This is a genomic window from Synechococcus sp. WH 5701, from assembly GCF_000153045.1.
GTDB lineage: Bacteria > Cyanobacteriota > Cyanobacteriia > PCC-6307 > Cyanobiaceae > Regnicoccus_A > Regnicoccus_A antarcticus.
This window is the reverse complement of record NZ_CH724159.1, coordinates 1,521,655-1,575,874: the sequence shown is the minus strand read 5'-3', so window position 1 is coordinate 1,575,874 and position 54,220 is coordinate 1,521,655. Positions and strand designations below refer to the sequence as shown.

Below are 54,220 nucleotides of genomic sequence, written 5' to 3'. Positions count from 1 at the left end.
CGGCGCACCCGCGCCACACAGCCATGGGAGGTGAGGCCGGCCGGTTTGTCCAGAATCAGGAACCCGCAGGGTGCCTGGGGCTGTTGTTGGGTGCTGGGGCGGCAGCCGGATGTGGTCATGGCAGGCACTGTTGCATCCGGGGCCCGGGCCTGCAGGCTGGGAGGAGCGCCCGTTCCCTCTTTCGCCCGTGACCCTGCAGCAGCGCCGTGATCTGGCTTTTCTCGTGCTGGCCGGCCTCTTCCTGGGCACGATGGGCATGCTCAACATCCTCGGCCTCACCCGCTTTCTCACCCTGGGCTCGATCGGCGGCTGGCCGATCGTGGTGGCGGTGGGGGCCCTGCCCTACCCGATCACCTTCCTCTGCACCGACCTGATCAGCGAGATCTGGGGGGAACGGCAGGCCAGCCAGCTGGTGTGGGTGGGGTTGCTGCTCAACGGCTGGATCGTGCTGATTCTCTGGCTGGGGGGAATTCTGCCGGGGCTGGATGGACATGGGGGCAGCGCCGGGCTGCCGCTGGCGGCGGCGGGGGAGCGGCTACCGCTGTTCTACGAGATGCGAACCCTGGCTTTCGGGGCGGTGGGGGCCTCGATGGTGGCCTATCTGGCCGCCCAGTTCACCGACGTGCGGCTGTTCCATTTCTGGAAGCGACTCACCGCCGGCCGGGCACTGTGGTTGCGCAACAACGGCTCCACCCTGATCAGCCAGCTGGTGGACACCACGGCGGTGGTGCTGATCAGCCACTATGCCGCCCATGTGCTGCCCCTCAGGGCCGAGGAGGCGGTGTTGCCCCAGCTGGGGAGCTTCATCGCCAGCGGCTACCTGTTCAAGCTGGTGGCAGCCCTGCTGGACACCCTGCCGTTCTATCTGCTGGTGGCCTGGCTGCGCCGTTGGCTGGCGGTGCCCGGTGCCGGCGCGGAGCTTGAGGATCTGGGCTCCCCGTAGCCTGGCTTCAGTTCCAGCAACGAGCCGATTTGCCTGAAGCTGTAAGCCCCCTGCCCTGCCCAGTGGCGACTCTGGAGGGAGAGAGGGGTGCGGTCTGTGATGGTCTTGATCTGGAGGCCTTTCTTGGCGATGGCTTTGCCTTGCGTCAGCAGCTGGCCTCCTATCTGGGCCTTACCGCCGAGCAACTCGAGGAGCGCCTGCCGCAAAGTTGCGCGGAGTTGGCCTCCCTGCATCCCGGTGCGGTGGGCTTCGACCCTCAGCGGGTGGAGGCGTTCTATGAGCAGACCGTGGGCACCGGACACCTGCTGGAGTTGGCTGCCTGGCACCTGGGCAGTGCGGACTACATCGGCGACACCCTGCGTCTGCAGGCCCGCTACGCCCGCGGAACGGTGCTGGATTTCGGTGGTGGCATTGGCACCCATGCCCTGGCGGCCGCGGCTCTGGCGGAGGTGGAGCGGGTCTGGTTCGTGGACCTCAACCCCCACAACCGCGCATTTGTGGCGGAGCGTGCCGCACGCTTCGGGCTCAGCGATCGGCTGAAGGTATGCCGCGATCTTGGCGATCGAGGCCTGCCCCAGCAGTTCGACACGGTGGTTTGCCTGGATGTGCTGGAGCATCTGAGTGATCCAGCTGGGCAGTTGAAGCTGTTCTCCACCCGCATGAATCCCGGGGCCATAGCCCTGCTCAACTGGTATTTCTTCCAGGGCTTCAACGGGGAATATCCGTTCCACTTCGATGATCCGGCTCTGGTGGAGCGGTTTTTCCGCACCCTGCAGAGCCGGTTTCTGGAGGTCTTCCACCCCTACCTGATCACCACCCGGGCCTATCGGCTGATGGGATGAAAAGGAAAGGGGGGGGCTCTCTGCCCCCGGCTGGGGCCTGCCTCCTCAGACGGCTGCAGCCACGTGAATACGCTTGCGGGCGCGCAGACCGCGTTTGATCGACTCGAAGCTCACCACACCGGGCACGAGGGCGAAGAGGGTGTCGTCCGAGCCACGACCGACGTTCACGCCAGGCATCACCGAGGTACCGCGCTGGCGCACGAGGATGGAGCCGGCGGTGACGGTTTCACCGCCGTAGCGCTTGACGCCGAGACGCTTGGAATTGGAGTCGCGTCCGTTGCGTGTGGAGCCTGTGCCTTTCTTGTGGGCCATGGGGTGGGGAGTTGGTGGAAGGATTCAGAAGTGGACTGAAGCGCTGGAGCTCAGGCGATCGCCTTGCCGTTGACGCTGATCGACTGGACAATCACCCGGGTGAGTTCCTGACGGTGACCGTTCTTGCGGCGGGTTTTCTTTTTCGGACGCATCTTGTACACCAGGATCTTCGGACCGCGGCGATGGGCCAGCACCTTGAGCTCGATGGTGGCGCCGCTCACGTAGGGGTGGCCGAGGTTTGTGCCCTGACCGTCGCGCACCAGCAGGACGTTCTCCAGAGTCACCGTCTCATCCACCTCGGCGGCGATGCGGTCGAGGTCGTAGTAGCGGTTCGGCTGGAACCAGAATTGCTGGCCGGAGGCCTCGGCAATGGCGTACAGGTCGGTGCTGGCGGCAACAGGAGCGCTGCTCTCCGTTGTGGTGGCTGGACTCTCGGGAGCGGGGCTCTCTGTGGCTTGACTCATGGGCTCAGGGGGCGTGGACAGGCCAGTGGAGGTGGAGGCTGGCCTGCGCCGCCATCAACTCCCCACTGTTCAGGCCTGTCGCACAACCATTCAATCGACAAGCGACGATCATCTCTCTTTGCCTGCCGGCTCGTCAACACTAAGGTCTGTCAACCGCTGCCGCTGCTCCTCTCCCCATGACCCAGCCGGCGCTCACCGTGGCCTCGCTGATCCGCGATGAGCAGCTGCGCCAGGCCTGCAGCACCTGGTTGCCCCAGGGACGCTATGAGTTGATGGAGCTGGGTCTGCAGCAGGATCCCGCCGCCGAGCTGGAGCGCTGCTGGGAACAGTTTGATGCGGTTCTGCTGGAGCCCGGAGTGCTCTCGATCGAGGCTTTCCAGCGCCTGCGGGCCCAGGGCCGGATCCTGCCGGCGGTGGTGCTGGGCCAGCTCAGCGGGCCGATGGAGTTTTTCCAGGACGAAGTGCATCTCCCTCCTGATCAGATGGAGCAGCTCAGCTACAGTCTTGATGCAGCCATTTCCCGCTGTCTTCGCCGCAGAAGTTCAAGCGGATCGGGGGGGGGCCTCGAGGCCAGTGATTCCCATGCTGGGGAGAGTGATCAGTCGAACTGGAGGTTGCCCCACCGCCTGCGCGAGAGGCTTGGCTACCTTGGAATTTTCTACAAGCGTGATTCCTCCCGCTTTCTGCGCAATCTCTCTGCGGCTGAGCGAAAGGTGCTGCTGCGCTCCCTGCAGCGAACATACCGAGACCTGCTGATCAGCTATTTTCGAGATCCAGCAGCTGCCAATCAGGCCCTGGAAAGTTTCGTGAATACGGCATTCTTCAGCGATCTTCCCATCACTAAAACAGTGGAAATCCACGTGGACATGATCGACGAATTCTGGAAAAAACTACAACTTGAAGGTCACAAGCAGGATTTCCTCAAGGACTATCGTTTGGCCTTGCTTGATGTCATGGCCCACCTCTGCGAAATGTATCGACGCTCACTCCCTCCGGAGGTCACGGACAAGCCCAGCGAAGGAATGGTCGCCAAGATCATCACCGCATCCCAGGTGCAATCATGAGTCCACAGAAGACCTACATCCTTAAGCTCTACGTTGCTGGCAATACCCCCAATTCGATGCGGGCTCTCAAGACGCTGCGTCTGATTCTTGAGCAGGAGTTCAAGGGTGTGTACGCTCTCAAGGTGATTGACGTACTCAAGAATCCGCAACTGGCCGAAGAAGACAAGATCCTGGCGACCCCCACACTGGCCAAGATCCTGCCGCCACCGGTGCGCCGGATCATCGGCGATCTCTCCGATCGCGAGCGGGTGCTGATCGGTCTCGACCTTCTCTACGACGAGCTCACCGACCGCCAGATCGCTGACGAGATGATGGACGAGTCTGATGAAATCTGAATTCTTTAGATCACTGCTGTCTTTTTCGTCCTGAGCCAGTCCGGGCCCTAGATTCTGGGCCTAAGTTCAAGGCCCCATGCAGGATTTCAATGCCGTCAGCCAGCCCAGCATGAAGCTGCAGAAGCTGCCCACAGGCGTGGAAGGCCTCGATGACATCTGTCAGGGGGGCTTGCCGATCGGGCGCTCCACACTGATTAGCGGTACTTCGGGCACGGGGAAGACAGTTTTTTCCCTTCATTTTCTCCACAACGGCATCCGTCATTTCGACGAGCCCGGGATCTTCGTGACCTTTGAGGAGTCTCCTCTCGATATCATCCGCAATGCCGCCAGTTTCGGCTGGAATCTGCAGGAACTGGTGGCCCAAGGCAAGCTCTTCATCCTGGACGCCTCTCCCGACCCAGACGGCCAGGATGTGGCCGGTAATTTCGATCTGTCCGGATTGATCGAGAGGATCAACTACGCCATTCGTAAGTATAAAGCCAAGCGCGTAGCCATTGATTCCATCACCGCCGTCTTTCAGCAGTACGACGCCGTATCTGTGGTGCGGCGTGAGATCTTTCGCCTGATCGCCAGGCTGAAGGAAATCGGTGTCACCACCGTGATGACCACTGAGCGCATCGACGAATATGGCCCGATAGCCCGCTACGGCGTCGAAGAATTCGTTTCGGATAATGTGATCATCTTGCGCAATGTGCTTGAAGGTGAACGCCGGCGGCGCACCGTGGAAATTCTCAAGCTACGAGGTACCACCCATATGAAGGGTGAGTTTCCGTTCACCATGGGAGCCCATGGAGTTGCGATTTTTCCACTCGGGGCGATGCAGCTCACTCAGCGCTCCTCAAATGTGCGCATCAGTTCAGGTGTGCTGCGGCTCGATGAGATGTGTGGTGGCGGATTCTTCAAGGATTCGATCATCCTTGCAACCGGTGCAACCGGCACGGGTAAAACCTTGCTGGTTAGCAAGTTCGTTGAAGATGCCTACAACAACAAGGAACGTGCCATCCTCTTTGCCTATGAAGAGTCAAGGGCACAGCTGCTGCGCAATGCCACCAGCTGGGGTATCGATTTTGAGCAGATGGAGCAGGATGGACTGCTCAAGATCATCTGCGCCTACCCGGAATCCACCGGCCTGGAAGACCACCTGCAGATCATCAAAACGGAGATCGCTCAGTTCAAGCCGGCACGGATGGCCATCGATTCCCTCTCGGCGCTCTCCAGGGGCGTCAGCCACAACGCTTTCCGCCAATTCGTGATCGGGGTTACCGGCTATGCCAAGCAGGAGGAGATCGCCGGTTTCTTCACGAATACATCGGAGGAGTTCATGGGCAGTCACTCCATCACCGACTCCCACATCTCCACGATCACAGACACCATCCTCTTGCTTCAGTACGTGGAAATCCGTGGCGAAATGGCGCGTGCCATCAACGTGTTCAAAATGCGGGGTTCCTGGCATGACAAGGGCATCCGCGAGTTTGTGATCACCGGTAATGGCCCTGAAATCAGGGATTCCTTCTCCAATTTCGAGCGCATCATCAGTGGTGTTCCCCATCGGGTCACCACCGATGAGCGCACCGAGCTCTCACGCATCGCGCGCAGCTTCGAAGGTGAGGAGTCGTTTTAGACCCCTGCCAGATTCGGCTCCGCCAGACGGGCCTGCTGGGAGCGGCGTTCTCCTTCCACCATCAGCTCATCGCTGTCGGCCTGCTCTAGGGGCAGGTCGAACCAGAACGTGGTTCCCACCCCGGGCTCGCTCGCCATCTTGATCGCGGTGCCGTGCTTCTCAAGGATGCCACGCACGATCGAGAGACCAAGCCCCGTGCCCACTTCGGTGTGAACAGCGTTCTCCACCCGGTAGAAGCGCTCGAAGATGCGCAGCTGATCTTCCCGCGAAATGCCTGTGCCCGAGTCGGCGATCTCCACCCGCAGCCTTGGCAGGGGTGAGCTGAGCTCACAGCTCGGGGCGTCCAGCGCCGGCAGGTTGGCTGGATCGAGATGGCAGGAATCGGGCCACGGGTAGGCCCGCAGCATCACGCGGCCCCCGGCCGGGGTGAACTTGAGCCCGTTGCCCACGAGGTTGTCGAACACCTGCAGCAGCAGATCCCAGTTGCCCCGCACTCCGGGTAGGTGAGCATCCACTTCCAGCTCCAGCTGCACCCCCTTCTCCTCGGCGTTGAGGCGGTAGTTGCGCAGGGTCTGCTCCATGGCCGGGCGCACTTCCATCGGCTCAAGCGTCCAGGTGCGGTCGGATTCGAGCCGCGAGAGATCAAGCACGTCGTTCACCAGTCGGGTGAGGCGGTCGGTCTCGGCGTTGGCGATCGCGAGGAATTCCTGGGTTTCTTCCTCGCTGAGCTGATCGCGCAGATCGTGCAGCGTCTCCACGTAGCTCTTGATGTTGAACAGCGGCGTGCGCAGCTCATGGGACACGTTGCTGATGAAGCGGCTCTGGGCGGCGTTGAGTTCCACCTCCCGCGTCAGGTCCTGCACGGTCATGGCGATGCCCTTCAGGCTTTCCCCCGCGGCGTCCTTGACCGTCTGCAGAACGATGCGCAGGGTGCGCGGCGGTTCGCCGAAACTGCAGCGGACATCAGCACTGTCCTTCTCCCCGCTCACCAGGGAATCAAGCGGCCCCTGCAGCTCCATCGTCAGCACATCGGGCAGTTCACTGCCCAGCTCGTTGCCTTCGAGGTTGCGGCCTTCCCAGCGGAACAGCCTCCTGGCGGTGGGATTGACCAGCACGATCCGTCCCTCGCCATCGAGCAAAGCTGCGCCATCAGCCATGGTGGCGATCAGGCTCTGCTGTTTCACCTGGGCAGCGGTGAGCTCCTCGATGTTGGCGGCGTCGTAGTCCTCCAGCTGGGAGGCCATGTCATTGAAGCCATTGAGTAGTTCCCCCAGCTCGCCACCCACGGGCAGGGAGATGCGTGCCTCGAAATCGCCACCGGCGATGGCGCGCACACCTCTCAGCAATTCCTTCACTGGACGGGTGATCGTGAGGGCATTGAAGACTGCCCCCAGGATCACCAGCACCCAGATCGAGATGAACACCGCCACCGTCACTTCGCGGGTGAGGGCCGCGCTGGCGAGCACCGCTTCGTTGGGATTGATGCCGAGGGCGAGCACCCCCAGATAGCGCCCCTCGCTCACCATCGGTACGAACACATCCGTCACCTGGCCATCAGGGCTGAGGTGTTGTCGGATCAGGGGGTTCTGGGGGCGGCGCTGCAGCTCGGCTGGCAGTTCAAGTTTGCGGCTGAGCAGCAGTTCACTGCCGCCGTTGGTGGCGCTGATTGGAATCCCGAGGTAGATCACCCCTTCGGGATCGGCGAAGAAGATGTAACGCAGGCTGCGGCTCGAGCGCCAGAAGCGCTCCGCGACCGCCGCCAGTTCCCGGTCGTTGCCCTCCGCCACCAGCGGTGTCACATTCGCCGAGAGCAGCAGGCCCAGGTCCCGGGCGAAGCGTGTGTCGCTCATGCGCGCATCCATCTGGATGCCATTGAGCGCGAAAAAGGTGATGCCCGTCATCATCAGGCTCACCACCAGGGTGGCCACCGCCAGCAGCTTGGTCTGAAGGCTGAACTCCGCCCACCAGAGGTTGAGTTGCTCCCACCAACCCTGGGGCAACGTCGTGCCGCCGGCACTGTCGGCGCCTGGGGTCGGGGAAGGTGAGGCGTCGTTCACGCCTGGAGGCGAAGCTGCCCTGGCACCCTAGGGGCGCCTGACCTGGTGGCCGATGTCGCGGCGAAAGGTGATGCCTTCGTAATGCACCTGATCAAGGCCGTCGTAAGCACTGGCGAAGGCCGCATCGAAATCCCCCGCCTGGGCCACCACCGCCAGCACCCGGCCCCCGGCGGTCACGCAGGCGCCCGACTCCTCCAGGCGGCTGCCGGCATGGAAGAGCTGCCGCTGGGGCGTGGTCAGCGGTTCGGTGTTGATCACATCCCCCCGGCGCACCTCACCGGGGTAGCCCTCGGCGGCAGCCACCACACAGGCACTGCAGCCACCGGCAATGGTCAGGGGCGGCGCCTGATCCAGGCTCCCCTGGGCGCAGGCCAGCAGCACCGCCGCCAGTTCAGCGCCCAGCAGGGGCATCAGGGTCTGGCATTCGGGATCGCCGAAGCGGCAGTTGAACTCGATCACCTTGGCCCCGTCGTCGCTGAGCATCAGCCCCGCGTAGATCACCCCCCGGTAGTCGATGCCCCGCTGGCGCAGGGCTTCCAGGGTGGGCTCCAGCACCTCCCGGCGCACCTGCTCGAGGGCGCCGGCATCGAGCAGAGGGGCAGGGGCGTAGGCCCCCATGCCGCCGGTGTTGGGCCCGGTGTCTCCCTCCCCGATGCGCTTGTGATCCTGGGCCGGCGGCAGCAGCACCATCGAGCGGCCGTCGGTGAGGGCGAACACCGACACCTCAGGGCCGCTCAGCCGCTCCTCCAGCACCAGGCTTTGGCCTGCGTCGCCGAACCGTCCCGCAAAGATCTCCTCGATGGCGGCGCGGGTGTCCTCCAGGCTCTCAGCCACCGTGACCCCCTTGCCGGCCGCCAGACCATCGGCCTTGACCACCAGGGGCCGCCCCTCCCGGTCCAGCACCGCCAGGGCCTCGCTGCGACTGGAGGCGGCCCAGTAGCCGGCGGTGGGCACGCCCGCCTCCAGCATCAGGGCCTTGGCCCAGCGTTTGCTGGCTTCGAGCCGGGCGCCGTCGGCCCCCGGTCCGAACACCGCGAGGCCCCCGGCCCGCAGGCGGTCGGCCAGGCCGTCGGCGAGCGGACCCTCCGGGCCCACCACCACCAGCGTCACCCCCCGCTCCAGGGCCGCATGCAGCAGGCCCTCCTGGTCGGACTCGCTGATGGCCAGGGTCTCACAGCCTTCCAGCTGGGCCGTGCCGCCATTGCCGGGTGCCACCCAGACACGCTCCACCCCAGGGCAGCGGGCCAGGGCCCAGGCCAGGGCATTTTCGCGGCCTCCTGAGCCAACCACCAGCAACCGGCGCACGCTGGCCTCGGAGGAGTCGGGGGCTGTGGTGCGGGCCGAAGCTGTCATGGGGCCGGAGCGGCGGAAGTGGCCAATCGGTTCCCTTAGGTTGACCCCCGGTGGACCGCCAGCCGTGTCATTCCTTCTCTACATGCCGGTGGTTCCCGCTGCGCCGCTTGCTTGCCGTGGCCTGGCCCGCTGGGCTGGACGAGCGGCAGGTCTGCTGACGCTGCTGCTGCTGGGCGTCAGCGCCCCCGCGGGCAGCCGCGCGCAGCCGCAGCCGGTTCCGTCGCCTGTCCCGATCCCACAGGTGGCGCCCCCCGGTCCCCCGGTGTCGGTTCTGCCCATGCCGGCTCTGCCCATGGATGAGCAGGTGTTCGCCGCCGCCCTGACGTCCGATCAGCTGACGGTGCTGGAACAGGCTTGCCAGGACTCCGCCCGATTTGATCTGCCTGTGCGGCTCCGCCAACTCAAGGACCGGCTGGTGGCCCTGTACCCCGCTCCCCAGCCCCTGCCGGTGGTGCTTGCCAACGCCAACGCCCTGATCAGTTGCCTGGCGCCGGAGGCGGCCCTGTCTGTGCTGGACCGCTACGGGCCGGGGCCGGGGCTCGAGCGCCAGCAGTGGCTGACCTTGCAGTGGCGGGCGGCCAATGCCGGACTTAACCACCGCCGGGCGGCCGAAGCTCTGCGTCGGCTGGCCGACGGGGAGCGCAGCCGCCTGGAGACCACGGCGCTGCCGGTGCGGCTGCGCGACGATGGCACCCTCGATACCCGCTCAGCGCTCGACGTGCTCGCCTCCCATCTGGCGGCGATGGGCCGCCGGCAGGAAGCCGCTGAGGTGCTGCTGGCCGGGCGCCTGCCTGGTGTGGTGGCGGCTGAGCGGTTGAAGCAGGCGGTGGCGCTGCTGAACGATCTTCCCCTGGCCCAGCGCAACGCCCTCATGGAGATGGCCCTTGATCAGGCCGCCGCCGGCGGGGCCTGGGGGCTGGCGGCCCAGTTGCTCGACGAACAGCAGGCCCTGCAGCGGCTCGAGGGGGGGGATCCGGAACCGGCGCGGCAGCGGCGGTTGCGCCTCAGCCGCCGCATCGACGACACCTACGCCGAATGGCTGCTGCGGCGCGATGATCCCTCCGAGGCGAAGCGCAACAAGGTGTTGGAGCAGCGCCTGCGCTCCCCGCGCGAGCCTGGAGGCCATGCGCCCTCTGCGGCTCAACCGGCCACCCTGGGGCCCCAGGAATCAGCTGTCCCATCCGTCCCCGAGTCCGCCGAACCCATCACCCCATGACCGCCTACCAGCTGGGCCCGCTCCTCTACGAAGGCAAGGCCAAGCGGGTCTTCCAGACCGATCAGCCAGACCTGCTGGCCGTTGAGTTCAAAGACGAGGCCACCGCCTTCAACGCTCTCAAGAAGGCCGAGCTGGCTGAGAAGGGCGCCCTGAACTGCCGCATCTCTGCCCTGCTGTTCGAGCACCTCCAGCACTCGGGGGTGCCGACCCACTACCTGGGTGTTCAAGGCCGGCACTGGATGCTGGTGCGGCCGGTGCGGGTGATCCCGCTGGAGGTGGTGATCCGCAACGTGGCGGCCGGATCGCTGTGCAAGCAGATGCCGATCGAGCCGGGAACGCCGTTGGACCCGCCGCTCCTCGACCTCTATTACAAGGATGACGCCTACGCGGATCCCTTCCTGAGCGAGGCCCGGCTGGAGCGGCTGGCCCTGGTGAACAGTGAACAGCGACTGGAGCTGGAAGCCCTGGCCCGCCAGGTGAATACGGTGCTGCTTGAGCTGTTCGCCCGCATCGGACTGCAGCTGGTGGATTTCAAGCTCGAGCTGGGTTTCACGGCCGACGGCCAGCTGGTGGTGGCTGATGAGATCAGCCCAGACACCTGCCGCCTCTGGGACCTCGACGTGGACGATGACAAGGATCGGATTCTGGACAAGGACCGGTTCCGCCAGGACCTTGGCGGTGTGATCGAGGCCTATGGGGAGGTCCTCAAACGGGTCCAAGGGGTGATCCAAGGACCAAGCATGTACGGGTAAGGTCACGTCAATTTGCGGCAATGCCGCTTTGACTCGGAGAACCATGGGTGTCATCACCAACGCCCGCACCAGCACTGCCTTCTCCGATGCCGGGCCTCGGTCCCTGCCGCTCACCCTCTGGCTGGGGCTGCCCCTGCTGGCTTTGCTGGCGCTCCTGACTCCCCTGAGAGCGGCTGCCCAGAGCCAACCGGCCGTCGAAGTGGCCCAGGCCGCCGAGCCGGCTCCCGCCTCTGGCCCGGAGCCGACCACGGCCGCCCCGGAAGCCGGCGAACTGGTCCCTGCAGACGGCACACCGGTTCCTGCACCGGCCGAGACGCCGGCAACCCCACCCACCGGCGAGCCCCCCGCCTCGATCAGCCCCGAAAGCCTCACCCCGGCCAAACCGGATGAACCCAGGGTCCTGGTCAGTGAAGTGGTTGTTCAGGGCCTAGAAGGCCACCCCGAGCGGGAGCGCCTGGAGCTGGCCGTCTACGACGCCATGGTGGTGCGGCCCGGCAGCCGTGTGACGCGCAGCGAGTTGCAGACGGATCTCTCTGCCATCTACGCCAGTGGCTGGTTCTCGGATGTGCGCATCCAGCCCGTGGATGGCCCCCTCGGGGTGCAGGTGGTGGTGATCGCCACCGCCAACCCAGTGCTGCAGAAGGTTGAGTTCGAGGCGGCGAAGGTCAAGCTGCCGCCCGCGGTCCTGGCGGACACCTTCGCTGCGGATTACGGCAGAACCCTCAATCTCAACACCCTGCAGTCCCGCATGCAGGAGCTCCAGAAGTGGTACTCCGATCAGGGTTACTCCCTGGCGCGGGTCACCGGTCCCAACCGGGTGAGTCCTGATGGCACGGTGCTGCTCACGGTTCGCGAGGGCACCGTCGAGGGGGTAGAGGTTCAGTTCCTCAACAAGGAAGGCTCGGCCACCAACGACAAGGACGAACCGATCCGTGGCAAAACCAAGCCCTGGGTCGTCAGCCGCGAGATCTCGATCAAGCCAGGGGAAACCTTCAACCGCCGCAACCTCGAGGACGACATCAAGCGCCTCTACGGCACCGGCCTGTTCGGTGACATCAAGGTGACCCTGCGGCCCGTGCCGGCCAAGCCCGGCGAAGTGGTGATCGTGCTGGGCATCGTCGAGCAGTCCTCGGGTTCCCTCTCCGGCGGCCTGGGTTACAGCCAGAGCCAGGGGGTGTTCGGCCAGATTCAGCTCCAGGACAGCAACCTGCTCGGCCGGGCCTGGGATCTGGGGGTCAACTTCACCTATGGCCAGTTCGGTGGCCTGGCCGACATCTCCTTCACTGATCCCTGGATCAAAGGAGATGCCTACCGCACGGCCTTCCGCGCCCGGGTGTTCCTCAGCCGCGACGTTCCACAGATCTTCCAGAGTCAGAACAACGGCAACATCAACACGGTCTCCGACTTCTACAAGGCACCGGGCACCAATGTTGCTTATAACATCAACAACAACAACAACCCCGAGAGCAAGACCTTCCGCTCGGTGTCCGAAGCCGAATCGCAATCTCCCAACAACAGCTGGTTTGATTACGAAGGCAATTCAGTTGCCATTCAACGTGCTGGCGGCAACATCCAGTTCGTGCGCCCTCTCAACGGCGGTAACCCATTCAAACGGGCGCTCTGGAGTGTGGTTCTCGGCCTCAGTGCACAGGAAGTCACGCCGATGAACTTCACCGGTGCCAACCGCCGCTTCGGCGTGAGCACCAACAATTTCGATGGCTCGGATGCTCCCGTCGACGATGTGATCTGCATCGCTTTCAACTGCGCCCGCAGCAATCAGTTGCTGGCCTTGCGGGTGGCTGCCACCCGCAACAATCTCAACGACCCCCGCAATCCCACCTCCGGTTCCTTCCTCAGCGTCGGCACCGAGCAGTACGTCTCTGTCGGCCCCGATTCGCCGACCTTCAACCGTCTGCGCGCCAGTTACAGCTATTTCATCCCGGTCAACTGGCTGAAGTTCTACAAGGGTTGCCGGCCCAAGCCCGGTGAAACCCCCGACTGCAAGCAGACCCTGGCGTTCCAGTTCTCGGCCGGCACGAATATCGGTGATCTGCCGCCCTACGAAGCCTTCTGTGTGGGGGGCTCCAACTCCGTGCGCGGCTATGCCGACTGCGACATGGGCGTGGGACGCAGCTTCGGTGAAGCCACGATCGAGTACCGCTTTCCCCTGTTCAGCATCGTCAGCGGTGAGCTGTTCGTGGATGGTGGCACGACCTTTGGCAGCCAGTCGGGAGTGCCTGGCAACCCGGGCTCGCTGCTCGACAAGCCCGGCAGCGGCTTCTCGGTGGGTACCGGCCTGATCGTCACCACACCCGTGGGCCCCCTGCGTCTGGAGGTGGCCAGCGAGGGCTTCACCGGCGATTGGCGCTTCAACCTCGGTGTGGGCTGGAAGTTCTAGTGACCGTCTGGCCTGAGGACTACAGCCAGGCCTGGACCCTGGCGACGGCTGTCGAGCGCACAGGCGTTGGTCTGCACAGCGGTAATCCCTGCCGCGTCCGCCTTCAGCCCACCGATACGGCCGGCTACAGGGTGGGCTGGCTGGATGCCCCGGCGCTGGAGCCGGTGGCCCTGCACCCGTCGCAGGTGAGCGACACCCAGCTGTGCACCGCCCTGCGCCTCGACCAGCGTCGTCTGGCCACGGTGGAGCACCTGCTGGCGGCCCTGGCGGGCACGGGCCTCTCCCACCTGGAGCTGCTGGTGGAAGGTGAGGAGGTTCCCGTTCTCGATGGATCCGCCCTGCCCTGGGTGGACGCCATCGCCGAAGCAGGTCTGAGGTGCCTCGGCCACCGCGTGCCACTCCAGCCCTTGAGCGCCCCGATCACCCTGCAGCAGGGCCAGAGCTTCGTCACCGCCTTACCAAGTGAGAGGCCCCGCATCGGGGCCGCGATCGAGTTTCCCCAGGGGGCCATCGGCAGGCAGCTCTACTCCCTTGAGCTCACTCCCACCGCCTTCGTCGAGCAGATCGCGCCGGCCCGCACCTTCGGCTTCCGGGAGCAGATCGATCAGCTCCGGTCCGCCGGTCTGATCCGGGGTGGCGATCTTGAGAACGCCCTGGTCTGTGATGGCGATCACTGGCTCAACCCGCCCCTGCGTTTCCCCCAGGAACCGGTGCGCCATAAGCTCTTGGACCTGCTGGGGGACCTGGCGCTGTCGGGCTTGCCCCAGGCCCAGGTCTTCGCCTTCCGTGGATCCCACGGGCTGCACACTGCCCTGGCGGCGGCCCTGGCCGCTCCGTTCCGCTGACCTGAAGCTCGTTGTCCGTTCCTCCCGCTGGCGCCCCCCTGCTCACCTCCGAGCAGATCCTCAACCTGCTGCCCCACCGTTATCCCTTCGCGCTCGTGGATCGGGTGATCGAGTACGAACCGGGCAAACGGGCCGTTGCCCTCAAGAACGTCACCCTCAATGAGCCCCAGTTCCAGGGCCATTTCCCTGGCCGCCCCTTGATGCCCGGAGTGCTGATCGTGGAGGCCATGGCCCAGGTGGGTGGTCTGATCGTCACCCAGATGCCGGAGTTGCCCAAGGGGTTGTTCGTGTTCGCCGGCATCGACGGGGTGCGTTTCCGCCGGCCGGTGGTGCCCGGTGATCAGTTGCGCATCAGCTGCGAACTGCTCAGTCTCAAACGCAAGCGGTTCGGCAAAGTGAAGGCTGAAGTCACCGTCGACGGAGACCTGGTCTGCTCAGGGGAACTCATGTTCTCCCTGGTTGACTGAGGCCATGACCAGCACAGCCGTGGAAACCACGATTCACCCCACCGCGGTGGTCGACAGCCGCGCCCAGCTTGGCCAGGGCGTTCAGATCGGTCCCTTCGCCGTGATCGGTCCCGACGTGCAGCTCGGCGCCGGCTGCCAGATCGGTCCCCATGTGGTGATCGATGGCCGGGTGACGATGGGCTCCGGTAACCGCATTTTCCCCGGCGCCTGCATCGGCCTCGAACCCCAGGATCTCAAGTACGGCGGTGCCCCCACCGAGGTGGTGATGGGCGACGACAACACCATCCGCGAGTGCGTCACGATCAACCGGGCCACGGCTGATGGTGAGCAGACCCGCCTGGGCAGCGGCAATCTGCTGATGGCCTACAGCCATGTGGGCCACAACTGCCTGCTGGGCGACCGGATCGTGGTGGCCAACAGCGTGGCGATCGCCGGCCATGTGGTGATCGGCGACCGGGCGGTGATCGGCGGAGTGCTCGGCATCCACCAGTTCGTGCACATCGGCAAGCTGGCGATGGTGGGTGGCATGAGCCGCATCGACCGCGACGTGCCCCCGTTCGCGATCGTGGAGGGGCACCCCGGCCGGCTGCGCGGCCTCAACCGGATCGGTCTCAAGCGCAATGGCCTGGTGGACCGGGAGGGCGGAGCCGAGCTCAAGCAACTTCTGGCGGTGTGGAACCGGCTCTACCGCAGCCATGAGGTGCTGGCGGAGGCTCTGGAGCACATCCGCGCCGAAACCCTCCTGCCGGCCTCCGAAGAACTCTGCAGCTTCCTCGAGGCCTCGATCGCCCCAGGACGCCGTGGCCCCCTGCCCCACCAGCGCTGATGGTGCGGCTGCTGATCAGCACCGGGGAGGTGTCGGGGGATCTTCAGGGCGGCCTGCTGATCAAGGCCCTCCACGCCGAGGCCCAGCGACGGGATCTGCCCCTCGAGATCGATGCCCTCGGCGGCGAGCGCATGCGCCAGGCCGGCTCCCATCTCCTGGCCAACACCGCTCCGATGGGGGCCATCGGCCTCTGGGAGGCTCTGCCTCTGGTGCTGCCCACCCTGCGGCTGCAGCGGCGGGTGGGGCGCTGGCTCTCCAGCTGTCCTCCCGACGGGGTTGTGCTGATCGACTACATGGGGGCGAATGTGAGCCTCGGCCGCCGCATTCGCCACCGCTTCCCCGCGGTTCCGATCACTTACTACATCGCTCCCCAGGAATGGGCCTTCCGCCTGGGGGAGGGTGGGACCACTCGTCTGATCGGCTTCACCGATCGAATCCTGGCGATTTTTCCCGAGGAAGCCAGCTTCTATGCCTCCCGCGGTGCACGGGTCACCTGGGTTGGCCATCCTCTGCTCGATACCCTCGGCTCCCCGCCCACCCCTGAGCAGGCCCGCGCAGACCTCGGACTGAGCCCTGGCCAGCAGTTGCTGTTGCTGCTGCCCGCCTCCCGCCCTCAGGAGATGCGCTATCTGATGCCGTCCCTGGCCGTTGCCGCGGCCAAGTTGCAGCGGCTTAGGCCAGGGCTGCGGGTGATGGTGCCGGCCGGGCTGGCCAGCTTCGAGGCTCCCCTGTCCGAGCAACTGGAGCGGGCCGGGGTGGAGGCCACGGTGATTCCTGCCGATCGCGCCGATGCCCTCAAGCCGGTCCTCTGTGCCGCCGCCGATCTGGCCCTGACCAAATCGGGAACAGCCAACCTGGAGCTTGCCCTGCGCGGCGTTCCCCAGGTGGTGAGCTACCGGCTCAGCCGGGTCACCGCCTTCGTGGCCCAGCGGCTGCTGGGCTTCAACGTCCCCCACATCTCTCCGGTGAACCTGGTCTTGGGAGAGCGGCTGGTGCCGGAACTGCTCCAGGACGACCTGACCCCGGAGGCGATCGTGGCCGCGGCTCTGCCCTTGCTGGATCCGAGCCCTGAGCGGACCGGGATGCTGGAGGGCTACGGCCGGCTGCGCGCTCTGCTCGGTGAGCCGGGCGTGACCCGCCGAGCAGCCTGTGAGATCCTCGATCAGCTGACGGGATCCCCGACGTGAAGCCATCAGTCAGTCGCCAGGACGGCCCCGGCCCAGGGTCTGAAGGGAGCCGATTTCAGCCGGATCACCGCCTGCAGAGGTGGTCCATGGGGCTTGCTCCAGTGCTGCTGACGCTGCTGCTGCTCGTGCTCCCCGCCGCACCGGCTCTGGCTGCCGTCGAGGAGGCGGTGCTCGCCGGTGGTTGCTTCTGGTGCCTCGAGCACGATCTGGAAACCCTGCCAGGGGTTGTGGAGGCGGTCAGTGGCTTCAGCGGTGGCAGCGTCAGCAATCCCAGCTATCGCCAGGTGACGGCCGGCGGCACCGGCCACATCGAGAGTGTGCGCGTCCGCTTCGACACGGCACGGATCAGCCTGCCCACGCTCCTGCGCGCCTACTGGCGGAACGTGGACCCCCTCGATGGCGGCGGTCAGTTCTGCGACCGAGGCCCCAGCTACCGGCCCGTGATCTTCAGCCGCGGCACCGTCCAACGGGATCAGGCCCGAGCCAGCCTGGCCTCGGCGGCCCGTGAGCTTGGGGTCAAGCCCAGCGCCATCAAAGTGGAGATCCGGGAGCTCGAGCGTTTCTGGCCCGCCGAGCCTTATCACCAGAACTACGCCGAGCGCAACAAGGTCCAGTACAACTACTACCGCTGGTCCTGCGGCCGCGACCGGCGGCTTGATCAGGTCTGGGGCTCAAGGGCCCGGGGATCGCTGCCGTGGCGCCCGAAGAACTGAAACCACTGGCGCCTGGCTGGAAAGAGGGGGTACTCGCACCCTTCCCAGAATCGGCCAATCCGCCTACGGTAAATCGACACGGAGTCCAGGCTGAGTGTGTTGTATGTATCTGCTGACGATCCGGGATGGTCTGGTGACTCGCCACATCGGGCCTTACACGAGTCCCAAGCAGGCGGTCGATGATCTGGATCGCTTGCTGGCCTCCTTCGGTGAGCGGGCCCGCTGGCAGATCCATGAGCTGGAGGAACCGGGCAGCCTGCTGGACAAGCCCAAGGCTCCGAAGGGACGGGAGCCCCAGTCGTTGATGGGTGCTGCGGCGAGCCCGGTCGCCGCCTGAGCCGCTTCAGTTGGGGTTGCCTGCCCCAGTGCGGGGGGCGCGGGGGTAGCCGCGCAGCAGTCCGCTTTCCACCATCAGGCCGACGCCTGCGGTCACGCAGATCAGGCCGAGGGTTCCGTACCAGAACCAGGGGCCAGGTGCCGCCAGTTTCTGGTTGAGTGCTGCCAGCTGCAGAGTGCGGCGGGTGATGGCCTCTCCCACCAGGCAGAGACCCAGCGGCAGGAGCAGGACCCCCAGCTGAGCGCGGATGTACCAGCGGATCTTCTGGGCAGCCATGGCGTCGGGGTCCGGCGTCAGCGTTGCCAACCTTACGCCGCACCCCCTCGGCTCACCCATTCCACGAGGGTACGGACGCCGAAGCCTGTGGCGCCAGCGGGGTCCAGGCCCCGTCCCTTGTCACTCCAGACCGTGCCGGCGATGTCCAGGTGGGCCCAGGCCAGGTCGGCAGGCACGAAATCCTGAAGGAAGAGCGCGGCAGTGATGGCCCCGCCTGGGCGGGGTCCGGTGTTCTTCATGTCGGCCACCGGGCTCTTGAGCCCCTTTTTGTAGGAGGCCTGCAACGGCATCCGCCAGAAGGCCTCCCCACCGCTGCGGCCCGCCTCCAGCAGGGCTTCGGCCAGGTTGTCGCTGGGGGACCAGAGGCCGGCGATTTCCTCGCCCAGAGCGATCACACAGGCTCCGGTGAGCGTGGCCAGATCAACCACGGCATCGGGTTCCAGCTTGGCTGCGTACACCAGGGCATCGGCGAGGGTGAGACGCCCCTCGGCGTCGGTGTTGTTCACCTCGATCGTCTTGCCGTTGGAGGCGGTGAGGATGTCGCCGGGGTGGATCGCCTCGCCGCTGATCATGTTTTCGCAGGCGGCCACGATCACGTGCACCTCCACGTCCGCCGGCCGCAGTTCGGCGATCGCCCGGGCTGCCCCCAGCACCGCGGCACTGCCGCCCATGTCGTACTTCATCATCTCGATCTGGGATCCGCCGGTCTTGAGGTTGTAGCCGCCCGAATCGAAGGTGAGTCCCTTGCCGATCAGCACCAGCCGCCGGCTGGAGCCACCCTCAGGGCGGTAGGTGAGATGAATGAATTTGGGAGGGAGGCTGGAGCCCTGGGCTACCCCGAGATAGGCACCCATGCCGAGGGCTTCGCAGTCGGAGCGCTCCAGCACCTTCAGTTCCAGTCCGAACTCCCCGGCGATGGCCGCGGCGGTGTCCGCGAGGGCTTGGGGGGTGACCACGTTCGGTGGCGCCGCCACCAGCTGCCGCGCCAGCTCCACGCCCGCGCAGGTGGCTGACACTCCCTCTAGGCCGGCGGCGGCCCCGGCGGCCAGGCCCAGCAGGCTCACGGCCTCTGGGATCGGCTTGGGCTCGGCCTCACTGCGGAAGCGCTGATCGTCGTAGAGGCTCAGGCGCACGGCTTCGGCCATCGCCCGCGCCGCTGCTAAGGGCTCCAGGCCCTCGGTGGGCAGGGCCAGGCCCAGCTCGCGGCCAGGGCCCGCCGCCTTGGCGATGGCGGCTGCTCCGCTGCGCAGGGCGTCGAGATCGAAGCGGCCCGGTTCTCCCAGGCCCACCAGCAGCAGCCGCAGGGGAGTGGGCTGGAGCTGGGTGAGGCTGACGCACTCGCCCGGCTTGCCCTTGAAGCTCTGGCGCTCCAGCAGCTCCCGCAGTCCGGGTCCGAAGCGTGCTTCGAGGGCCTCGAGGCGTTCGCCCGTCTCCCCCTGGAACAGGCCGACACCGAGGGTGTCACCGCTCCACTCGGCCAGCGGGGTGGAGGGACAGCTGAACTGCATGGGGGCGGAACATCGGGCCGCGATCGTAGCGACGGCGATCAGACGGGATCATTGGTGAACGGGGTGCTCCAGCGCTGGCGGGTCTCTTTGTTGAAGGGCGGTTGCCAGCGGCGGATCAGGGCCTGCTCCAGGGCTCGTCTGGCGCGCACCCCGGCTGGCACGTCGCAGCAGAAGCGAATGCTGCAGCGGCACTCCAGGCCCACATGGCCCATGGCCTCGGCATAGGCCGCCAGGTAGCCCTTGCAGTCGTGCTCCCCTTTCCAGCGCCGGTCGGCCTGGCCGGTCTCGCCCACGTAGAGCAGCAGCGGCGCGGCCAGCCGCGCCGGCCGGTCCATCACCAGGTAGAGGGCAGGGCCCAGCTGGGGCGGCTCGGGCCAGCGCCAGAACTGCAGGTTCTGGGCCTCGAAGGCCAGTGGATCGAAACGGGCGGCCCGCTCCTGGGGATCCTCCACGCCGTTGCGGTTGCCGTTGCCGTCGTCACTGCTGTCGCCGCTGGTTCCGCTGCCAAAGAGGCTGCCCTGCTGATGCTCGCTGGCGCTGCCCTCGAACAGGGGCCCCTGAAACTCAGCCAGCCGCCGCTGCCACTCCAGCAGCTGCTCTCGCAGCAGCGGCGGCGCCGTTGGCCCCACGCTGTCGCCACCCGGCGGGGCGCCGCCCTGGAACAGCTCCTGCTGGCGTCCTCTGGCCACGCTCAAAGGGGGGCCGGTGGCCGGGGCGGCCTCGGCAACTCCGGGCCGATGGGGCCCTGGCCGAAGCTCACCCGCCCGATCAGGCCCTCCACCAGCTCGGCCGGCAGTTGCAATCGCTGCTGGAGATCAGCCAGGTCGCGGAAGGGGGCGCGGCTGCGCTCCTGCAACAGGCGCCGGCAGCGGGCCTCCTCCAGAGCGAGCTGGGCCCCGAGCTGCTCGGCCCTGCAGCGGTTCAGATCGAGTGCTGCCGGTCGTGCCGCCGGCGCGTCGCCATACCAACGGAACTCCAGCAACGGCGTCCAGCTGCGGATCAGCTCCCCGTCGAGGCCGAGCAGGTTCTGGAGATCCTCCGGCCCGCTCAGCTGCACGCCACCGCTCTGCAAACGCAGCAGCAGGTCCACTTGGGTGGGAGTGCAGCCCGGCAGGCGCAGCCAGTCGGCGGGGGTGGCCCGGTTCACATCCAGGCGCCAGCCCAGGGACGCGGCCTGGCGGACCTCCTGGGCATTCTTCAGCCGCAGGCCTGGATTCTGAGCGAGTTTGAGGGCCAGCAGGTCGCGCTCGATGCTGTCGTCGCCTGTGCTCGCGGTCTCCGGGGCGTCGGCCTTCGGGGGGGCGGGCGCACGGCGGATCTGGCCCGTGGCCTCGAGCAGGCTGCGGGCGAGGGGATCCAACCAGTGCCCTTTGGCCATGGCGGTAGCCCAGCTCCGTTCAACTGGGGCGAAGTTAGCGGCTGCGGGGTGGCTGTTACGCCAATCCGTACTCGCCCCCGGCGGTGGAGCCCCCCAGAATCGACGTCAATGCTTCATGCCTGGCACGCCCCATGGCCTTCTTCGAATCCGAGATCGTTCAGGACGAGGCCAAACGGCTGTTCACCGATTACCAGCAGATGACCCAGCTGGGGGGCGATTACGGCAAGTTCGACCGGGAAGGGAAAAAGCTGTTCATCGACCAGATGGAGGACCTGATGGGCCGCTATCAGGTGTTCATGAAGCGCTTCGAACTCTCCGAGGATTTCCAGGCGAAGCTCACCGTCGAGCAGCTGCGCACCCAGCTGGGGCAGTTCGGCATGACGCCCGAGCAGATGTTCACTCAGATGCACCAGACCCTGGAGCGGATGAAGCGCGAACTTGAGGCCAGCTCCTGAGCCTGGCGGGCGGCTGCCTACGATCCGCCCCGATGCAAGGTGCACAGATGGGGGAGGCATTGCCGCCTTGGCTGAAGCGGGGACTGGCCGACCTCTTCCCCGCCGGAGAGTCGGGTGATCCGGATCAATCCCTTGCCGCCCGGCTGAAGCAGGCCGCCGGAGCCCAGCGGCCCCTGCGCATCAAGCTCGGCATCGATCCCACCGGCAGCGACATCCATCTCGGTCACTCGATCCTGTTCCGCAAGTTGCGGGCTTTCCAGGATGCCGGCCACACCGCCGTGCTGATCATCGGCGACTTCACTGCCCGCATCGGCGATCCCAGCGGCAGGAGCGCCACCCGAGTTCAGCTGAGCGCGGCCGAGGTGGAGGCCAATGCCGACACCTACCTGGTGCAGCTGGGTCTGGGGCAACCCCCGGAGCAGTCTTTGCTTGATTTCACCACTCCGGGCCGCCTGGAGGTACGCCGCAACAGCGAGTGGCTGGCGGGTCTGGATCTGCCCCAGGTGATCGAGCTGCTGGGCACCTCCACGGTGGGTCAGATGCTGGCCAAGGAGGAGTTCGCCAACCGTTACGGCTCAGGTACCCCCATCTCCCTGCACGAGTTCCTCTATCCGTTACTCCAGGGCTACGACTCGGTGGCCGTGGCCTCCGACCTGGAGCTGGGGGGGACCGACCAGAAATTTAACGTGGCCATGGGCCGCGACCTCCAGCGCCATTTCGGCCAGCGGCCCCAGTTCGGTCTGCTGTTGCCGATCCTGCCGGGTCTCGACGGGGTGCAGAAGATGAGCAAGAGCCTGGGCAACACCGTGGGCCTGAAGGAAGGGCCGCTGGCGATGTATTCCAAGTTGGAGAAAGTGCCCGATGCGGTGGCTGAGCAGTACCTGACCCTGCTCACCGACCTGGATCCGGACCACTGGCCAACCAGCCCGCGGGAGCGCCAGAAGGCCCTGGCCCTGGCGATCACGGCGGCGCGTCATGGCCTGGAGGCCGCCAGCGCCGCCCAGGCCGATGCCGCCAACCTGGTGGCTGGGGAGATGGCGGCCCAAACGGTCCCGGAGACCTCCCTCGCCCCCGTCACCTTCCCGGCCAAGGCCTTCCATCTGCTCAGTGCCCTTGGCCTCTGCGCCAGCAGCAGCGAGGCGCGGCGTCAGATCCAGGGCGGTGGGGTGCGCCTCGATGGCGAGAAGCTCACGGATGTGAACCGCAGCTTCAGCGCCGCCTCCGAGCTGGAGGGCCGGGTGCTGCAACTGGGCAAGAAGACCTTTCTGCGGCTGGTGGCATGAGCAGCAGCACCACGATCATCCCAGGGACCAGCGGTCCTGCTGCGGACAGGATCATCGTGGCCCTCGATCGCCCTGATGCCGCCTCGGCCCTGGCGCTGGTGGCCTCGATTCCCGATCTGCTCTGGGTGAAGGTGGGGCTGGAGCTGTTCTGCTCAGCCGGCCCCGACGTGGTCAGGCAGCTCCGCGGCGAGGGCCTGCGGGTGTTCCTTGATCTCAAATTCCACGACATCCCGGCCACCATGGCCGGGGCCTGCCGCAGTGCCGCTCGGCTCGGGGCGGAGCTGATCACGGTCCATGCCTGCTCAGGGCGCGAAGCCCTGGCGGCGGCCCAGGCCGGTGCCTGCGAGGGGGCGGCCCAGGAGGGACTGGAAGCCCCCACCCTGCTGGCGGTCACCGTGCTCACCAGCTGGGATGCGGCGCGCTTCAGGGCCGAGCTGGCGATGGCGGAATCCCCCGAGGACTACGTGCCCCGCCTGGCGGCACTGGCGGTGGCCGCCGGCATCGGCGGCGCTGTCTGCTCTCCCCAGGAGGTGGCGGTCCTGCGCCGGGCCCACCCCGAGCCCTTCGCCCTGGTCACCCCCGGCATCCGTCCTGCCGGAGCGCCGGCAGGCGATCAGCGGCGGGTGATGACCCCTGCGGACGCCATCAGCGCCGGAGCCAGCCGGCTGGTGATCGGCCGGCCGATCAGCGCCGCCGCCGATCCAGCTGCCGCCTTTGCGGCCTGCTGCGCCGAGCTGTCCATACTTGGCCTGTGATCACACGGGCCGAACCGATGCGACGGATCCTTGCCGCTCTGGTGGCCCTGCCGCTGCTGGTGCTGCTGCTCTGGCCCGGCCATGGGGCCTGGGCGGCGGCGCCAGCCTTCACGCTCCCGGCGCTTCCCTATGCCGCCAATGCCCTGGAGCCGGCGATCGATGCCACCACGATGACGATCCACCACGACCGTCATCACCAGGCCTACGTGGACAACCTCAACGCTGCCTTGGCCAGGGATCCGGCCCTGAGGGGCCTTGATCTCGAAGAGCTGCTGGCGCGGGCTTCTGGAGCCCCGGAGGCTGTGCGCAACAACGCCGGCGGCCACTGGAACCATTCGTTTTTCTGGGCCTCGCTCACCCGGCCCGGACAGGGAGGTGAGCCCAGCTCAGCCTTGCAAGAGGCCCTGGTCCGCGACTTCGGCTCGATCGAGCAGTTCCGTGCTGCCTTCCGGGCTGCGGGTCTGGCTCGCTTCGGCTCGGGCTGGGTGTGGCTGATCACTGATTCGGAGGGCAAGCTTCAGGTGGTCTCCACCCCAAACCAGGACAATCCCCTGATGGACCTGGCTCCGGTGGGCGGCACGCCCCTGCTGGCCAACGACGTCTGGGAGCACGCCTACTACCTCAAGTACCAGAACCGCCGCGCCGACTACCTCGACGCCTGGTGGTCCGTGGTCGATTGGTCGGTGGTGTCCGATCGCTATGCCACCCGCTAGCGCCTCCCCTTATCGCCGCCCACTGACCACCGATGCCCCGCGCAGGGATCCAGGCCGCCCAACCGGCTCTTCGCTTCATCCCGCCGGACTACAACCGCTGGGTGCACTGGCTCTGCCGGGCAGCTTTGCCATGGCTGTTGCGCTCCCGGGGTCTGGTGCACTTCGAGACCAGCGGCAGCGAGAGCCTCGCCACCCTGTTCGCCGAGGCCCAGAGCGGCCGCAGTCGCTTGCTGATTGCCTTCCGCCATCCCAGCACCACCGACCCGCTGGTGATGGCCCAGCTGCTCTGGCGGGAGGTTCCCCGGGCGGCCAGACGCCATGGGCTGAGCCTGAAGGCCCCGGTTCACAGCCAGTTTCTCTACGACCGCGGTATTCCCCTCTGGGCGGGGGATGCCGCTGGCTGGATCCTCTCCAAGCTGGGCGGCATCCCGATCCAGCGGGGCAAGCTCGACCGCCTCGCCCTCAAGACGGCCCGCGACCTCTTTGCCCACGGCTCCTTCCCCCTGGCGATCGCCCCGGAGGGGGCCACCAACAACCACGGCGAGCTGCTCAGTCCCCTTGAGCCCGGTCTGGCCCAGATGGCCTTCTGGTGTTGTGAGGATCTGGCGGCGGCTGGGCGCCACGAGCGGGTGCTGATCGTGCCGATCGGCCTTCAATACTTCTCGACCAGCGACGACTGGGGAGCGATCGATCGCCTGCTGGGGCGCCTGGAGGACCTGCTCGGCCCCTCCACCGCCACAGTGGCAGCAAGCTCAAGCGCCGTCTCCGAGCTGCCCGCCGACCCCGATCAGGCCCCAGAGCACCGCTACCAACGGCTGATTGCCCTCTCCGAGCAGCTGCTCACCCTGCTGGAGGGGTTCTATCAACTCCGTGACGATGGTCCAGCGGCTGATTTCTTCGAGCGGCTGAGCCGCCTGCGGGACCACGCCCTGGCCGTGGCTGAGGACCACTTCCAGCTCTCCCCCAGGGGCAGCGTCATTGAGCGCTGCCGCCGCATCGAGCAGGCGGCCTGGGCCTGCATCTACCGCGACGACCTGGACGAACTCTCTGAAGTGGAGCGCAGCCTGGCCGACTGGTCGGCGCAGGAAGCCGACATCCGGATGGGCCACATGCGCCTGGCGGAGCACTTCGCCACATTGAGCGGCTCCTACGTGGCCGAGAAGCCCAGCATCGACCGCTACGGAGAGGTGTTGATGATCCTGTGGCGGGCGGTCGCCTGGATCCGTGGCCGTGAGGAGGAGCGTCCGCCCGCTCTCGGCCCCTGGCGGGTGCGCATGGCGGTGGCGGAGCCCATTGATGTGCTCGAGCGCAGTGGTGCCTACCGCCGCGACCGCCGCGGGGCCGTGGAGCGGCTCACCACTGAGCTGCGCGAGCGGCTGGAGGCGGCGATCGGCTAAGGCAAGGCTGAGGCTCAGGCGGCGAGGCTGCCCTGGGGCACGAGCTCGGCGTAGAGCTGCTCAAGCTGCTCGATGTTCCTGGCCAGGGTGTAGCGCTCCAGGACCCGCTCCCGGGCGCGGCGGCCCAGCTCGGTGGTCAGCACCGGCTGGTCGCGCAGAACCGGAAGCAGCGTACGCAGCTGGGTGGTCACGCCCTGGGTGCTGATCACGATGCCGGCCCCTCCCTCCAGAACTTCGCCGTCGGCGCCGGCATCGGTGGCCACGCAGGCGGTGCCGCTGGCCATCGCCTCCAGCAGGGCCAGGGAGAGCCCCTCCACCAACGAGGGCAGCAGGAAGACATCCGCCGCCTGCAGCAGGGCTACCCGTTGCTGCAGGTTCGCTTCGTAGCCCCACCAGAGCACGTCGTGCTCGTCGGTGTTGCCCTGCAGGGCCTGACGCAGAGGGCCATCTCCGACGATCACCAGCAGGCAGCCAGCCGGCCGCACCAGCCGCCAGGCGCGCAGCAGTGCTTCCACGTTCTTCTCGGTGGCCAGCCGTCCCATGTAGAGGAAGAGGCGGCGCTGGCCCAGGCGGGCTCGAAGGCTGGCCAGTTCCCGTGAGGGTGCTGCCGGGTCGGGGGGGCACCACAGGCCGGGATCGACCCCGTTGGGGATCACCGCCAGCCGCTCCTCGCGCACCCCCAGCCGCGCCAGCACCTCGGCCTGCAGCTCGGAGAAGACGATCACCCGATCGAAACGAGCCAGGGTCGGGGCGTAGAGCTGGTAGGTGAGCTGCTGAGTTCCGGCGGTGATGTTGCGCAGGCCGGCATCAAAGGCGGGATGGAACGTCGCCACCAGCGGCACTCCCAGGTGCTGGCAGAGATCCGGCAGGCGGAAGTCCAGGGGGGAGAGGGTGAGGCTGGCGTGAACCAGGTCGGGGCGCAGGCGCTCCAATGATTCGCGCAGCTCCCGCTGGGCTCCCGGCGAGGGAATCGTGTACACCTGGGACTTCACCAGGTAGGGCAGCGTCACATCATCCGCCCCAGTCCTGGCGGGATCCGTTGGGACAGGGCTGCTGGGTTGGCTGCCCTCCACCTGTTGGCCCGTATCCCAGGAGCGCCCCAGGCCGGCGGCGGGGGTGTCGAAGTGGATGAAACTGACCTGATGGCCGTGTTGCCGGAGCCGCTCGGTGGTGGAGAGGCTGTAGGTGACGTTGCCGCAGAAGGGTGACTTCTTGCCCAGCCAGGCGATGTGGGCCAACGCTTCAGGCCTCGTCCTTGGGGAACGCTAGCAGCGCTGCCAGGGCTTCTCGATCAGTATCGCGATCATGGTGATCGCGGCCAGTCCCCACAGCACCGGCATCAGTCCATAGCGGCTCACCACCGCTCCAGCCAGCACCAGGGGCAGGCTGAGCGCCACGTTGATCAGGTTGTTCTGCAGGCCGAAGACCTTGCCGCGCATCGCTTCGGGAGTGTCGTCCTGGATGGTGGTCTGCGATGGGATCGCGACCAGCGCCGCGCCGATGCCGAGCAGGCCGCAGAGGCCGAGGGTGAGCCAAAGGCTTCCCCGTCCCTGGCCGAGCAGCACCAGACTGAAGGCAATCAGCGCCAGGCCGGTGGAGGCCATGCGTCGGCGGTTGAGGCCCTGGCCCAACTGGGCCACGCCGAGGGCGCCGCAGGCCATGCCCACGCCACTCATGGCCAGCAGGGTGCCGAAGCGGGTGGGGCCCAGCCCTTCGATGGCCGAAGCCAGGCTGATGGCCAGCACATAGAGGGCCGCCAGGATGCTGTACAGCAGCACAAGCTGCAACAGGGCCCGCCGCACGCTGACCCGTTCGCGCAGCACCTCGATGCCCTCGGCGATCTCATTCCAGACGCTGGTGCCCCGCTCCACCCGTTCCGGCTCCTCCATCCGGATCGTGCTGATGCACAGGGCCGCCAGCCCATAGCAGAGCGGCAGCAGCACGAATTCCCCGCCACTGATGCCGATCCCCCTGAGGCTCGAGCGCAGCAGCCGCAGCACCGGGTCACCGAGGGCGAAACCAACGATCGTGGCCCCCATGCTGGTGGCCTGATAGAGCGACATGGCCGCGAGCATGCGTGGTCTCGGGACCAGCAGAGGGATTGCCGCCTGCTCGGCGGGCGCGAAGAACTGGGTGAGCACCGACTCCAGGAAGGTCATGGCCACCAGGCCCCAGTAGCCCCAGCTCAGCCCCAGCAACTGGGGCCCGGGCAGCAGCGCCAGAGGGGCCAGCAGGGCGAGTCCGGCCCGCAGGCCGTTGGAGGCCACCATCACCTGGCGCTTGGGCCAGCGGTCGGCCCAGACACCGGCCACGGTGCCCAGCACCATCGCCGGCACGGTGTTGGCCACATAGATCCCCGTGGCCAGCAGGGTGATCATCTGGGCGCGGGTTTCCAGATCAAGCCGCAGGCTGGCCGCCGCCTCGGCCAGCACCATGTTGTTCTGGGGGGTGTCCGTGACCCAGTACTGGGCGATCAGGAACACCATCAGCACGATGTAGAACTTGTCGGCCAGCTGGGAGAAGATCTGCCCCAGCCAGAGCCTGCGGAAATCAGGGAGGGCCAGTACGGCCTGCAGCCCGTCGGTGCGTGAGCCGCTGCCCTCCGCAACGGCCGGGCGGGTCTCCTCGGAAGGGTCCGGAGGGGGCGTGGCGGTCGGCCGGGACAATCCGCTCCAGGTGTCAGTCGTTCGGCGGCAATGATGGCGCAGCGCCATGGTGTCCCTGAGCCTCGGCGCCGAAGCAGCCCTTCAGCAGGCGCAGGGCTTTCCCCCGGCGGCCGAGGTGCTCCTGGCACCACACCTGCACCAGCTCCAGCAGCCGCAGCCAGACCCAGGCCGGTCCCATCAGGGTGCCGTCGTGGCAGCGGGGGAGACCGGGCCGTGGCAGCCGTTGCAGCAGGGCCAGCTCGGAAGCGTTCAGCACCAGCATCGCCCCGGCCAGCGCGCCGATCACCAGCCCCTCACTGGGCAACAGGCTGCAACGCCAGTCGCGGTTGCCCAGGGGAGGGGCCAGGGGCTCGCCGCTGCGGGCACAGCGCTGGAGCGGCAGCCCGTAGCCCCCCAGCGCCAGAAGGTGCACGTGCCCCTGCACGGCGATGGCCAGCGCTTCGAGGTTGTCCTGGCGCTCGGACACCACCAACTCCAGGCGGCGCAGCTGCAGGGTGAGGTCGCCGAGGGCTCCGGCCACCCCATCCCCGTCGGGCACCAGGCGCAGGCAGAGCTCCGCCAGCGACTGGGCGGCGGCGAGGGTTTCCAGGCGCTGCCCCAGCTGCCCGAAGCTGTGGATGACCCGAAGCTGGCGCACCCGACGCAGGCCGCGGCCACCGCCGACCTGGAGCCGCAACTGGGACAGGGGCACCGCCGCCGCCAGGCTGCTGCGGGGGCGCCGGGCCCCCGGCACCGCCAGGCGGCTGAGGCCACCGTCTTCGCTGAGCAGGGTGAGCAGCCGGTCGTGCTCCCCGAGGGGGCCGCATTTCAGCGAGAGACCCTCCAGCGATTCCTCGGGCATCAGGCCGGGGCGCGCAGGGCCTCAATCAGGGCCACGCCGCGGCTGGTCCCAAGGCGTGTGGCACCGGCGGCCACCAGATCCAGGGCCTGCTCCAGCTCGGCAATGCCACCGGAAGCCTTGATCCCCGCCCGCCCCCGGGCCAGCTCGCGCAGGTGGGCCACCTGCTCCGGCGTCACGGGTGGTCCGAAGCCACTGCCGGTCTTGAGATAAGCGGCTCCCGCATCGATCGAGGCCTCCACCAGCAGCTCCAGGGCGGCGGGATCCAGCCGGCCCACCTCCTGGATCACCTTCACCGGCAGGCCGAGTTCCACGATCGACCCCAGCTCCTGGTAGATCGAGCTGCCATCGCCATCGGCGAGGGCGCCGAAATCGGGCACCACATCGAGTTCGTCGGCGCCCGCGCTGGCGGCGGCCTCCGCTTCCGCCAGTTTGATCGAGGCCGGCACCGCGCCGAAGGGGAAGGCCACCACAGCCACCAGCTTGACGGCACCAGGAGCCCCGAGACGTTCGCGGGCGGCAGCCACCCAGCGGGAGGAGATGCACACTGCTGCAAAGCCGTAGTGCCGCGCCTGATCACAGGCCTGATGCACGCTCTCGAGGCCCCGGTGGGGATCAAGGAGGGCATGTTCAATCAGTGGGGCCAGATCGGGCAGGGGCGCCCTGAGCCTTGAATCACGCATCACCGGGGCTGGGAGGATTCAGGACGGGTCAGGATTCCTTCGGCTGGATCACACCGAATCCACCATGGTTGCGGCGATACACCACCTGGAGACCACCACTGGATTCCTCACGGAACACATAGAAATCGTGGTCGATCAGCTCCAGCTGGTGCAGGGCCTGATCCAGGCTCATCGCAGGCATCGAGAAGTACTTGCGGCGCACGGCCGGGACCGGCAGGGCCGGCTCCCGGTCGCCGATCAGATCATTGGGAAGAACTCCTTCCAGGCTGGGCTGTTCGGTATCGTCGCCTACGTTTGCTGGGGATCCGGCTCCGTGATGATTGCTGAGGCGATCCTTGTAGCGGCGCAGCTGACGGCTCAGCTTGCCCGCCACCATGTCGATGCTGGCGTAAAGGTTCTCACTGCGTTCCTGGGCACGAATCACCACTCCATTGGCAAAGACCGTGACCTCAGCGGTCTGTTGAGCCACCCTGGGGTTGCGCGCCACGGAGAGATGAACATCGGCTTCTTTGACCAACCCTTCGTAGTGATTGATGGCCCGGCCGAGCTTCGCTTCCGTGTAATCGCGGATCGCCGGTGTGACATCGAGATTGCGGCCGTGAATCAACAGCTTCATCGAGCAGTCCCTTCGCTTGTCGTTCCGATCCAACTGTAGGAAGCCGTTCGCGCATGACTCCGGCCCTCGACGCAATCCTTGTTGAACCACCTCTGCCCGTGCCCTTTGACCAGGCCTGGGCCTGGCAGCGGGAACTGCAGGGGCGGCTGCTGCGCGACCCCGATGGCCCCGAAGCCCTGCTGCTGCTGCAGCACACCCCCTGCTACACCCTGGGCCGCGGCGCCAGCGAGCGGTTCCTGCGCTTCGATCCCGCCGACCCCCCAGCCCCCCTCTTCCGCATCGACCGCGGCGGGGAGGTGACCCACCACCTCCCCGGCCAGCTGGTGGCCTACCCGGTGCTGGCTCTGCAGCGCCACGGCGGCGATCTCCATCTCTATCTGCGCGATCTGGAGGCGGCAGTGCTGGAGGTGCTGGCGGTCCTCGGGCTCAGGGGAGAGCAGCTGGAGGGCCTGACCGGTGTCTGGCTGGAGGGGCGCAAGGTGGCGGCGATCGGCGTGGGTGCCCGCCGCTGGATCAGCCAGCACGGCCTGGCCCTCAACGTGTCCTGCCCGCTGGAGGGCTTCAGCGCCATCGTCCCCTGCGGATTGAAGGGTCATGGGGTGACGCGCCTCAGCGACTGGTGCCCAGGGCTGACCACCGCCACGGTTCAGACCCTGCTGCGCCAGGCCCTGGCACGGCGGTTCGGGTTGGGGCTCCGGCCACCGAAGCCCACGGAACTGCCCTGGCGGTGATAAGCCTGGGCCACGCTCAGGACGGGACCATGGACGGCAAAGCCTCGATCCTCTGGTCGGGGGACCGGCTTGATGAGCAGGCCCTGGCCCAGCGCGACGACTGGCGTGGGCTCCAGGGGCTGGAGGGTCTCTGGCCGATCCTCGCCCAGCGCCATGGGGAGGCGATCGCCCTCGATGCTCCCCACGCCCATCCGCCGGAGCAGCTCTCCTACCGCGAGCTCGACGACCGCATCCAGCGGGCGTCAGCGGCCTTCGCGAGCCTTGGCCTGGGGGAGGGGGAGGTGGTGGCCCTGTTCGCCGAAAACAGCCCCCGCTGGCTCGTGGCGGATCAGGGGATCATGCGCTGCGGCGCAGCGGATGCCGTGCGCGGCAGCGGCGCTCCCCTGGAGGAGCTCCGCTACATCCTCGACGACTCCGGGGCCGTGGGGTTGGTGGTGGAGTCCGCGGCCCTGCTGGAGCGCCTGGCCCAGGAGCCGGGCGCCCTGGGGGGGCTGCGCTTCGTGGTGGTGCTTGAGGATCGAGCCCCTTCCGGCAACGGCACCCCCCCGTCCCCTGTGCCGAGACAGCTGAGCTGGGAGGCCTTCGAGGCCCTTGGCTGCAGCCAGGACGCCGCCGCGCCGCCTCTGCCGAGCGGCGGGCCAGAACGCCTGGCCACCTTGCTCTACACCTCAGGCACCACGGGCCGTCCCAAAGGCGTCCCCCTCAGTCAGGCGAATCTGCTGCACCAGTTGCGCACCCTGGGGGTGGCCGTGGCTCCCCGGCCGGCCGATCGGGTGCTGAGCGTGCTGCCGATCTGGCATGCCTACGAGCGCACCGCCGAATACTTCCTGCTCTCCTGCGGCTGCCGCCAGAGCTACACCACCCTGAAACATCTGCGCCCTGATCTGCAGCGGGTGAGGCCCCAGTACATGATCAGTGTGCCGAGGCTGTGGGAGGCCCTGCTGGCCGGCTTCGAGGATGCCCTCGAGGCCATGCCCCCCTCCCGTCAGGGACTGATCCGACAGGCCCTGCGGCTGAGCCGCTGGCATGGCCAGTCGCGCCGTCGTGCCCTTGATCTCACCCTGGAGTCCGAATCGCTGCCGGGTCGGCTGGCCGCAGGCCTGGGCTGGCTGCTGAGCTGGCCGGGCCACGGCCTGGCCTCCGTCCTGCTCTGGCCCAAGGTGCGCCAGCAGCTCTCGGGTGGGGCCCTGCGCACGGCCATCAGCGGCGGAGGCGCCCTGGCCCTGCATGTGGATGGCTTCTTCGAAGCGATCGGCATCGAGCTGCTGGTGGGCTACGGCCTCACCGAAACCAGCCCGGTGCTGGCCTGCCGCCGCCCCTGGCGAAACCGGCGCGGCAGTGCGGGTCAGCCCCTGCCGGAAACGGAACTTCGCATCGTCGATCCCGACAGCGGTGCAGCGCTGGGCTGGCGCCAGCGGGGCCGGGTGCTGGCCCGCGGTCCCCAGGTGATGGCCGGCTACTTCGGCAAGCCCGAGGCCACCGCTGCGGTGCTGGATGCCGCCGGCTGGTTTGACACGGGCGATCTCGGCCATCTTCTGGCCGATGGAACCCTGGTGCTCACCGGCCGGGCCAAGGACACGATCGTGCTCAGCAGTGGCGAGAACATCGAACCGGGACCCCTGGAGGAGGCCCTGGTGGCCCATCCGCTGGTGGAGCAGGTGATGCTGGTTGGTCAGGACCGCCGCCAGCTCGCCGCCCTGGTGGTGCCCCGCCCGGAACCCCTGGCCGCCTTCGCCAGGGCCCGGGAGCTGCCCGTCCCCGGGACCACCGCTGATCCGGCCGACCGGGCCCTGCTCAAGGCTCTCAGTGGCGAATTCAACCGGCTGCTGGCGGCCAGGCCGGGGTCGCGGCCCGACGAACGCCTGGCCGGGGTGGCCCTGGTGGAGCCCTTTTCGATCGAAAATGGACTGCTCACCCAGACCCTCAAGCAGCGCCGTGATCGCATCACCGTGCGTGACGAGGCGGCGATCGAGGGGATCTACCAGGCCTGAGCTCTCTCGGTGCCCTCGGTTGACCGCTGGACGCCGGGCTGAGAGCCTGGTCATTGCGATCCCTCTCCCATGACTGAAGGCCATACCCTCACGATCAAGCGCACGATCACGGTGCGGGCCGTGGTCACCCCCCGCTGGAAGGAGGACGCCGAGCGGGAGCTGAGTGCCGCGGTCAGCAACAGTGACCAGCAGCTGTCCCAGCTGGAGCAGGAGGGGCAGCAGCTGGTGGATGAGATCCGCCGTCAGAGCCTCAACCCGCTCGATCCCCGCGTGCAGGAGCAGGTGGCCTCGGTCCAGCAGCAGGTGGCGGCCAAGCGGGCCGAGTTCGAGGAGCAGAAGCGCACCCTGATCGAGCAGCAGCGTCAGGTACGCGATCTCGAGTTCGATCAGATCGTCGACCAGGGCCAGATCGAGGGCACCTGCAAGATCAAGGTGGGCGACAACCTGGTGGAGAAACTGCAGGTGGCCGTACTGGTGCGCGACGGCGTGGTGGAGGCGATCGAGGGGGGCTGAGCTTCCGGCTCGGCGCTTGGAGGGGTCGCACGTAAAATCCTGACGCAGCCTGCATTGGGATCAGGACTTTGGCGACCCACGAAATCTTCATGCCCGCCCTGAGCTCCACGATGACGGAGGGCAAGATCGTGGAGTGGCTGAAGAAGCCCGGCGATCGCGTCGAGAGGGGCGAGTCGGTGCTGGTGGTGGAGTCCGACAAGGCCGATATGGACGTGGAGGCCTTCCAGGAGGGCTTTCTCGCCTCGGTGTTGCTGCCCTCCGGCGGCACGGCCCCGGTGGGTGAAACGATCGGCCTGATCGTTGAAACCGAGGCGGAGATCGCGGCGGTCCAGGCTTCGGCGCCGGCAGCACCGGCGGCGGCCCCGGTTGCACCAGCACCAGCTGAGGCTCCAGCGTCTGTGGCGGCCGCTGTCCCGCCGCCGGCAGCACCGGCGGCTCCCGTGCCTGCTCCTGTGGCAGTTCCTTCATCAGCGCCCGTGGCCATGGCCACCGGCGGGCGGCTGGTGGCCACTCCACGAGCCCGCAAGCTCGCCGGTCAGCTCGGTGTTGCTCTTGAAAGCCTGCGAGGCAGTGGCCCCCATGGCCGCATCCAGGCCGAAGACGTCGAGCGGGCAGCCGGCCAGGCCGCCAGCCTGCCCCGCGTGGCGGAGGGCACAGCCCCTGCGGTCACGTCAGCGCCTGCCGCCGCCGCATCGGCCAACGGCTCAGCGGCACCGGCCCCCGTCGGCCAGGCCTTCGGCAACCCCGGCGACACGGTGGCCTTCAACACCCTGCAGGCGGCGGTCAACCGCAACATGGTGGCCAGCCTGGCGGTGCCCTGCTTCCACGTGGGCTACACGATCACCACCGACCGGCTCGATGCGTTCGCCAAGTCGGTGAAGAGCAAGGGCGTCACCATGACGGCTCTGATCGCCAAGGCGGTGGGTGTGGTGCTCGCCCGCCACCCCCAGGTCAATGCGTCCTTCAGCGAAGGCGGCATGGTTTATCCCCCCGCCATCAATGTGGCCGTGGCAGTGGCCATGGACGACGGTGGTCTGATCACGCCGGTGCTGGCCGCGGCCGATCGCACTGATCTGTACAGCCTCTCGCGCTCCTGGGCCGATCTGGTGGCCCGCTCCCGCTCCAAACAGCTGAAGCCCGAGGAGTACAGCACCGGCACCTTCACCCTCTCCAACCTGGGCATGTTCGGCGTCGACCGCTTCGACGCGATCCTGCCGCCGGGTACCGGAGCGATCCTGGCGGTGGCGGCCTCCCGTCCCGCCGTGGTGGCCGGCAAGGACGGCTCGATCGCCGTCAAACGCCAGATGCAGGTGAACCTCACGGCCGATCACCGGGTCATCTACGGCACCCATGCCGCTGCTTTCCTCAAGGACCTGGCCCAGCTGATCGAGACGGCCCCGGAAAGCCTGGCCCTCTGAGTTCTGTTGTTTCTGTTGTTTCCTCGGCCCGAGCGGGCCCTGCAGCCCTGAGCTACCCGTCCACCGATCTGCGGCTCTCCAGCTACGACTACGACCTGCCGCCGTCGTTCATCGCCCAGACGCCCGCCGAGCCCCGCCACAGTGCCCGCCTGCTGGCTCTGGGCCCAGCCGGCGCGGCTGCCGGCTCAGACCCAGAGCAGGTCAGGCACCTCAGGGTCTGGGATCTGCAGGGGGAACTGCGCCCGGGTGATCTGCTGGTGGTCAACGACACTCGGGTGCTCAAGGCCCGGCTGCAGGCCCGCCGCGCCAGCGGTGGTGCCGTGGAGTTGCTGGTGCTGCAGCCTTATGACAGTGCCGCCCCCAGGGAGGCGGCTGTGGCTTCCAGCGACAGCTGCTGGATCTGCCTGGTGCGTCCCGGCAAGCGGGTGCGGCCTGGCGAGGTGCTTCAGCTCGAGGCCGCCGGTCAGCCGCCCCTGCCCTTGGAGGTGGTGGCCCTCGATGAGGCCAGCGGCGGGCGGGTGATCCGTTTCCCCCCCGGCTGCATCGATGCCTCCTCGATCGAGGCCCTGTTGCAGCGTTACGGGGCGATGCCGCTGCCCCCCTACATCCAGCATCCGGATCCTGAGCAGGAGAGCCGCTACCAGACCCGCTATGCCGCCAGGCCCGGAGCGGTGGCTGCCCCGACGGCGGGCCTGCATCTGAGCGATGAACTGCTGGAGGCGATCCGCGCCAGGGGCGTGGCCATCGCCACCGCCACGCTGCACGTGGGCATCGGCACCTTTCGCCCCCTGGAGGAGGAGGATCTCTCCAGCCTGGATCTGCACAGCGAGTGGGTGGAGATCAGTCAGGAGCTGGTGGATTCGGTGGCCGCCTGCCGGCGGCGGGGTGGGCGGGTGATCGCGATCGGCACCACCAGCGTCCGCAGCCTGGAGGGGGTGGCGGCGCTCCATGGCGGCAGCCTGGTGCCATTTCGCGGACCCGTGAATCTGGTGATCCAGCCGGGATTCCGCTTTCAGCTGGTGCAGGGACTGCTCACCAATTTCCACCTGCCGCGCAGTTCGCTGCTGCTGCTGGTGAGTGCCCTGATCGGTCGGCCGCGTCTGCTGGATCTCTATGAGGAGGCCAAGAGCCAGGGCTATCGCTTCTTCTCCTATGGCGATGCCATGTGGATCGCGCCGGAGGCGGTGCTGGAGGCGGCGCGCCCCTGAGAGGGCGGCCGCCTGGCTTGGGAGGGATGGCCCCAAAAGGGCCGGAGACGATCAGGCGGCGGCCAGGTTGGCGGCCACGAAGTCCCAGTTCACCAGCTTCTCCAGGAAGGTGGTCATGTAATCCGGGCGCTTGTTCTGGTAATCGAGGTAGTAGGCGTGCTCCCAAACATCCATCGTGAGGAGAGCCTTCTGACCGTGGGCCAGGGGCAGATCCGCGTTGGCGGTCTTGGTGATCTTGAGCGTCCCGCCATCGAGGATCAGCCAGGCCCAGCCACTACCGAACTGGGTGGCGCCGGCAGTCTTGAACTGCTCCACGAAGGCTTCGAAGCTACCGAAATCGGCGTTGATCTTCTCGGCAAGGGCACCGCTGGGCTGGCCGCCGCCCCCGGGCTTCATGCACTGCCAGTAGAAGCTGTGGTTCCACACCTGGGCAGCGTTGTTGAACACTCCGGCCTTGGAGGCATCACCCGCCACGCTGGTGATCACGTCCTCAAGGCTCTTGCCGTCGAGATCGGTGCCGTCCAGAAGTTTGTTGAGGTTGGCGACGTAGGCGGCGTGGTGCTTGCCGTGGTGAAACTCGAGGGTGGTCTGAGAGATATGGGGCTCGAGCGCGTTGATGTCGTAAGGGAGAGCGGGCAGCGTGTGAGCCATGAACAGTGCAACGAAGGGTGGTAACGGGCGGAGCCCATGGGGGACCGCCGGTCAAGGTCATGGAACGGGGCACAGGCTGCATCCCGGCGGCACGTCGAGAAAAGGCGAGCCAGGTCTGTCACCAATGTGACCATGAGCTGCTTGACCGGCAATCCACCGGTAAGGTCATCCTAACGAGGTGCGCCCAGGCCCAGCCGCAGGAAGCAGGTCAGCCCCCGACCCCAAGCAGTTCTACCTCGAAGGTGAGGGTGGCGTTGGGGGGAATGACGCCGCCGGCACCCCGCTCGCCATAGGCCAGATCAGGGGGAATCACCAGCTTGCGCTTTCCACCCACCTTCATGCCGGCCACGCCTTCATCCCAGCCCTTGATCACCCGACCGGCGCCGAGGGGGAAGGAGAAGGGGCCACGGCCATAGCTGCTGTCGAATTCTTTGCCGCTGGCGAGGGTGCCGCGGTAGTTGACCTGAACCGGCTGGCCGCTCACGGCTTCGGCTCCCTCGCCCACCACCAGGTCGGTGATGCGCAGGCCACTGGGGGTCACCACTTCCTTGGCAGCGACCAATTCGCCACCCAGCCCGGCAGCGCCGCTCTGGGCAACAGAAGCGTCGGCAAGGGCGCCGGGATCGTTAGGACTGTCGGAAGCCATGGTGAACAGCGAAGGATTCGGATCGTCGGGGTCCAGCTCGATCCGGCCGCTGCGGGCGGCAGGGGCCTGCTTGGTGGCCGTGCCGGTCGCAGCCACGGCAACGGAGCCTAGGGAGGCGGAGTTGACTGCCCCGTCGCCGCTGGCCTCCACCGTGCTCGGGGAGATCAGCTGACTGGCCACGGCCAGCAGCAGGCAGGCGACGCAGACGCCGGTGCTGATCAGGATGTCACGCATGGGTCGGGGGATGGCGGCGGGGCTCGATGGAGCTGATTGGGATTCTGCCAGCGCCGGGGATGATGCCCCTGGGACCCGTCAGTCGGGCACTTCGGCCGCTTCCCGCCGGCTGCGCAGCAGTTGCTCCAGCCGGTCGATGCGGCCTCGCAGCTCGTCCACCTCTCGCTGGCGGGCCAGCCCGAGGTCTTGAAGGAAATGATCGATGTTGCGCTCCATGGTGCGCTCGGCCTGCTTTTCAAGCTCGGGGTTCTCGCCCCGCAGGGAGCGCATCACGTCGTCAACGAGCACCGAAGCTTCGCCGGGATCCAGGCGGCCGCTTGTCACCCAGGCCTGGGTGACGTTGCGCAGACGGTCGGCCACCAGGGAACTGGTGCCCAGTCCACGCAGGATCAGTTGCTGGAGCAGATTGTCCCGGTCCATGGCGGCAAGCGCTGACCATCTGATGATGTCGTTGCATGCCGGCGCAGGCCATGGGAGATGACCGGCGCCTGAGGGTGATCACCGCCCTTGCCGGCGCCCTTGCCGGGCTCTCCCTGGCACCCCTGGGTCTGCCCCCGTTGCTCTGGCTGGCTCTGGTTCCCCTCTGGGGCTCTTCCCCCGCTGGCGCTGGCCTCTGGGGGGCCGCAGCGGTGCTGGTCAGTCACCGCTGGCTGCTCTGGCTTCACCCCCTCGACTGGATCGGCGTTCCCGGGCCCCTGAGCCTGCCGATCTGCCTGGCGATCTGGCTGGCCTGCGGCCTGGCCGGGGGGGTGCTGGTGGCGAGCTGGGGCTGGCTTGTGCGCCGCCTCGACCCACGCCGGCTCGCCACGGCGTTGCTGGCCTCGGGGCTCTGGGGTCTGGCGGAAGTGCTGCTGGCTGCTGGTCCCCTGTTCTGGATCGGCCTGGGAGTCTCCCCCCTGCCCGCGGACCGCCCCCTGGCCGGGCTGGCGGCTGTGGGGGGATCCGGCCTGGTGGCCGCCGTTCAACTGTTGATCGGCTGGTTCTGCTGGCGCACCCTGGTGGCGCCAGCGCCCAGCCGCCCAGGCTGGGCGCTGGGCCTGGCCGCTCTGCTGTTGTTCAGCCATGGCCTCGGCTGGAGCCAGCTGCGGGCTGACCGGGCAGAGCGTGGAGAGGTCTTCCGGGTCCTGGTGCTGCAGCCGGCGCTGCCCACGCGGGAGAAGTTCGAACCCGATCGCCAACGGGACCTGCTGCTGCAGATCGCCAGGGCCCGCCAGCAGGCGGCCACCCTGGGGGTGCCCCTGCTGCTGCCGGAAGGAACGCTGGTGCTGGGGCAGGCCATGCCCGAGGCCGAGGCGGAAGTGCTCAGCGGTGGCTTCCGCCTCGAGGGGGAGGAGTTGCGCAGCAGTGTCCTGCGATTCGCGCCCAGTGCAAGTGAGGCCTCAGGTTGGGTCGACAAGGCGCGTGTGGTGCCCCTGGGCGAATGGGTGCCTCTGGCTCGCCTCTGGCGCTGGGGTGGACTGTCTGCGGTGGGCGGTGTGGAGCCTGGCCCGCCCTCGCGGCTGCTGAGGCGCAGCGGCGCTGATCCGGCGGTAGCGATCTGCTACGAGCTGGCCAATGGTGAGGGGCTGCGCGAGGCCACCGTGGCGGGGGCCGGCTGGTTGCTGGCCAGTGCCAATCTCGATCCCTATCCAGCCCTGCTGCGTGATCAGTTCACGGCCCTGGCCCAGCTGCGCGCGATTGAGGTGGGCCGCTGGTTGGTGAGCACCGCCAATACGGGCCCCAGCCTGGTGATCGACGGCCGGGGGGTGGTTCGCGCTGCCTTGCCGCCGGGGCATCCGGAGCTGGGGGTGTTCGAACTGGAGCGTCTGAAGCGGTCCACGACCTATCAAATCTGGCGTGAAGCACCCTTGATCCTGATGATTCTGCTGGGGGGAGCCGGTTGGTTCTGGTTTCAGCGCCCTCGCCTCAGCCATTCCCATTGAACGGATCGGAAGGGACTAGCCAATGCAGTGAGGATCCTGCAACTTCCTGGCCATGACTCAACTGATCGGGATCAGGATGTCCTGACCGGGAATGTGCGATGACCAGGATCTTCGCTGGATCTGAACTGGTCTGGTCAGGTTGCTTTGTCCGCCCACCTCGACCAACCCACGCCATTCAGTATGTTGGCAGTGATGTTCTCAACGAATGCCATGTTGACGGGTGCCGATCTGCTCGCCAAGGTCAAGGAGCTTGGCGAGGTAAGCAAATCCGAGCTGGTGCGCTCTGCCGGCTATGTCAGTACCAAGAAGGACGGCAGTGAACGATTGAACTTCACGGCGTTCTACGAGGCTCTGCTTGAGGCCAAGGGCGTCAACCTCGGCTCCACCGGTGGCGGACAGGCCGCCGGTAAAGGTGGCCGCAAACTCAGCTACATCGCCACCGTTCAAGGCAACGGCAACTTGCTGGTGGGCAAGGCCTACACGGCTCTGCTCGACCTCAAGCCCGGGGATGAGTTCGAGCTGAAGATCGGCCGAAAGCAAATCCGCCTAGTGCCCGTCGGCGCTGAAGACGAAGGGGAGGAGTGATTCTTTCTCCGCCTGCTTGAAGCCACTGGGCGCCCGGCCTGACGGCCCGGGAGCCCAACAAAAAACCCCGCCGAAGCGGGGTTGATCAATGGGCCAAAGTCAGGTGAAGCTGAGCTGAAGCCCTGGCCAGAACTCAGTAGCGGCTGCGACCGCCGCCTCCTCCGTAGCCACCACCGCCGCCGCCGTAGCCGCCGCCACCGCCGCGATTGCCACCACCACCACCACCACCGCCACCGCGGGGCTCGGCTTTGTTGACCCGGATCATCCGGTTCATCCATTCGACGTTCTGAAGATCGTCGATGGCCTTCTGCTCTTCGGCATCGTTCGCGAGTTCCACGAAAGCGAAACCGCGCTTGCGTCCAGTTTCCCTGTCAAGGGGCAGGCTGCACTGGCGGACTTCTCCGTACTGACTGAAAAGGTCACGGAGATCCTCTTGCTCGGCATCGAACGAGAGGTTGCCTACGTAGATTGTCATGTAACTTTAAATAACTTGAACCGATCTGTCGACGGCTGGAAGTGTTGCTCTCACCAGTGATCGAAAAATCAACCCTCACTCTACACAGGCCCCCGGCCCCAGGTTTCCCACCCACCCCCTTGGTGCCATGGCCATGACTCCCCGCGACCAATTGCTCGAAGGGTTGCGCAATCCCGCTGCCCTCGGCGATCAGCGGATCCGCTCCCTGATCGAAACCCTTGAGCGGGAGTTCCCCGCTGATCTCCTGCGACGGCCGGAGCCTTTGGAGGGGGTCTGGGAGTTGCGCTGGAGCAGCAGCCGGGCTCCTTACCTGCGGGTGGCCCCATGGATCGAGAACCTTCAGGTGCTTGCTCCGGCCCGTGGCCGGGCCATGAACCTGCTGCGCCCCAGTGGTGCCTTCTCGGGCCTGGGCGGCATCGCCGTGCTGGCGCGGATCGCGATTCAGGGGCCCCAGCGCGTCTCGGTGACTTTCGAGCGCGGAGGCTGGATCGGCCCGGCCCTGGGATCGGCGCAGTTGCGTCTGATGCGGCGGGTGAGCCAGAGCTACCCGGCCTGGCTGGACATCACCGTTCTGGATCAGGAGTTGCGGGTCTGCCGGGGGCAGACCGGGACCCTCTTCGTTCTGCGGAGGCGAGAGGAGCTGCGCTGCGACGACCTTCTCGCCCTGGCCGAACCTGTGCCACAACTCTGACCCGAGCGGGTGCAGCGGTTGGCGCCGCTTGGCTGCCCATGGCACCGTGATGGCATGGATCGGTTTTCCGACTTGCCTCCCGAAGTCGTTCTGATGGAACCGCACCGCTTCGAGGACGTCCTGCAGGCGGTTCAGGCGGTGCGTGAGCGCAAGACCGTGGTGCTCAACTTCGGCTCGATGCCACCGGAAGAGGCCCAGCGCTCGGCGGATTTCGTCTCCGGTGGTGTGTTCGCCCTCGATGGGCACCAGGAACGTCTCGGGGAGATGGTCTTCCTCTTCGCCCCCTTCGGTGTGGACGTGAGCCGGGACCCCGGCAGCAGTGCCGAGCCGTGAGCTGGAGGCCTGAGCCGCTGAGGATCCGCAGCACGGCCGCATCAGCCCTTGGTCGCCTCTTAACAATGCTCAAAGATTTGTGTTACGCTTCGCAAAGCACATCGCACTCCATCCATGACTGACTCCACCACCCGCTTCGGTTTCGTCGCTTTCGCTGAAACCTGGAATGGCCGCCTTGCCATGCTCGGCTTCGTGATCGGCCTGGCCACCGAGCTCCTCACCGGTCAGGGCATCCTCAGCCAGATCGGTCTGGGCTGATCGCCGTCTCCACGAGCGACATGTTCCCCGTCATGACGGGTTCAGCTCCGGCCATGACCAGAACTCTGGCGTTCACCTTCAGTCTTGCTCCTCCCCAGCCGGGGGAGGAGCAAGACTGCTGGCAGCAGGTGATTGCTGATCATCAGGCATCCCTGAATGAAGCCCGTGCTCTGCGTATCCTCCGCTGCCCCCAAGGATGGACCGGCAGCCTGGATGACCTTGTTCAGGACGGTCGGGCCACTGCTTCATGCGAAGACCCCTTCGCCGATTCTTCCACGGTCGGCTCGACGCGGGAGCGCTTGATCTGCGATGCCGTCATTCCCCGTTTTGATGCCGCTCACCTCTGGTTGCAAGTGCATCTGCTCGACTGTGGCAACGGTGATCCGGCCACCGACCACCCACTTCGCTGCCAATGGCTCGATGCAGTCCCGCTGCAGCAGCTGAGCAATGAAACCTGTTGGTTCTATCCAACTGAGGATGGCCATTACCTTGCGTCAGAACGATCCTGCTCGGTTCGTCTCGGTGTAGGCGTACTGGCGGAGGGCTTGCCGATCTCCCAGACTTGGTCCTACGACCGGGGTGATCTGCGTCTGCTCTGGTCGTTGATGGCCGATGACGAGGATCTCAGTTGCGTGGGGCTGACCTACCAGCGCCGTCGCATCGAATTTCCTCGACAGGCAGAGATTCCAGCCGCCAGTGCCACCTGGTCGTCCTTCCGGGTGGATTGCATCGCCGATCCATCCTTCCAGCGCCTCTCGACGATTTCAACCTACAGCTGACGGCTCCCTCACCCCTGGCTGAAGCAACATCACACCCGTGAACTCCACGCTGCGCAGGGTTGGATTGGCTCCTGTGCTGAGGTCAGCGAAAGACTCAGCCACTCGAAAATCGGGCTGATCGAAAGCCCGCAGGAAGATCCACGATCGTGGCGAGTCAGGCCGTTGGTGTGCGATCACGTCGAACCACTGACTTGCGATACGATTTCGGCGACTGTTGCTTGTTCGGTAATGATTGTGATCAAGGTCGCAAACTCTTCTTCGGTGGTGGCCTCGCGTATCGGTCGCTTTCTTGCTGATCTCACTCCCAGTGGCTTCGATCAGAACAAAGTGGAAGATGAATTAATGAAACAGTTGGTGGAACAGCTTGCGGCCCAGGGCATTCAAGGCGAGGTGGCAGCTGTGCGAGGAATGGATCTGCATAACAAGGACTTCAAGATTGAGCAGCGTATCCAGGTGCGTCGGCATCAGTTTTTTTAGATCTGGGACAGCATGGTCCTGTGTGGCGCTGCTGCAGCTGGCCGCCGATGCGCCTCAGGCCGATTGAGCATGGGGTTTGATCCGCGCAGCTGGGCTCGAGTGCCGGCTCGGGGAGCCCAGGTCACCGCCAACATCGACGCGCTGCTCGCCGAGAACGAAGCGCTGAGACGGGAAGTGGCTCATCTCCGCGGGCAGCTGTTCCGCCGGCAGTCCCCTGGACCTGCTTGCAGGGGGGATGTCAGTGCCGAGTGGGTGCAGGTCTGGGGTGAGGCGCTCGCCAGTCATCCCCGCTGGCGTGAGCTGCGGGTGGGGGCCTCGGCGCGGGTGGGGGAGAGGCTGGTCTTCAGCGGCCTGCGTGGCCTGCTCGAGCACTTGCGCGGCCAGTGGAGTGATCCGCGTGCCCAGCTGGAGGAGGAGCTGGATCGCCGCCTGCCAGGTCTCGGCAGCTCCCTGCGGCAGGCCATGCGCGGCCCGCAGACCAAGGCTCGCCTGGCGGTAAGGCTCGCCTTCGCCATCTATGGCGTGCGGGCGCCTGAATGGCTCTCGGAATCGCCTTTGCGTGTGGTCGACGACCTGCTGGAGCGGATCGCCGCCCTTGAACAGGAGGACGCCCGGCCGGCCCCGGCCGAGGACAGCAGCGATCCTGAGCGGGCCGCCGCCTTCGCGCTGCTCGGTCTGCGCAGGGGTGCCTCGCGCGAAGCCATCAAGCGGGCGCACCGCCGCCTGGTGAAGGCCCACCATCCCGACCAGGGTGGATCCGTTGACGACTTTCGCCGCATCCATGCGGCCTACCAGCTGCTGATGGCCTGAGACCAGCTCCGATCCCCCATACGATCCCTCCATCAGCCGATCCCTGTCCCGTTGCACCATGGCCACCCACCTGATCACCGGCGCCAACCGTGGCATCGGCGCTGAGTATTGCCGACAGCTGCGGGCCCGCGGGGAGGAGGTGGTGGCGGTCTGCCGCACCGCTTCACCGGAGCTGGAGGCGCTGGGGGTGCGCGTCGAAGCCGGTGTGGACATCACCTCCGAGGCCGCGATCGATTCCCTGGTGGAGCGGCTGGGAGATCTGGCGATCGACGGGTTGATTCACAACGCCGGTGTGTATGAATCCACGAGCCTGGAGACGCTGGATCCCCAGAGCCTGCGCCGCCAGTTCGAGGTGAATGCCATCGCCCCCCTGCAGCTCACCCGAGCCCTGCTGAATCATCTGCATCCCGGCTCCAAGGTGAGCCTGATGACCAGCCGGATGGGCTCGATCGCGGATAACAGCTCCGGGGGCTCCTACGGCTACCGGATGTCGAAGGTGGCGCTCTGCATGGCCGGCAAATCGTTGGCAGTCGATCTCAAACCGCGGGGCATCGCCGTGGCCATCCTTCACCCCGGCCTGGTGAGCACCCGCATGACGGGCTTCACGGCCAACGGCATCACACCAGAGCAGTCGGTGCGGGGCCTGCTGGAGCGCATCGACGCCCTCAGCCTGGAGACTTCCGGCACCTTCTGGCATGCCAACGGTGAGGTGTTGCCCTGGTGATCCGATGAAGCTCCGCTCGCTGGCTGGTTCGATCACTGGCCTGATCCTCTCGATCGGCGGATTCGGGGGATGGCTCCTCGGCTTCAGTGCTGAAGTCAGGGCGGATGTGATCCTGCATGCCTTCGATTGGTCGTATGCAGACATAGCCGAGCAGGCCGAGGCGATCGCGGCACTCGGGTACAAGGCGGTGCTGGTGACACCTCCGTTGAAATCCCCGAAATCAGAACGTTGCGAGTGGTGGCTGCGGTATCAGCCTCAGGATTTTCGGGTGATCGACCATTGTGATGGCAACAAGGAGTCCCTCGTTCTGGCGATTCAGGCTCTCAAGGCCAGGGGTGTGAAGACCTACGCCGATGTGGTGGTCAATCACATGGCGAATGAGAGAAATGCCGCAACTGTGTTTCCAGGTGATGTCACTCTGCGGGAGTATCAGGATCAGCAGCAGTACTGGAGCCGGCAGATTCTTTATGGTGACAGTAGCCATGATGGAATTCTCGATAACGGAGTGATCCCAGATGACGGCACTCCTGATGGGCTATTCGGGCCACAGGACTTTCACTCTGGAGCCTGTATTCGCGATTACAACAACCGTTCATCGGTGATTCGCGACCGTATCTGCGGTCCTGATCCTGATCCAGGTCTGCCCGATCTGATGGACACCGAACCCACCAGGACCTGGGTGCAGGACCAACGCAAGCAATATGTTCAGGCTCTCTACGACCTTGGCATCCGCGGTTTCCGCATCGATGCCGCCAAGCACATGCCGAATGGCGCCATCAAGTCCTTTGTGCCAGAGGAGGTTGCCAGAAATTCCCATGTTTTCGCGGAGATCATCACATCTGGTGGAGCCACCTCGAGTGATTATCAGCAGTATCTGGAACCCTACCTCCGGGAACTTCCAGCGGAGTTTGGTGCCTATGATTTCCCTCTGTTCAATGCGCTCAAGCAGGCCTTCTCGTTTGGACGCCCTCTCTCGGATGTCGCTTTTCCCTTTCCTAGTGGCGATGCCCTGGCCAGCAACCGTGCCGTCACCGTGGTGGTCACCCACGATATTCCCTACAATGAAGTATTCAGGCCACTGATCTTTGATCAGAATGCTGAGGCTTCTGTTGATGAACATTTAGCCTATGTGTACATCATGGGTCGAGATGGTGGGACCCCCCTGGTGTTTGACGATCAGTCGGATGGCCGCTCCAACAACGGCCGCTGGCGCGATGTGTGGAACAGTGATCGAATGCGGCGCATGATTGCCTTCCACAACCTCATGCAGGGCAAGTCGATGGAGGTGATGGCCGCTGACGCCTGCACCCTGCTCTGGCGCCGGCAGGAGGACGGGATCGTGGCCATTAATAAATGTGGTCAGCAGCGATCGATCACAGTGGACACCCGTTTCAAGTTCAGGTGGAATCACCCCTACCGCGACATGCTCACGGATGCTGTGCTTCCTGAAATCAAGGGAACCAGGTACACGTTTCACATCCCGGCCCGTAGCGCCAGGATGTGGGTTGCGTTTGGCTCCAGCGTAGTCCTACGCCACTAGCGCGATGATCTGGGCCGCGAAAGTCACCGCGGGCTCGCTGTTAGGAGGGATTGGTCCTTCCGGAAATGGAGATACTGAATGGAAATCAAGATCAATGGGCGGTGAGAGGAAGGAGGCATGGAACACATTCGAATAGCTGCCATCCGCCAAGGCGAACTGCAGCCCACTGGTGCTGAGCTGCGGGCCGTCAGCCACTCCCTGTCGCCGAACCTGATTGTCTCCGGTGTAGGGGACACCGGTGTCGGGATTCACATTTCCTGGAATGCCTTCGCCGGCAGGAAACAGTCCCGTGATCCGCACTCCGTTGCGGCGACCGATGATGGCATCAATTCCGTACGATCCATCGCCATCTCGATCAGGGTCTGTCAGGAGCAGCCCGCCGGCTGTGACAGGATCCACCTCCGCATCGAGGCCTCGGTACTGCCAGGACCAGATCACTGTGGTGCTTGGGTAAATTCCGAACAGGGAAATCTTCTGCACGTTTGGGAGTCCCTCCATGGGGATCAACCTCTGCTCATGGAACTTGGCTTCTCAATCTACCGCCATCCGTTGGAATGTTCGCCATCAAGGAGAGTCGAACGCGGTCAGCGTTGTCTGACTCACGCTCGGTGCTCGGGATTCAGAAGATCCTGATGGCAGCCTGCATCCCAGCGGCTTGGCACATTCCCATGGGCCGGATAGCCGCCAGTGTCCTTGAGCATTCGTGCCAGGTGAAGGCAATTCCAGGCCAGGAAGGTGGTGTTCCGATTCGTGAATTCATTCTCCGGTCCGCCCGACCCCGGATCCAGGTAGGACGGTCCAGGCCCTGCTTCTCCCACCCATCCCGCATCGGCTTGGGGCGGGATGGTGTAGCCAATGTGTGAAAGAGAAAAAAGAATATTCATGGCGCAGTGTTTGATTCCATCCTCGTTACCGCTGATCACGGTAGCGCCTACTTTCCCGTAGTCGTGGTATTGGCCTCTGGCGTTGACCTTGTGGGTGTAGCCGTACATTCGCTCCAGTACGCGGTTGCAGACAGAGCTCTTTTCTCCAAGCCACACCGAGGTGCAAAGTAAGAGAATGTCACATTGATCGATCTTTTCCTGAATCTCTGGCCAGTCGTCATTTGTCCACTCCGCAGTCTGACTCATGTCCAATCCAAGCCCTGCCGCGATGTCATAGTCCACAGGTCGGAGGATCTCACACGCTGCGCCTACTGATGCAAAGACGTCACGGGCGATGCTGATCACGCCTTCAGTATGGGATAGTAATGGCGTGCGATTCAGTGTGCAATTAAGAATCAAAACCTTCAAGTCTGTGTAGCTAGAAGGGGCTGTCTCGCCTAAACTGAGAATGATCTCTGAGCATCTCTGGCTCGTCATTAATGGGTATGCGGGTGCTGAGTATTGCATTCTAAGTGCGTCTTCCCTTCGACCTCGCCTCTAGATGGTGTAATCCTGCACAATCAATCATCAAGGGCCGAGCAGGTCAGTCAAGCGCCTAGACCATGTCGTTCTGCGGTCTGGCCGCTTGCCTGGCCAGGCTTTCGGACAGCAGGCCCTGGAGATAAGCTCCCAGAAACATGCCGGCCAGTCCGATCAACACAGGCCCGTTGCCGATGCCCAGGCTGGCTACCGCCGCTCCGGGACAAAGGCCAGACAGGCCCCAGCCCACACCGAAGATCACCGCACCTGGCACAGTGCCGGGCAGCATGCGCTTCACCTGGTGGGAGAAGGGCAAGCCCAGCAGGGTCGTGGATCGCAGCCTCGGGGCCAGGTGGTAGCCGATGGTGGTGACAGCCAGGGCTGAGGCCATCAGTAGCAGCAGGCCAAAGTCGCGCAGCTGCAGGAAGCTCAGCACCACCTCGGGACGGGTCATGCCGCCCAAGGCCAGTCCGTAGCCGAACAGGCCTCCACCAAGCAGGATCGCGATCAGGCGCTTCATGGGGTCACCCCCAGCAGGCGCACGATCTGGGCCGTGACGATGGCCACACCCATGAACACGGCGACGGCCAGCAGCGAGGCCCTGGAGAACGAGGCCAACCCGCAGATGCCATGTCCGGAGGTACAGCCTGAAGAGAGCCGGGTGCCGAAGCCCACCAACAACCCACCCAGCGCAAGACGCCACCAGCTCACCGATGTGACGAAGAACGCCTGGTTGATCCAAGCGAACAGCCAGGCTCCAAGCACCAGGCCCAGCGCGAACAGCAGCCGCCACTGCCTGGAGCTTCGCTCTGCTTTGAGCGGCGTGATATAGGTGAGGGTCGAGCTCAGAAAGGAACTGGCTCCCGCTTTGACCCCCAGGGTGAGATACATGACCATCAGCCCCAGGCCAATCAGCAGCCCCCCGGACAGGTAGGGCGTGATGCCTTGGGGAAACGCGTCACTCATCGATCTGGTCACTCCGTGACAGCCGGAAGCTAGCCATGGACCCAGCTCCATGCCAACAGCAGCGTCCCGTTCTGGCGCTGGTGGCAGGATGAGAGAACGTGAACGGATCAGAAGCGATGATATCGCCATCCGAATCACTGCAGAAATTTCTGACTTCTGTCCATGCGGACGCCGACCTGCAGGAGGGACTGAACCGTCCTGAGGTCATGGAGGCTGCCGTGAGGGTTGCCCGTGCGGCCGGCTTCCTTTTACGCGACGCCGATCTGATCGCCTCTCCTGCTGTGCTCACCAGGCTGGAGAGCGACGGGGCACGTCCTGCCGAGGGCGATGTCATCGATTTCGACGGCGATGGCGAGCCTGATGCCGTGCAGCGCGGTGGGCGTTGGGTGATGCAGGACTCCGATTCCTGATCAGGTGCGTGGGAGGTGACGATGAACCTTGTGGGTTGCGCCTCAACCTGCAATGACAGCCGATCTCGTCGTGCACTGGAACATGTCCTGAAGCTCGGAGCTCGGCCAATTCTGACTGCGGAAATCACGCCCCACGGCCTAAGGAATCAGAGGAAAATCCTCTGACAAAACTGTGTGGAGTTGGCAGGAATTATTTGGGAAAGTTTGTCTGTTGTACGGCCGGTCTTGGGCGGAAGGACTGAGAAATCAATGGAGCCAAGCGGACTCGAACCGCTGACCCCCTGCATGCCATGCAGGTGCTCTACCAGCTGAGCTATGGCCCCATGTGTTGGCCTGGCGAACCGAACGCTGGACGATCGGCTGGGCCTTTGGGCCCTCGCTTTGGCGCTTGAAGAGCTTACAACCCAGCGGTCAGCTGCTCACACCTGGCGCCAGACCGCCACCATGCGGCCCTGGACGGTGACCTGCTCGGCCTCCAGCTCGATCGGCGCGTAGGCGGGGTTGGCGGCTTCTAAGCGCACTTTGCCTCCCTTGCAGCTGAAGTGCTTCAAGGTGGTGCCGCTGCCGGCCACGTGGGCCGCCACGATCGTGCCGGGCCTGAGCCGGGCCGGATCGATCACGGGCTCCATCAGCACGATGTCCCCGTCGTCGATGTGGGCGTCCACCATGCTGTCGCCGTTCACGGTGAGGGCGAACAGGCCGCGGGTGTCCAGCAGCGGCGCGAGATCGAGGCGCTCGCGCACGTCGTCGAAGGATTCGATCAGGCCGCCGGCGGCCACCGAGCCCAGCACGGGAATCCCCCCGGTGCCGGAGGGACCCAGCAGCTGGAGGGTGCGGGCCTGGCCTTCCTGCCAGGTGATCCAGCCCTTCTGCTGCAGGTGCCGCAGCCGGCTCTGGATCGGCGCCGGGGAGCGCAGCCCCATTGCCTCCATCATCTGGCGGATCGAGGGGCTGTGGCGATGCTGCTGGATGTACTGCACCAGCCAGTCGTAGAGCTGCTGCTGGGCACTGGTGAGGTCCTGGCCGCTGGGGGCGGTTGGTCTGGAGGAGACGATCACCGGCAGTACGCATGAACCATGACCCCAGTGTTCCCCCGGGGGCGCCGGTTGTCTACCCCCCCAGAGCATCGGTTGTCGCCTCAGAGGCAGGGCGTTTCCGGATCAGCCAGCAGGGCAGCCAGCAGGGCCTGCTGCACATGCAGACGGTTCTCCGCCTGATCGAACACCCGGCTGGCGCTGCCTTCGATCACGCCGGCACTGATCTCCTCGCCGCGGTGGGCCGGCAGGCAATGCAGCACGATGGCGCGGGGGTCGGCTTCCGCCAGCAGCGCCTCATCCACGCAGAAGCCCGCGAAGGCCTGCAGCCGCTGCTGCTGCTCCTGCTCCTGGCCCATTGAGGCCCACACATCGGTGTAGAGCACTTCGGCTCCCCGCACCGCCGGCACTGGCTCATGCAGCACCGAGACCGTGGCGGCGCGGCCCGCCAGCGCCTGGGCCTGGGCCAGCACGGCGGGATCGGGTGCAAAGCCTTCCGGGCAGGCCACGCGCACGTTGATTCCGAGCAGGGCGCCGCAGAGCATCAGCGAGTGGGCCATGTTGTTGCCATCACCCACGTAGGCCATGGTGAGGCCTTTGAGGGAGCCGAAGCTTTCGCGGATGGTGAGCACATCAGCCAGGGCCTGACAGGGGTGCTCCAGATCGGTGAGGGCATTGATCACCGGAATCGAGGCCCAGTGGGCGTACTCGGCCAGCTCCTGCTGCTCGAAGGTGCGGATCGCCAGGGCATTCACGTAACGGCTCAGCACCCGGGCGGTGTCGGCCACCGGTTCGCCGCGGCCCACCTGGGTCACGGAGGGGTTGAGGTCGAGGACCTGGCCCCCCAGGCGGCCCATCGCCACGGAAAAGCTGACGCGGGTGCGGGTGGAGGCCTTGGTGAAGATCAGGCCGAGGGACTTGCCGCTCAGGTCGAGGCGCAGGGAGCCACTTTTGAAATCTGCCGCCAATTTCAGCAGCGCCAGGGTCTGCTCAGCATCCAGATCCGCTGAAGACAGCAGATCCCGGCCGCGCAGACCAGCGAGACCGGGATAGCTCTGAGTGAAGTGCGGTCCCATGACCCCATTTCAAAGATCCCTTATCGGGGACAACGTGCCCCCGCGTCAAGGGGTGGATCAGACAGGAGCCAGCTCGGCTTCGCTGGGAAGGGTGCTGGAGGCCAACAGATCCTTGAGCTCATCTCCCTCGATCACCTCCTTGTCGAGGATCTTGCCGGCGATGTCCTCGAGCAGACCGCGGTTGCCGTGCAGGATCGCCAGGGCCCGGTCGTGTGCTCGGTCCACCAGGGCCCGCACCTCCTTGTCGATGGCCTGGGCGGTGGCATCGCTGACCGAGCGGCGGGGGTTGGAGCCGGCGCCGAGGAAGCGGCTGCCGCCCTGCTTGTCGTAGGCCAGGGGGCCGAGCGTGTCGCTCATGCCGTAGGTGCCGATCATCTGCTCGGCGATGTCGGTGGCGCGCTGCAGGTCGTTGGCGGCACCGGTGGTGACTTCACCGAAGACGATCTCCTCGGCGGAGCGGCCCCCCAGCAGAGTGGCGATCTGGCCTTCGAGGTCTTCCTTGGAATTCAAGAAGCGCTCCTCGGTGGGCAGCTGAAGGGTGTAGCCGAGGGCGGCCATGCCGCGGGGAACGATCGAGATCTTGGCCACCTTGCTGCCGCCGGGCATCAGGTGCCCCACGATGGCGTGCCCAACCTCGTGGTAAGCCACCACTTTCTTTTCATCGGGCTGGAGCACCCGGCTCTTCTTCTCGAGGCCCGCCACCACCCGCTCGATCGCTTCGTTGAGATCCTTCTGCTCCACCGTGGTGCGGTAGGCGCGGGCGGCCAGCAGGGCGGCCTCATTCACCAGGTTGGCCAGGTCAGCGCCGGCGAACCCGCTGGTGGCCTGGGCGATCTTGTCGAGGTCGACGCCCTCGGCCAGCTTCACTTTGTTGGCGTAGATGTCGAGGATCTTCTTGCGGCCGGAGAGGTCGGGACGATCCACCAGCACCTGGCGATCGAAACGGCCCGGGCGCAGCAGGGCCGCATCGAGGGTTTCGGGCTGGTTGGTGGCCGCCAGCACGATCACCGGCTTGTCCTGGCCGGTGAAGCCATCCATCTCGGTGAGCAGCTGGTTGAGGGTCTGCTCCCGTTCATCGTTGCCGCCCACCACGCCCATCGACCCGGAACGGCTCTTGCCGATGGCGTCGAGTTCGTCGATGAAGATGATGCAGGGTGCCTTCTTCTTGGCCTCCTCGAACAGGTCGCGAACCCGGGCTGCGCCAGCGCCCACGAACAGCTCCACGAACTCGGAGCCGGAAATGATGAAGAAGGGCACACCGGCCTCTCCAGCCACCGCCTTGGAGAGCAGGGTCTTGCCGGTGCCGGGAGGGCCCACCAGCAGCACGCCCTTGGGGATGCGGGCGCCGATGGCGGCGTAACGCTCGGGGTTCTTGAGGAAGTCAACGATCTCGTTGAGCTCGGTTTTCGCCTCATCCACACCGGCCACATCGGCGAAGGTGACGCGCGATTCCTCATCCGGCACGTAGACCTTGGCCTTGGATTTGGTGAAGCTCAGGGCCCCCTGGGCGCCGCCGCCCATCTGACGGCGGGCGAAGAACTGCAGCACCAGGATGAAGATCAGGGGCGGCACCACCCAGCTCAGCAAGGTGGTGAAGAAGTTGGGACGCTTCGGCGGTGCGGCGGCGAATTCCACCCCCTTCTGCTCCAGGCGCTGGGGCAGCTCCATGTCGAAGATCGGCGTGGTGGCGAGCACCGAGGGGGCACCCTCCTCAGCGTCGGTGATCTCGTAGCGGATCTGGTCCTGGGTGATGTAGGCCCGTTTGACATGGCCGTCGTTCACCTGATCGATGAACAGGGAATAGGGCACCCGGGGCACCTGGGCTCCCGTGTTCGGAAGGAAGTTGCTCAGAAGCAGCAGGACCCCAAAGCCGATCAGCACCAGGTTGATGATTCCGAAGCGCCTGTTCGGGCGGTTGTCGTCCTGGCGTAGAGCCATGGTGGCGGGCGCGGCAATGACGCCAAACTAGGCGGAGCGCATCTGGCGGTGACCCGCGCCGCGGGGGTGAGAACCGAACGTCACCTCAGCCCTAGCCTGCGCTCCACCCCACTCCTGGTCGCCATGTGTGGTCGGTTCTGCCTCACCACCGACCTGGATCAGCTCCTGCCGAGACTGGGGGGGCGCCTGCCGGCGGAGCTGGAGCGCCACTACGCGCCTCGTCCCCTGATCCAGTCCGGCCAGCCAGTGCTGGCTCTGTGCCAGGAGCACGGGCTGATCGCCAGTGCCTTGATGCTCTGGGGCCTGCTGCCGGAGTGGGCCAAGGATCCTCTCAATGCGCCGAGGCCCTTCAATGCCCGTAGCGAAACTGTGGCTGAGAAGGCCTCCTTCCGCGGTGCCTGGCGCCACCGCCGCTGTCTGCTGCCTGCCGATGGCTTCCTGGAAAAGGGCTGGCTGATTCGCCGGCTCGACCGGCAACCCTTCTGGCTGGCGGGCATCTGGGACCGCTGGATCGGTCCCGACGGCAGCGAACTGGAGAGCTGCTGTGTGCTCACCACCAGCCCCAACGCCCTGGTGAAACCCCTCCACCAGCGCATGCCGGTGCTTCTCCCCGACGGTCTCGAGCAGGCCTGGCTCGCTCCGGCCGATGGGGCCGGCCTGCGGGCGCTCGAGCCCCTGCTCACAGGCTGGGATCCCAGCGGTTGGGAGGCGCTGCCGCCGCAGCGGTCCAGGGAGCAGCTCTCTCTCTTCGCCTGAACGGCTGGCTCAGCGCCGCGCTTTCGTCACAATGCAGGGCAGGCTCCCCAACTGCCTCTCCGTCTTTCGAAGCTCCCCTGACCCCCTTGCGCTTCCACCATCGCGCCAGCCTCACCAGCGAGGTACGTCAGAGGCGTCGTCACCGCTTCTATGCCCACCTGCTGCTGATCACCCTGGTCGTGATGGCCTGCCTGGCGCTGCCCAAGAACCTGAACAGCCTGGCTGGGATTGGCTACAGCCTGACCACCCTGCTGCTGATGGTGGAGCTCGATGGCTCGATCCGCCATGGCGGCAAGGGCAATCCCCTGGATCGTCCTTTTCGGCTACTCGGCCTGTCGGCTCTGCTGGCCC

Annotated in this window: 62 protein-coding genes and 1 tRNA gene (2 of these 63 running past the window's edge); 37 read left to right on the top strand and 26 right to left on the bottom strand. The window is 66.1% G+C overall.

Annotation, left to right across the window (positions count from 1 at the left end):
• Positions 1-119: the 5' end (the start) of a tRNA pseudouridine(55) synthase TruB gene (truB, locus tag WH5701_RS08970; protein WP_006171925.1), read on the bottom strand. It extends 805 nt beyond the left edge of the window; the window shows 119 of its 924 coding nt (coding positions 1-119); its start codon is at positions 117-119; its stop codon lies off the left edge, out of view.
• A 68-nt stretch (positions 120-187) separates the two neighbouring features.
• Between truB and WH5701_RS08965 the strand changes: the two genes are divergently transcribed.
• Both WH5701_RS08965 and WH5701_RS08960 read left to right on the top strand, forming a co-directional pair.
• The gene (locus WH5701_RS08965; protein WP_006171924.1) at positions 188-943 is read left to right on the top strand and encodes a queuosine precursor transporter; all 756 of its coding nucleotides are present in this window, start codon (positions 188-190) and stop codon (positions 941-943) included.
• A gap of 62 nt (positions 944-1,005) precedes the next feature.
• Positions 1,006-1,785: a bifunctional 2-polyprenyl-6-hydroxyphenol methylase/3-demethylubiquinol 3-O-methyltransferase UbiG gene (locus WH5701_RS08960; protein WP_006171923.1), complete on the top strand. Its 780-nt coding sequence runs from the start codon at positions 1,006-1,008 to the stop codon at positions 1,783-1,785.
• A 45-nt stretch (positions 1,786-1,830) separates the two neighbouring features.
• Here WH5701_RS08960 and rpmA read toward each other — a convergent pair whose 3' ends face one another.
• Positions 1,831-2,097, bottom strand: a complete 267-nt coding sequence (gene rpmA, locus WH5701_RS08955) for a 50S ribosomal protein L27 (RefSeq protein WP_006171922.1) — start codon at positions 2,095-2,097, stop codon at positions 1,831-1,833.
• Positions 2,098-2,147: 50 nt separating this feature from the next.
• Complete coding sequence (rplU, locus tag WH5701_RS08950; RefSeq protein WP_006171921.1) at positions 2,148-2,561, bottom strand: 50S ribosomal protein L21; 414 nt, start codon at positions 2,559-2,561, stop codon at positions 2,148-2,150.
• A 176-nt stretch (positions 2,562-2,737) separates the two neighbouring features.
• On the opposite strand from rplU, the gene WH5701_RS08945 reads away from it, so the two are divergent.
• From WH5701_RS08945 to kaiC, 3 genes are all read left to right on the top strand, one after another.
• Complete coding sequence (locus tag WH5701_RS08945) at positions 2,738-3,625, top strand: circadian clock protein KaiA (protein ID WP_006171920.1); 888 nt, start codon at positions 2,738-2,740, stop codon at positions 3,623-3,625.
• Positions 3,622-3,960, top strand: coding sequence for a circadian clock protein KaiB (kaiB, locus tag WH5701_RS08940; protein WP_037979872.1), 339 nt, complete (start codon positions 3,622-3,624; stop codon positions 3,958-3,960). The genes WH5701_RS08945 and kaiB overlap by 4 nt, the downstream gene beginning before the upstream one ends.
• A 76-nt stretch (positions 3,961-4,036) precedes the next feature.
• Positions 4,037-5,581: a circadian clock protein KaiC gene (kaiC, locus tag WH5701_RS08935; protein ID WP_006171918.1), complete on the top strand. Its 1,545-nt coding sequence runs from the start codon at positions 4,037-4,039 to the stop codon at positions 5,579-5,581.
• Here kaiC and WH5701_RS08930 read toward each other — a convergent pair.
• Both WH5701_RS08930 and purD read right to left on the bottom strand, forming a co-directional pair.
• Positions 5,578-7,581, bottom strand: a complete 2,004-nt coding sequence (locus tag WH5701_RS08930; protein WP_006171917.1) for an ATP-binding protein — start codon at positions 7,579-7,581, stop codon at positions 5,578-5,580. The genes kaiC and WH5701_RS08930 overlap by 4 nt on opposite strands.
• An 84-nt stretch (positions 7,582-7,665) precedes the next feature.
• Complete coding sequence (purD, locus tag WH5701_RS08925) at positions 7,666-8,991, bottom strand: phosphoribosylamine--glycine ligase (protein ID WP_006171916.1); 1,326 nt, start codon at positions 8,989-8,991, stop codon at positions 7,666-7,668.
• A 64-nt stretch (positions 8,992-9,055) separates the two neighbouring features.
• On the opposite strand from purD, the gene WH5701_RS08920 reads away from it, so the two are divergent.
• The 9 genes from WH5701_RS08920 to WH5701_RS08880 all read left to right on the top strand — a co-directional run bounded on the left by WH5701_RS08920 (position 9,056) and on the right by WH5701_RS08880 (position 17,732).
• On the top strand, positions 9,056-10,207 hold the full coding sequence (locus WH5701_RS08920) for a hypothetical protein (protein ID WP_156776618.1): 1,152 nt from the start codon (positions 9,056-9,058) through the stop codon (positions 10,205-10,207).
• Complete coding sequence (gene purC / locus WH5701_RS08915; protein WP_006171914.1) at positions 10,204-10,959, top strand: phosphoribosylaminoimidazolesuccinocarboxamide synthase; 756 nt, start codon at positions 10,204-10,206, stop codon at positions 10,957-10,959. The genes WH5701_RS08920 and purC overlap by 4 nt, the downstream gene beginning before the upstream one ends.
• 43 nt (positions 10,960-11,002) lie before the next feature.
• Positions 11,003-13,357 carry a BamA/TamA family outer membrane protein gene (locus WH5701_RS08910; protein WP_006171913.1) on the top strand — a complete coding sequence of 785 codons (2,355 nt, stop codon included), beginning with the start codon at positions 11,003-11,005 and terminating at the stop codon, positions 13,355-13,357.
• Positions 13,357-14,202 (top strand): UDP-3-O-acyl-N-acetylglucosamine deacetylase, encoded by an 846-nt coding sequence (gene lpxC / locus WH5701_RS08905; protein ID WP_006171912.1) that lies wholly within the window; start codon positions 13,357-13,359, stop codon positions 14,200-14,202. Before WH5701_RS08910 ends, lpxC begins: the two co-directional genes overlap by 1 nt.
• An 11-nt stretch (positions 14,203-14,213) precedes the next feature.
• On the top strand, positions 14,214-14,669 hold the full coding sequence (fabZ, locus tag WH5701_RS08900) for a 3-hydroxyacyl-ACP dehydratase FabZ (RefSeq protein ID WP_006171911.1): 456 nt from the start codon (positions 14,214-14,216) through the stop codon (positions 14,667-14,669).
• 4 nt (positions 14,670-14,673) lie between these two features.
• Positions 14,674-15,495, top strand: a complete 822-nt coding sequence (lpxA, locus tag WH5701_RS08895; protein WP_006171910.1) for an acyl-ACP--UDP-N-acetylglucosamine O-acyltransferase — start codon at positions 14,674-14,676, stop codon at positions 15,493-15,495.
• Positions 15,495-16,682, top strand: a complete 1,188-nt coding sequence (gene lpxB / locus WH5701_RS08890; protein ID WP_006171909.1) for a lipid-A-disaccharide synthase — start codon at positions 15,495-15,497, stop codon at positions 16,680-16,682. The genes lpxA and lpxB overlap by 1 nt, the downstream gene beginning before the upstream one ends.
• Positions 16,683-16,768: 86 nt before the next feature.
• On the top strand, positions 16,769-17,395 hold the full coding sequence (gene msrA / locus WH5701_RS08885) for a peptide-methionine (S)-S-oxide reductase MsrA (RefSeq protein ID WP_006171908.1): 627 nt from the start codon (positions 16,769-16,771) through the stop codon (positions 17,393-17,395).
• Positions 17,396-17,498: 103 nt separating this feature from the next.
• The gene (locus WH5701_RS08880; protein WP_006171907.1) at positions 17,499-17,732 is read left to right on the top strand and encodes a hypothetical protein; all 234 of its coding nucleotides are present in this window, start codon (positions 17,499-17,501) and stop codon (positions 17,730-17,732) included.
• Between the two features lie 6 nt (positions 17,733-17,738).
• Here the strand turns inward: WH5701_RS08880 and WH5701_RS08875 are convergent, their stop codons facing one another.
• Genes WH5701_RS08875 through WH5701_RS08860 form a run of 4 tightly spaced genes read right to left on the bottom strand, consistent with a single transcriptional unit; the run spans position 17,739 to position 20,894 of the window.
• Complete coding sequence (locus WH5701_RS08875; protein WP_006171906.1) at positions 17,739-18,008, bottom strand: hypothetical protein; 270 nt, start codon at positions 18,006-18,008, stop codon at positions 17,739-17,741.
• A gap of 32 nt (positions 18,009-18,040) precedes the next feature.
• Positions 18,041-19,516 (bottom strand): leucyl aminopeptidase, encoded by a 1,476-nt coding sequence (locus WH5701_RS08870; RefSeq protein WP_006171905.1) that lies wholly within the window; start codon positions 19,514-19,516, stop codon positions 18,041-18,043.
• A 38-nt stretch (positions 19,517-19,554) separates the two neighbouring features.
• Complete coding sequence (locus WH5701_RS08865) at positions 19,555-20,211, bottom strand: hypothetical protein (protein WP_006171904.1); 657 nt, start codon at positions 20,209-20,211, stop codon at positions 19,555-19,557.
• The gene (locus WH5701_RS08860; RefSeq protein ID WP_006171903.1) at positions 20,208-20,894 is read right to left on the bottom strand and encodes a hypothetical protein; all 687 of its coding nucleotides are present in this window, start codon (positions 20,892-20,894) and stop codon (positions 20,208-20,210) included. Before WH5701_RS08860 ends, WH5701_RS08865 begins: the two co-directional genes overlap by 4 nt.
• A gap of 131 nt (positions 20,895-21,025) precedes the next feature.
• Here WH5701_RS08860 and WH5701_RS08855 point away from each other — a divergent pair, with 131 nt between their 5' ends.
• From WH5701_RS08855 to WH5701_RS08835, 5 genes are read left to right on the top strand one after another with little or no spacing between them, the layout of a single operon-like run.
• The gene (locus WH5701_RS08855) at positions 21,026-21,349 is read left to right on the top strand and encodes a DUF1825 family protein (protein ID WP_006171902.1); all 324 of its coding nucleotides are present in this window, start codon (positions 21,026-21,028) and stop codon (positions 21,347-21,349) included.
• A gap of 47 nt (positions 21,350-21,396) precedes the next feature.
• Positions 21,397-22,632: a tyrosine--tRNA ligase gene (gene tyrS, locus WH5701_RS08850; RefSeq protein ID WP_006171901.1), complete on the top strand. Its 1,236-nt coding sequence runs from the start codon at positions 21,397-21,399 to the stop codon at positions 22,630-22,632.
• Complete coding sequence (gene pyrF, locus WH5701_RS08845) at positions 22,629-23,387, top strand: orotidine-5'-phosphate decarboxylase (protein WP_006171900.1); 759 nt, start codon at positions 22,629-22,631, stop codon at positions 23,385-23,387. Before tyrS ends, pyrF begins: the two co-directional genes overlap by 4 nt.
• A gap of 17 nt (positions 23,388-23,404) precedes the next feature.
• Entirely contained in the window at positions 23,405-24,100 is a 696-nt protein-coding gene (locus WH5701_RS08840) for a superoxide dismutase (protein WP_006171899.1), read from the top strand.
• A 32-nt stretch (positions 24,101-24,132) separates the two neighbouring features.
• Entirely contained in the window at positions 24,133-25,497 is a 1,365-nt protein-coding gene (locus WH5701_RS08835; protein ID WP_006171898.1) for a 1-acyl-sn-glycerol-3-phosphate acyltransferase, read from the top strand.
• 14 nt (positions 25,498-25,511) lie between these two features.
• On the opposite strand, the gene WH5701_RS08830 is transcribed toward WH5701_RS08835, so the two are convergent.
• The 5 genes from WH5701_RS08830 to hpf are packed head-to-tail and all read right to left on the bottom strand — an operon-like array spanning position 25,512 to position 30,300.
• Positions 25,512-26,735: a glycosyltransferase family 4 protein gene (locus tag WH5701_RS08830; RefSeq protein WP_006171897.1), complete on the bottom strand. Its 1,224-nt coding sequence runs from the start codon at positions 26,733-26,735 to the stop codon at positions 25,512-25,514.
• A 27-nt stretch (positions 26,736-26,762) separates the two neighbouring features.
• A complete protein-coding gene (locus WH5701_RS08825; protein ID WP_006171896.1) occupies positions 26,763-28,163 on the bottom strand; it encodes an MFS transporter in 1,401 nt (466 codons plus the stop codon).
• A gap of 13 nt (positions 28,164-28,176) precedes the next feature.
• On the bottom strand, positions 28,177-29,004 hold the full coding sequence (gene recO, locus WH5701_RS08820) for a DNA repair protein RecO (protein ID WP_006171895.1): 828 nt from the start codon (positions 29,002-29,004) through the stop codon (positions 28,177-28,179).
• Positions 29,004-29,684 (bottom strand): deoxyribose-phosphate aldolase, encoded by a 681-nt coding sequence (gene deoC / locus WH5701_RS08815; RefSeq protein WP_006171894.1) that lies wholly within the window; start codon positions 29,682-29,684, stop codon positions 29,004-29,006. Before deoC ends, recO begins: the two co-directional genes overlap by 1 nt.
• Positions 29,685-29,712: 28 nt before the next feature.
• A complete protein-coding gene (hpf, locus tag WH5701_RS08810) occupies positions 29,713-30,300 on the bottom strand; it encodes a ribosome hibernation-promoting factor, HPF/YfiA family (protein ID WP_006171893.1) in 588 nt (195 codons plus the stop codon).
• A 53-nt stretch (positions 30,301-30,353) separates the two neighbouring features.
• On the opposite strand from hpf, the gene lipB reads away from it, so the two are divergent.
• The 5 genes from lipB to queA all read left to right on the top strand — a co-directional run bounded on the left by lipB (position 30,354) and on the right by queA (position 36,161).
• Entirely contained in the window at positions 30,354-31,031 is a 678-nt protein-coding gene (gene lipB, locus WH5701_RS08805) for a lipoyl(octanoyl) transferase LipB (protein ID WP_006171892.1), read from the top strand.
• 29 nt (positions 31,032-31,060) lie between these two features.
• The gene (locus WH5701_RS08800) at positions 31,061-33,022 is read left to right on the top strand and encodes an AMP-binding protein (RefSeq protein ID WP_006171891.1); all 1,962 of its coding nucleotides are present in this window, start codon (positions 31,061-31,063) and stop codon (positions 33,020-33,022) included.
• 69 nt (positions 33,023-33,091) lie between these two features.
• The gene (locus WH5701_RS08795) at positions 33,092-33,535 is read left to right on the top strand and encodes a YlqD family protein (protein WP_006171890.1); all 444 of its coding nucleotides are present in this window, start codon (positions 33,092-33,094) and stop codon (positions 33,533-33,535) included.
• 68 nt (positions 33,536-33,603) lie between these two features.
• Complete coding sequence (locus WH5701_RS08790) at positions 33,604-34,953, top strand: dihydrolipoamide acetyltransferase family protein (RefSeq protein ID WP_006171889.1); 1,350 nt, start codon at positions 33,604-33,606, stop codon at positions 34,951-34,953.
• 47 nt (positions 34,954-35,000) lie between these two features.
• Positions 35,001-36,161, top strand: a complete 1,161-nt coding sequence (gene queA, locus WH5701_RS08785; RefSeq protein WP_037979864.1) for a tRNA preQ1(34) S-adenosylmethionine ribosyltransferase-isomerase QueA — start codon at positions 35,001-35,003, stop codon at positions 36,159-36,161.
• Between the two features lie 51 nt (positions 36,162-36,212).
• Here queA and WH5701_RS08780 read toward each other — a convergent pair whose 3' ends face one another.
• The 3 genes from WH5701_RS08780 to WH5701_RS08770 all read right to left on the bottom strand — a co-directional run bounded on the left by WH5701_RS08780 (position 36,213) and on the right by WH5701_RS08770 (position 38,112).
• Positions 36,213-36,812, bottom strand: a complete 600-nt coding sequence (locus WH5701_RS08780) for a superoxide dismutase (protein WP_006171887.1) — start codon at positions 36,810-36,812, stop codon at positions 36,213-36,215.
• Positions 36,813-37,020: 208 nt separating this feature from the next.
• Complete coding sequence (locus WH5701_RS08775; RefSeq protein WP_006171886.1) at positions 37,021-37,692, bottom strand: FKBP-type peptidyl-prolyl cis-trans isomerase; 672 nt, start codon at positions 37,690-37,692, stop codon at positions 37,021-37,023.
• 78 nt (positions 37,693-37,770) lie between these two features.
• Positions 37,771-38,112, bottom strand: a complete 342-nt coding sequence (locus WH5701_RS08770; protein ID WP_006171885.1) for a phasin family protein — start codon at positions 38,110-38,112, stop codon at positions 37,771-37,773.
• Positions 38,113-38,147: 35 nt separating this feature from the next.
• Between WH5701_RS08770 and WH5701_RS08765 the strand changes: the two genes are divergently transcribed.
• Together WH5701_RS08765 and WH5701_RS08760 are read left to right on the top strand one after the other, a co-directional pair.
• The gene (locus WH5701_RS08765; RefSeq protein ID WP_006171884.1) at positions 38,148-39,614 is read left to right on the top strand and encodes an apolipoprotein N-acyltransferase; all 1,467 of its coding nucleotides are present in this window, start codon (positions 38,148-38,150) and stop codon (positions 39,612-39,614) included.
• A 210-nt stretch (positions 39,615-39,824) separates the two neighbouring features.
• Complete coding sequence (locus tag WH5701_RS08760) at positions 39,825-40,199, top strand: AbrB family transcriptional regulator (RefSeq protein WP_037979861.1); 375 nt, start codon at positions 39,825-39,827, stop codon at positions 40,197-40,199.
• A 133-nt stretch (positions 40,200-40,332) separates the two neighbouring features.
• Here the strand turns inward: WH5701_RS08760 and WH5701_RS08755 are convergent, their stop codons facing one another.
• Positions 40,333-40,674 carry an RNA-binding protein gene (locus WH5701_RS08755; protein ID WP_006171882.1) on the bottom strand — a complete coding sequence of 114 codons (342 nt, stop codon included), beginning with the start codon at positions 40,672-40,674 and terminating at the stop codon, positions 40,333-40,335.
• A gap of 127 nt (positions 40,675-40,801) precedes the next feature.
• Here WH5701_RS08755 and WH5701_RS08750 point away from each other — a divergent pair, with 127 nt between their 5' ends.
• The 8 genes from WH5701_RS08750 (at position 40,802) to WH5701_RS08715 (ending at position 46,286) form a co-directional block, all read left to right on the top strand.
• Entirely contained in the window at positions 40,802-41,365 is a 564-nt protein-coding gene (locus WH5701_RS08750) for a PAP/fibrillin family protein (RefSeq protein WP_037979858.1), read from the top strand.
• Positions 41,366-41,419: 54 nt separating this feature from the next.
• Positions 41,420-41,698, top strand: a complete 279-nt coding sequence (locus WH5701_RS08745) for a cell division protein SepF (RefSeq protein WP_037979855.1) — start codon at positions 41,420-41,422, stop codon at positions 41,696-41,698.
• 114 nt (positions 41,699-41,812) lie between these two features.
• A complete protein-coding gene (locus WH5701_RS08740) occupies positions 41,813-41,956 on the top strand; it encodes a chlorophyll a/b-binding protein (RefSeq protein WP_006171879.1) in 144 nt (47 codons plus the stop codon).
• A gap of 53 nt (positions 41,957-42,009) precedes the next feature.
• The gene (locus WH5701_RS15760) at positions 42,010-42,735 is read left to right on the top strand and encodes a hypothetical protein (protein ID WP_006171878.1); all 726 of its coding nucleotides are present in this window, start codon (positions 42,010-42,012) and stop codon (positions 42,733-42,735) included.
• Between the two features lie 165 nt (positions 42,736-42,900).
• A complete protein-coding gene (locus tag WH5701_RS08730; protein ID WP_367279701.1) occupies positions 42,901-43,212 on the top strand; it encodes a hypothetical protein in 312 nt (103 codons plus the stop codon).
• A gap of 69 nt (positions 43,213-43,281) precedes the next feature.
• Complete coding sequence (locus tag WH5701_RS08725) at positions 43,282-44,022, top strand: J domain-containing protein (protein ID WP_006171876.1); 741 nt, start codon at positions 43,282-43,284, stop codon at positions 44,020-44,022.
• Positions 44,023-44,080: 58 nt separating this feature from the next.
• Positions 44,081-44,746, top strand: a complete 666-nt coding sequence (locus WH5701_RS08720; protein WP_006171875.1) for an SDR family oxidoreductase — start codon at positions 44,081-44,083, stop codon at positions 44,744-44,746.
• A 4-nt stretch (positions 44,747-44,750) separates the two neighbouring features.
• On the top strand, positions 44,751-46,286 hold the full coding sequence (locus WH5701_RS08715) for an alpha-amylase family protein (RefSeq protein ID WP_006171874.1): 1,536 nt from the start codon (positions 44,751-44,753) through the stop codon (positions 46,284-46,286).
• On the opposite strand, the gene WH5701_RS08710 is transcribed toward WH5701_RS08715, so the two are convergent.
• The 4 genes from WH5701_RS08710 to WH5701_RS08695 form a co-directional block, all read right to left on the bottom strand.
• A complete protein-coding gene (locus tag WH5701_RS08710; RefSeq protein WP_156776617.1) occupies positions 46,275-46,766 on the bottom strand; it encodes a hypothetical protein in 492 nt (163 codons plus the stop codon). The two genes, WH5701_RS08715 and WH5701_RS08710, sit on opposite strands and share 12 nt — an antisense overlap.
• 119 nt (positions 46,767-46,885) lie before the next feature.
• Positions 46,886-47,647: a flavodoxin family protein gene (locus WH5701_RS08705; RefSeq protein WP_037979849.1), complete on the bottom strand. Its 762-nt coding sequence runs from the start codon at positions 47,645-47,647 to the stop codon at positions 46,886-46,888.
• A 118-nt stretch (positions 47,648-47,765) separates the two neighbouring features.
• Complete coding sequence (locus tag WH5701_RS08700; RefSeq protein WP_006171871.1) at positions 47,766-48,209, bottom strand: DUF6691 family protein; 444 nt, start codon at positions 48,207-48,209, stop codon at positions 47,766-47,768.
• Positions 48,206-48,655: a YeeE/YedE family protein gene (locus WH5701_RS08695; protein ID WP_006171870.1), complete on the bottom strand. Its 450-nt coding sequence runs from the start codon at positions 48,653-48,655 to the stop codon at positions 48,206-48,208. The genes WH5701_RS08700 and WH5701_RS08695 overlap by 4 nt, the downstream gene beginning before the upstream one ends.
• Positions 48,656-48,771: 116 nt before the next feature.
• Between WH5701_RS08695 and WH5701_RS18420 the strand changes: the two genes are divergently transcribed.
• On the top strand, positions 48,772-49,065 hold the full coding sequence (locus WH5701_RS18420) for a Nif11 family protein (protein WP_006171869.1): 294 nt from the start codon (positions 48,772-48,774) through the stop codon (positions 49,063-49,065).
• Between the two features lie 250 nt (positions 49,066-49,315).
• Here the strand turns inward: WH5701_RS18420 and WH5701_RS08685 are convergent.
• The 4 genes from WH5701_RS08685 to ftsH form a co-directional block, all read right to left on the bottom strand.
• Positions 49,316-49,388 (bottom strand) — tRNA-Ala (locus WH5701_RS08685).
• Between the two features lie 96 nt (positions 49,389-49,484).
• Positions 49,485-50,123: a transcriptional repressor LexA gene (gene lexA / locus WH5701_RS08680; RefSeq protein WP_006171863.1), complete on the bottom strand. Its 639-nt coding sequence runs from the start codon at positions 50,121-50,123 to the stop codon at positions 49,485-49,487.
• Positions 50,124-50,203: 80 nt separating this feature from the next.
• On the bottom strand, positions 50,204-51,175 hold the full coding sequence (gene argF, locus WH5701_RS08675; RefSeq protein ID WP_006171862.1) for an ornithine carbamoyltransferase: 972 nt from the start codon (positions 51,173-51,175) through the stop codon (positions 50,204-50,206).
• A gap of 57 nt (positions 51,176-51,232) precedes the next feature.
• Positions 51,233-53,113 carry an ATP-dependent zinc metalloprotease FtsH gene (ftsH, locus tag WH5701_RS08670; protein ID WP_006171861.1) on the bottom strand — a complete coding sequence of 627 codons (1,881 nt, stop codon included), beginning with the start codon at positions 53,111-53,113 and terminating at the stop codon, positions 51,233-51,235.
• Between the two features lie 123 nt (positions 53,114-53,236).
• On the opposite strand from ftsH, the gene WH5701_RS08665 reads away from it, so the two are divergent.
• Positions 53,237-53,869 carry an SOS response-associated peptidase gene (locus WH5701_RS08665; protein ID WP_006171856.1) on the top strand — a complete coding sequence of 211 codons (633 nt, stop codon included), beginning with the start codon at positions 53,237-53,239 and terminating at the stop codon, positions 53,867-53,869.
• An 86-nt stretch (positions 53,870-53,955) separates the two neighbouring features.
• Positions 53,956-54,220 carry the start of a potassium channel family protein gene (locus tag WH5701_RS08660; protein WP_006171850.1) on the top strand. The gene runs 521 nt beyond the window's last position, so only the first 265 of its 786 coding nucleotides appear in the window; its start codon is at positions 53,956-53,958; the stop codon falls past the right edge of the window.

Coding starts and splice junctions, on each gene's coding strand:
- rpmA (WP_006171922.1), bottom strand. CDS start 2,097: ATGGCCCACAAGAAAGGCACAGGCTCCACACGCAACGGACGCGACTCC.
- rplU (WP_006171921.1), bottom strand. CDS start 2,561: ATGAGTCAAGCCACAGAGAGCCCCGCTCCCGAGAGTCCAGCCACCACA.
- WH5701_RS08945 (WP_006171920.1), top strand. CDS start 2,738: ATGACCCAGCCGGCGCTCACCGTGGCCTCGCTGATCCGCGATGAGCAG.
- kaiB (WP_037979872.1), top strand. CDS start 3,622: ATGAGTCCACAGAAGACCTACATCCTTAAGCTCTACGTTGCTGGCAAT.
- kaiC (WP_006171918.1), top strand. CDS start 4,037: ATGCAGGATTTCAATGCCGTCAGCCAGCCCAGCATGAAGCTGCAGAAG.
- purD (WP_006171916.1), bottom strand. CDS start 8,991: ATGACAGCTTCGGCCCGCACCACAGCCCCCGACTCCTCCGAGGCCAGC.
- purC (WP_006171914.1), top strand. CDS start 10,204: ATGACCGCCTACCAGCTGGGCCCGCTCCTCTACGAAGGCAAGGCCAAG.
- WH5701_RS08910 (WP_006171913.1), top strand. CDS start 11,003: ATGGGTGTCATCACCAACGCCCGCACCAGCACTGCCTTCTCCGATGCC.
- lpxA (WP_006171910.1), top strand. CDS start 14,674: ATGACCAGCACAGCCGTGGAAACCACGATTCACCCCACCGCGGTGGTC.
- lpxB (WP_006171909.1), top strand. CDS start 15,495: ATGGTGCGGCTGCTGATCAGCACCGGGGAGGTGTCGGGGGATCTTCAG.
- msrA (WP_006171908.1), top strand. CDS start 16,769: ATGGGGCTTGCTCCAGTGCTGCTGACGCTGCTGCTGCTCGTGCTCCCC.
- WH5701_RS08880 (WP_006171907.1), top strand. CDS start 17,499: ATGTATCTGCTGACGATCCGGGATGGTCTGGTGACTCGCCACATCGGG.
- WH5701_RS08875 (WP_006171906.1), bottom strand. CDS start 18,008: ATGGCTGCCCAGAAGATCCGCTGGTACATCCGCGCTCAGCTGGGGGTC.
- WH5701_RS08870 (WP_006171905.1), bottom strand. CDS start 19,516: ATGCAGTTCAGCTGTCCCTCCACCCCGCTGGCCGAGTGGAGCGGTGAC.
- WH5701_RS08860 (WP_006171903.1), bottom strand. CDS start 20,894: ATGGCCAAAGGGCACTGGTTGGATCCCCTCGCCCGCAGCCTGCTCGAG.
- WH5701_RS08855 (WP_006171902.1), top strand. CDS start 21,026: ATGGCCTTCTTCGAATCCGAGATCGTTCAGGACGAGGCCAAACGGCTG.
- tyrS (WP_006171901.1), top strand. CDS start 21,397: ATGGGGGAGGCATTGCCGCCTTGGCTGAAGCGGGGACTGGCCGACCTC.
- pyrF (WP_006171900.1), top strand. CDS start 22,629: ATGAGCAGCAGCACCACGATCATCCCAGGGACCAGCGGTCCTGCTGCG.
- WH5701_RS08840 (WP_006171899.1), top strand. CDS start 23,405: ATGCGACGGATCCTTGCCGCTCTGGTGGCCCTGCCGCTGCTGGTGCTG.
- WH5701_RS08835 (WP_006171898.1), top strand. CDS start 24,133: ATGCCCCGCGCAGGGATCCAGGCCGCCCAACCGGCTCTTCGCTTCATC.
- recO (WP_006171895.1), bottom strand. CDS start 29,004: ATGCCCGAGGAATCGCTGGAGGGTCTCTCGCTGAAATGCGGCCCCCTC.
- deoC (WP_006171894.1), bottom strand. CDS start 29,684: ATGCGTGATTCAAGGCTCAGGGCGCCCCTGCCCGATCTGGCCCCACTG.
- hpf (WP_006171893.1), bottom strand. CDS start 30,300: ATGAAGCTGTTGATTCACGGCCGCAATCTCGATGTCACACCGGCGATC.
- lipB (WP_006171892.1), top strand. CDS start 30,354: ATGACTCCGGCCCTCGACGCAATCCTTGTTGAACCACCTCTGCCCGTG.
- WH5701_RS08800 (WP_006171891.1), top strand. CDS start 31,061: ATGGACGGCAAAGCCTCGATCCTCTGGTCGGGGGACCGGCTTGATGAG.
- WH5701_RS08795 (WP_006171890.1), top strand. CDS start 33,092: ATGACTGAAGGCCATACCCTCACGATCAAGCGCACGATCACGGTGCGG.
- WH5701_RS08780 (WP_006171887.1), bottom strand. CDS start 36,812: ATGGCTCACACGCTGCCCGCTCTCCCTTACGACATCAACGCGCTCGAG.
- WH5701_RS08775 (WP_006171886.1), bottom strand. CDS start 37,692: ATGCGTGACATCCTGATCAGCACCGGCGTCTGCGTCGCCTGCCTGCTG.
- WH5701_RS08770 (WP_006171885.1), bottom strand. CDS start 38,112: ATGGACCGGGACAATCTGCTCCAGCAACTGATCCTGCGTGGACTGGGC.
- WH5701_RS08765 (WP_006171884.1), top strand. CDS start 38,148: ATGCCGGCGCAGGCCATGGGAGATGACCGGCGCCTGAGGGTGATCACC.
- WH5701_RS08760 (WP_037979861.1), top strand. CDS start 39,825: ATGTTGACGGGTGCCGATCTGCTCGCCAAGGTCAAGGAGCTTGGCGAG.
- WH5701_RS08755 (WP_006171882.1), bottom strand. CDS start 40,674: ATGACAATCTACGTAGGCAACCTCTCGTTCGATGCCGAGCAAGAGGAT.
- WH5701_RS08750 (WP_037979858.1), top strand. CDS start 40,802: ATGGCCATGACTCCCCGCGACCAATTGCTCGAAGGGTTGCGCAATCCC.
- WH5701_RS08745 (WP_037979855.1), top strand. CDS start 41,420: ATGGATCGGTTTTCCGACTTGCCTCCCGAAGTCGTTCTGATGGAACCG.
- WH5701_RS08740 (WP_006171879.1), top strand. CDS start 41,813: ATGACTGACTCCACCACCCGCTTCGGTTTCGTCGCTTTCGCTGAAACC.
- WH5701_RS15760 (WP_006171878.1), top strand. CDS start 42,010: ATGACCAGAACTCTGGCGTTCACCTTCAGTCTTGCTCCTCCCCAGCCG.
- WH5701_RS08725 (WP_006171876.1), top strand. CDS start 43,282: ATGGGGTTTGATCCGCGCAGCTGGGCTCGAGTGCCGGCTCGGGGAGCC.
- WH5701_RS08720 (WP_006171875.1), top strand. CDS start 44,081: ATGGCCACCCACCTGATCACCGGCGCCAACCGTGGCATCGGCGCTGAG.
- WH5701_RS08715 (WP_006171874.1), top strand. CDS start 44,751: ATGAAGCTCCGCTCGCTGGCTGGTTCGATCACTGGCCTGATCCTCTCG.
- WH5701_RS08705 (WP_037979849.1), bottom strand. CDS start 47,647: ATGACGAGCCAGAGATGCTCAGAGATCATTCTCAGTTTAGGCGAGACA.
- WH5701_RS08700 (WP_006171871.1), bottom strand. CDS start 48,209: ATGAAGCGCCTGATCGCGATCCTGCTTGGTGGAGGCCTGTTCGGCTAC.
- WH5701_RS08695 (WP_006171870.1), bottom strand. CDS start 48,655: ATGAGTGACGCGTTTCCCCAAGGCATCACGCCCTACCTGTCCGGGGGG.
- WH5701_RS18420 (WP_006171869.1), top strand. CDS start 48,772: ATGATATCGCCATCCGAATCACTGCAGAAATTTCTGACTTCTGTCCAT.
- argF (WP_006171862.1), bottom strand. CDS start 51,175: ATGGGACCGCACTTCACTCAGAGCTATCCCGGTCTCGCTGGTCTGCGC.
- ftsH (WP_006171861.1), bottom strand. CDS start 53,113: ATGGCTCTACGCCAGGACGACAACCGCCCGAACAGGCGCTTCGGAATC.
- WH5701_RS08665 (WP_006171856.1), top strand. CDS start 53,237: ATGTGTGGTCGGTTCTGCCTCACCACCGACCTGGATCAGCTCCTGCCG.